This window comes from Aquabacter spiritensis, assembly GCF_004346185.1.
GTDB lineage: Bacteria > Pseudomonadota > Alphaproteobacteria > Rhizobiales > Xanthobacteraceae > Aquabacter > Aquabacter spiritensis.
This window is the reverse complement of the sequence record NZ_SMAI01000006.1, coordinates 229790-274730: the sequence shown is the minus strand read 5'-3', so window position 1 is coordinate 274730 and position 44941 is coordinate 229790. Positions and strand designations below refer to the sequence as shown.

Sequence of the window (44941 nt, the reverse complement as noted above, 5' to 3'; positions counted from 1 at the left end):
CCCAAAATCGACCGACGCCATAGCCAAAAACCGACCGGCCCCAACCCAAACAAAAACCCCGCCGAAAAATCGACGGGGTTTGTCAGCGGTCTGAGCCGCCCTTCGGGGCGGCTCTTTTCGTTTGGACCATCACATTTCGCGGAGACCGGCGTTTCGGGGCACGGGCGCTCGTATCCTGAAGCAGCGCCGCACCGGCCGGGACGTCGTCCGGCATGGGCGGGCACGGGACGAAGGGAGAGAGAGATGAGGATGTCCGACCGCCTCGCCGGCCCGATCCGCGCCGGCCTCTGCGCCAGCCTCTTCGCCGGGCCGTTCTCTGCGGCGCCGGCGGCGGCCGATGCGCGCCTGCCGGTTGGCGCCCTCGTCTTCGATGCCGACGAGGTGACGATCGCCGCCTTCGCCCGCTTCGCCCGGGCGACGGGCCGGACGACGGCGGCGGAGCAAGACGGCGGCGGTCACGAATGGGGCGCGGGCTGGGAGCGCCGGCCGGGCTGGACCTTCCGCACCCCGTTCGGCGCGCCGCCGGACAGCCCGGCTCTGCCCGCCGTCCACGTCACCTGGTACGAGGCCGACGCCTATTGCCGCTGGGCCGGCGGCCGCCTGCCGACGCGCGCGGAATGGACCGAGGCGGCCTATGTCGAGCGGCGGGCCGCGCCGCCCGCCGAATTCGTCACGGGACAGACCTATCCGTTTCCCACCGGCGCCACGCCGGACGGCGCCAATGGCAGCGGCGGGGATCCCTGGCCGCGTCTGGCCCCGGCCGGAGCGACGAAAACCGGCGTGAACGGGCTGCGCGACATGGGCGGGAATGCCTGGGAATGGCTCGCCGACCGGCAAGGCGACACCGCGCTCACCGCCGGCGGCTCCTGGTGGTACGGCCCCGACCAGATGCGCGCCGCGGCCATGCAATGGAAGCCCGCCGCCTTCGCCGCACTCTATATCGGCTTCCGCTGCGTCTATCCCCGCGCGGCGGAAAAGGCGGGGTAGGGGGCTTAACGCGGGGCGCGATGCGCTCGGGTGTCGGACATTGCGGGCGTGACCGGCGCGCGGTGTGCGACGGCATTGCTTCGTGACGAGGTCCGCCACCGCCTCGCCGGGGCCTGCTCCTGCAAGGAGGGGAGGACGCTCTCGGGCTTGCCCAGAGGCGCATTCTTCACGCGCTGCAGAACCCCGGCGGCGCAGCCAGCCCACCGCCGTGACAAAGGCCGGAAACCCAGCTTCGGCAGCCCAGAAAATGGTCTCGGATCAATCACGAGCGCCAAAGGAGGACCGGTAAAGCGCACCGCGGGAAGACCGCAGTGAGGGGCGGGCCGGCCGTTTGGCGGACACGTTGGATTCTACGCCGCTGCTTTCGCCGTCGCCACCCAACCATCGAAAGTCCCCTTGTTCTGCGAAATCCACTCGTCTGCCATGCGGTTCACATTCGTGCTGTTTGCGCCGTTTTTGTTGATGTTGAACTCCCAATCAGACCAGGTCTCGAGGGGGAACTTGATCTGCTCGATCAGCGCCTTGATGGCCGGGTTAGCTGCGATAAACCGCTTGTTGGCAACAGAAGCCCAGTTCCAGGACGCCATAGCCATGCGGCAGGGATCGGCGCCGCCCGCGCATCCTGCCACGCCGGGCACCAGAGCCGAGCCGCGGTTTGGCACATTCGGCGGCAACGCATCTTCCGGCGTGGGGAGCCAGACGACATCCTCGCCCGGGATCAGCGCACTGTTCACCCAAGAGGGACTCCAGGCGTAGAAGAACGCCGGCTCGCCGCGCTTCACCCGTGCGACCGCCTCGACCATGAGAGTTTCGTATTTGCCGCGCACGGAGCGGACGGTGTGCTTGAGGCCGAATTGGTCGAGCTGAAAATCCACGACATCGCCGCAACTCCAGCCGGGATCACAATTGATCAGATCGGCGCGGCCGTCCTTGCCGAAAAGCGTGGCGAGCCTCGGATCTTTCATCTGGGCCAGGCTTGTGATGCCGTAGGCGGTCGCTGTTTTCCTGTCGATGAGATACCCGTTGATTCCGCCGCCGAGGATCATTCCCGTACCTATGATCTCCGCATGCGTCTCGACCGCCCGAAAGGCGGGCATGCGCTGCGGCATGTTGATGTCGGTCGCGAGATCGAGATCGCCTTGTGAAACGGCCTGAAAGAACAGCGTCGTATTGAGGGTCGACATCTTCACCCGGTAGCCGAGGCTCCGGATTGCCCGGCTGATGATCTGAGAGGTGACGTAATTGGCGCCGAGGCTGTCACCCTGGGCGTAGCGGACGGTCCTGCTCTTTCCCGGCAATGATTGTGCGAAGACAGGTCCCTGCAAGATGACGGCGCCGAGAGCGGCCATCGCGATTTTTCTGACGAAATGCTTTGCCCTTAGGCTGATCATCGCATTCCCCACGGGGTTTGGTGTTTCCGGTGCCGCAGCCTTCGACCGGCGGTTTAAACTCGGTACGATGGCTTCAAGCCGCCTGACGGTTCTCCTCCGCTTCGGTCTGCGCGGCAATCGCCTCGCGCCGACCACCGCGCATGAGGCGCATCAGCACTTGAACCAGCGCTGTGCGCTGGCCGCGCTGCGGCTCGGCGAGTTTCTGGGTGATGCGGTCGAGCATCATGGCGAGCAGGACGATGGCGATGCCGCCCACCGCAGCCCGGCCGACATCCAGTCGTCCGAGGCCCTGCAACACGACGAGGCCGAGACCTTCGGCGCCGATCATCGCGACGACAACCGACATCACCATCGCGGTGAGGACTGTCTGGTTCAGGCCACCCAGAATGGTGGGTATCGCAAGCGGCAACTGGATTTCCCACAACAACTGACGTGGATCGGCTCCAAATGCCAGTCCGGCCTCGACGATCTCGTGCTCAACCATGCGGATGCCGAGATTGGTGAACCGGATCAAAGGTGGGGCCGCCGCGGTGACGACCGCGACCTCTCCCGGCACACTGCCGACGCCGAACAGCATCACCACAGGCACCAGGTAAACGAGGGTCGGCGTCGCCTGCATGATGTCCAGGATCGGGCGAACGATGTTCCAGGTCCGGTCGCTGCGCGCGCAGAGAATGCCGATCGGAATGCCGATCACCGCGCAGAATACGATCGCCGTGACGATGAGCGACAAGGTCGTCATCGCCTCGGCCCAAACGCCGAGCATGGCAATCACGATCTGCGATACGACGCTGAACGCGGCAACACCCACGCCCGCGCTGCGCCACGCGACGAGACCGACGATCAAGACCATGGCTGGAAACGGGATCGATTGCAGCACCCAGTCGCTGAGGCCCAGCAGAGCTTCGATCGGCGATTTTATCGCCTGAAACAGCGGCCTCAGGTTGAGGGCCAGCCAGCGCACTCCCTCCTGTATCCACTGTTCGATCGGGAAGATCGCCAGATCGTCGGCCCTGATCATGACTTTGCTCCCGACGCCGGCAGATGGGCGATGCGGGCGAGAATCTGCTCGGCACCGATGACGCCGACCAATCGACCCGCATCATCAATGACGCCGACGGTGTGATCGGCGCGATAGCTGCGCGCCACCTCGACGAGTTTGGCCGCCTCGGGCACGCAGACATAGGAGCCGCGCCGTGCCGACAGTTCACCCGTTTCTCGCAGCAGGCTGATTTCTCTGCCGGCCAAGCCCGCGACGACGCGTTCACACGCGTCCAGCAGAAAACCGCCTCCATCGCCCCCGACCACGGTTCCTGCCGGTCCGCGCCAGAGCACCGCGGGCGCCTTCATTACCGAACGCGCATCGAACAGCCGTCCCCGGTCGATCTCGCGTGTAAATGCGGCGACATAGTCGCTGCCCGGCTCGAGCACGATCGATTGGGGCGTGCCTTCGCGCACGATCCGGCCCTCCGACATGATCGCGATCCGGCTGCCGAGCTTCAGCGCCTCCTGGAAGTCGTGGGTGATGAACAGGATGGTCTTGTTGAATGTGCGCTGAAGGCGCAGCAACTCGTCCTGCATTTCCGTGCGGATCAGCGGGTCGAGCCCGCTGAACGGCTCGTCCATGATCAGGATGTCGGCATCGGTCGCCAGCGCCCGGGCGAGACCCACGCGCTGGCGCATGCCACCGGAAAGCTCGTGTGGCATGTGATGGCCCCAGCGCCCGAGCCCGACGAGGGACAATAGCTCCTCCGCCCGGCGACGGCGTTGCGCGGGGGGAATGCCGCGCAGTTTCAGGCCGAACTCCACATTGTCGATGACCCGCTTGTTGGGCAGCAGCGCAAAGTGCTGGAACACCATCGACATGCGGGTTCGCCGGACCTCGCGCAGCGCCTTCTCGTCGAGCGCCAGAACAGCTTCCCCATCCAGCAAGACCCGCCCGGCGCTGGGCTCGTTCAGCCGGTTGATGCAGCGCGCCAACGTCGACTTGCCGGATCCGGACAGGCCCATGACCATGTACATCACGCCCCCCGGCACGGTGAGAGAAACATCGTTCAGTCCGACCACCTGACCGAGCTTTGCAAAGACAAAATCTTTTGTTCCACCGTCGCGCAGCATCCGCAGAGCGTCAGACGGGTACTTTCCGAAGACCTTGTAGAGGTTTTCGATACGCAGCCGTTCGCTCACCGCGGGTCCCCTCCGGGTTGTCGTTCGGGGTTGAAGCCTTTGTACGTTTTTCGGGAAAGCCACGCCATCAGCGCAGCGGCGAAAAGTCGGTTGGCTTCAGCATCTCGTGAAGTCGAATCTCTGGCATGAAACAGCCGAGGCGATGGCCGATCCTGTCACGCTCCACCCGCGGCGGGAGGGGATGCCGCAACCGCGCGCTCGCGGGCGGCGAAATGCGGCATCACCTCTTCGATGAACAGCCTCAGAGTCCGGATCTGCAATTCGAACGGCAAGTTGAAGGACAGGCCGAGGCAGAACTGATCGACGCCGGCGGCCTCGTACACCTCGATCTTGGGAATGACCTCATCCGGCGTGCCGAAGACCAGGTTGTCGCGGATCGCCGGGGGATCGTACTTGCCATGATCGGCCATGGTCTTGAACGGCACGGCTTCGGGAAAGCCATTTGTCACCGTTCCGCTGTTCTGCATCAGGTTCTCGAAATAGCGCCCGTGGTCGACAATATAGCTGACGGCCTTTTCCCAGTCCTGGCTGCGGTCGTAGATGCAGGTGCGCCGCTGCATCATGAATTTCGGCCGCAGCCGTTCCGGGTGGGCGGCGCAGGCTGTGCGGAACCTCTCCGCCAGCACGCCGATTTCGGCCACCGGAGCAGAGAGCGGCGTTGACAGGATGTTGGCGCCGATCCCGACCGCCCAGTCGAAGCTTCCGGGATCGCGGGCCGCGACCCAGAGGGGCGGATGCGGCTTTTGCAGCGGCTTCGGCACCGAGGTGGCGAGTGGGAACCGCCAGTAATGCCCGTTATGCGCATAGTCGCCGGACCAGAGCTTCAGCACCGCCGGCAGGATCTCGCGCATGAAGTGGGTGCCCTCGCGTGGGGTTGTACCGCCGGTCATGCGGTCAAATTCATAGGGGTAGGCGCCACGCGCGATGCCGAACTCAAGCCTTCCGCCGGTGAGATGGTCGCAGAGCGCCGCCTCGCCAGCGAGCCGGATGGGGTTCCAGAACGGCGCGACAAGCGCCGCCGTACCGAGCCGGATCCGGTCAGTATGCTGAGCGAGCCGGACCAGAACCTGGAGAGGATTTGGTGAGATCGTGCTTTCGATGGTGTGGTGCTCGGCGGTCCATAGCGTCTCGAAACCGCCTTCATCGGCCATGACGGCCATCGTTCGCATGTGAGCCATGACGTCCTGCATGGAATTCGCAGGCGAAAACCGCTCCATATTCATGAAGAGAGCGAACTTCATGTGAATGGGCTCCGTACAGAGATGCGGGAGAGCGCGTCAGCGATCGCGGGGGAAGCGGCCTTTCAAGCGCGATAAAGCGCGCATCACCTCGAAGCCGCCGCGGAGGCCATGACGCCGATGGGAAGGAGGCCGATGGCCAGCCACCGGCAGACTTGATCTATCGCGGCAGATTCTTCGGGCGCTGGTGCCAGTCTGCCGATCCTCTCGAGTATCACCAAAGGAGAAGGCTAGGATGTCGGCTGCCCCGAGCGCTTCCTATGAACCGGAGTAAAGCGCGTCATCATTTTCATCCTAACGGCGTCTGAATGGCGCTTCCGTCAATCACTCCGTGCATCTTCAGGGCGAGTTCAAGAGCAAAGCGGCGGTCGGGCGTATCCGCATTGATCCCGAATAATTCCTCTATCCGCGCCAGCCGGTAGCGCAGCGTGGTGACGTGTAGGCCCATCGCGTCGGCGCAAGGCTGGCTGCGGCACCCCGCCCGCAGATAGGCGGCCAGGGTTTCGAGATAGGGTGTGCCCTGCGCGCGATCGTGGGCGACAACCATTCCAATGCTGCCGTCGACGAAGGCGCGCACCTCGGCCGAGTCCGATGCGCCGATCAGCATCGGCAGGGGGCCGAAATCCAGAGCCGATACGACGCCGCTTCGGCGGAAGCTGCGGGCGATCCGCACCATGCGCCAGGCCCGCTCCCATTCCCCGGAATAGTCCTCGATCCCAAGACAGATGCCGCCGATCACGGCGATGGGGTCCCCATTGAAGACATGGCGCAGGCTCTCCGCCAGCCGCTGCGCGAAGCGCTCAAGCCGATCGCGGTTGTCGCCGGCCTGCTCCGGGAGGAGGCAGACGAGACCTGTACCGATCGCGATGACGTGGCTGCTCAGCCCATGCTGGCGCGCCAGCCGCAGGACGCTCTGATGCGCATCGAGCGAGGCGTCCCGCTCCCCGCTGGCGGCGCCGGGAAAGTCGATGACCAGCATGCGCAGCGGCCGCGAGAGCGGCAGGCCGAGACGGCGCGCCCGCCGAGCGATATCCGCCGGATCGCGCCAGCGTCGCTCGACAATTTCGAAGAAAAGCTCCGTCAGGGTGCGCGCCTCGAAGCGGAACTGGATGACGCTGCGCATCATCTGGACGCTCAACGCGAATTTCGCGCTCTCCAGCATAAGCTTGTGAAGATCGCCCCCGCGCTCTTCATCGAGGAGAACAAGCGCGCCGACAGTCTGCCCGTCGACACTCAACGGTTCGATTGCGGCGGTGAGCTTAAGTCCCCCGCCAGCATGATTCAGGTCGAGGGTGATCTGTTTGGTCTCGCCACGCCCAGCGGCCTGTCTCACGGCCGCAACGACGCTGTCGGCATGCCCCGCAGCGAGAAGATCACGCCACCCTTTTTCGTCTAGGATCAGCGGGATCGGGGAACCGGCGGCGACCAGCCCGTTTTCCCCGAAATCGACTACCAGAACCGCGCAATACAATAATTCCTGAAGTCGTGCCGCCAATTGTTCGGTCGAACCTCCCGACAGCACCACCTCCAGCAGGCCACCCTGTGCATGCAGCGCCCGGCGCTGTTCGTCCGCGGCACGGCGCTCGGCCAGCATGCGATACTCCCGCTCAACCGCGATCGCCCCCAGGTGGACAATCATGCCCATGAAAGCGAGATCGTCTGACGGCAAGGGCTTGAGGGCACGCGAAATGAGACTGAGAACCATCGGGCGGCCGTCCGCATCCACGCTCGTGAGCGGCATCACCAGAACCGAGTGATAATCGCGCTCGTAGGCTTCGCGTCGATATCCGGGGAATGCGTCGGTGGCGCGGGCGTCAGGAATATAGACCGGCTCTCCTGTCTGCAGCGCGATAAGGGCCGGGCTCGTCGCCAGTTCCCAGCGGTCTTCGAGCGGACGTTTCAGCAGGCTCGGATCATAACGGACGAAGACGTGAGCGTAGCCCTGCGCCGCATCCACCGCCATGATCGATCCCATGCTCCAGCCGCCGTGGTCGCATGCAGCCTTGACGAGATCGAACAACAATCCGGGGAGATCGACACCGGAATTGATCCGGCTCGCAACCGCCCGGAGCGAATGCATTTGTGAAATCGTACTCGGCATCGAGCCTCGTCCTGTCTTGCTCTTGCCCAGGATGCCAGCATGAGGGGCGGCATACTTCCTAGCAAGCGGAGGAAGACATCCCGGCGACCGTAGGTAGCATTGCGAGCTTGAATCGTTTCGATTGGGGCGCGGCATGCAGATCGGGCGGCTTAAATCGTCGTGTCCATCGAAAAGGCGATGTTTGAGGGGCAGCAAGGTAGCTCCGCGACGTGTCCCGAAAAGATAAGCCGCCCCTCTTGCCACGATCCTCAATGCCACGCCTGGGGGCCATCCGGGCAGATCACTTGATGGGGGCGCAGGATGGACATGATAGCGAGCTGTCCTCTACCCGATAAAAATATCTACGTCTTCGGCCCCTACCGGCTTGCACCCAATCGGCAGCTTCTATCGCGTAATGGTTTGCCGGTGCGGCTGGGCGGCAGGGCGCTCGATATTCTCATACGGCTTGTCCAGCGGGCCGGTGAGATCATCAGCAAGAACGAGTTGATCGCATTCGTTTGGCCCAACACGTTCGTCCATGAGGACAACCTCAAGGTAAATGTCTCTGCATTGCGGCGTGCACTCGGGGCAGGGGCCGCCAGCGCTTACATCGCGACCATAGCCGGTCGCGGCTATCGATTTGTCGCTCCGGTAACAATCGAGCCGACCGAGCATGCATCTTCGTCATGGCCGGCCTCGGCTTATGCACAAACGCTCCCCAAGGCTCCGCTCACGATCGGCCGCGATGGCGACATCTCGCGCATAGCCGGCCGACTTGCCGGCGCTCGCTGTGTGACGATCGTCGGGTCTGGTGGCATAGGTAAAACGAGCGTCGCAATTGCCGTCGGCCACCGTGTCCGCAACTATTCCGACGGGGTATTGTTCGTCGATCTGTCGACCGTCGGCGACCCGCAAAATGCGCCGGCTGCCATCGCGGCAGCTCTAGATGCCGAACAAAATTCTTTCCGTGAAATCATCGACTGCCTCAAAGGCCGAAACGTGCTTTTGATCTTTGATGGCTGCGAGCATTTGTTGCCCACGATGACCACCATAGCTGATCATCTGCTGGACGCCCTGCCCATGCTCAGCCTTCTCGCCACCAGTCGGGAACCGCTGAGGGCGAGATCAGAACTGGTACACCGGCTGCCCACCCTCGAAACGCCTTGGACAAAGCCGGACATTACAGCGCGAGAAGCGCTCGATTTCGGCGCGGTTCAATTGTTCATCGCGCGCGCGCAGGAACATGGATTCTACGTCCTGGACGATCGAGACGCGCCGCTCGTTTCGTCTATTTGTCGACGCCTCGACGGCATCCCGCTCGCCATCAATTTGGCCGCCAGCAAGGTGAGAGTTTTCGGCATTCCGACGCTCGCGGCTATGCTGGGGCAAAGATTTCTTTTGATCAATGGAGAGCGAACGGCGCCTATGCGGCAGCAAACATTGTTTTCGACGCTCGACTGGAGTTATCGGCTGCTATCGGATGCAGAGGCGGCTCTGTTTCGAATACTCGCAGTATTTGCGGGTGTCTTTCACCTCCAAGACGCGGTCGTTATGGCGGAAATTGCCGAGCTTGATGCGTCGCAGACCATAGATGCTCTTGAAAGACTGACCCAGAGATCAATTGTTTGCGCGGAATACAGAGGCGGAGCGCTTAACTATCGGTTGCTTGAAACCACGCGCGAATACGCGACGAAACAGCTTGCGGATGTGGGCGAGCAGGACCGCGCGGTGAAGCATCACGCGCGGCACATTCTTTCGCCGTTCAAAAGGCCGACCGAGGATTGCATGGCGTGAAAAACACGATGGCATGCCCACGCTGTCCTCTCACCCCCGGGCAGCCGGACCTGCGGGCTCCACGCCGTCGCGGATAAGGCACGGCACACGCTGGCGCCTCGGGAGCCATCATGCCTCACCGCGGCGTTCGAGCTGGCCGCGCAACAAAGCGTTCTCCCGCTCCAAGTCAGAGACACGCGCGCGAAGCGGTGCAAATGCGTCGGCGATCTGGCGCTCGGTGTAGCGCGGCGTGATATGTTGCGGGCAGTTCCAGTCGAACGCTTCCAGGCGCAACCGGAAAATCCGCTCCGGTTTCGCCCCATATTCCTTGTCTGTAGCCCGGTCGGTCAGCGGCGGGTCCGACTCGAGCCCCAGCTTTTCGACGCGCCCATAGATCTTGAGACGCGCGCGCCGAGGATAATCCACCAGGATGAGGCAGGCCCGGTCATTCGCAATCAGATTGCCCGTGCTGATGTACTGCCGATTACCGCGATAATCGATGAACGCGAGCGTGCGATCATCGATCATCTTGAGGAAGCCAGCAGGTCCCCCGCGGTGCTGAACATACGGCCAGCCGGATTCGGAGGCCGTGGCGATATAGAAGCTGTCACGCTCGGCGATGAAGGCCGCCTCGTCCGCCGTAAAGCGCGTGAATTCACGATGCCCCTTATATTGGGTCCACAGATGGTCCGCGTGCATTTCCTTCTGTGCAGCAAGGACACTCGGCGTCAGCGCGATGTCCATGAATCCGTGACCCATTCTTCTGCTCCCCTATCGGCTTCTGCGAGGGAGCGGGCGTCGCGGACATGGACGACGAAGCAATATCTTTCGTCGGCCTGCCCGCAACGCACGCGAAAGCCGCCAGACGCATGGCGTCCGCCGGCGCCCGGATATGCTACACCGCCTTCTTTACCGCTTCCTGGGCTCTCTGATAGCTCTCCATCACCGCTGCATAGTTGGGCGCGACGAGACCGTAGAGCTGGGCGAGGCTGGCCGCCTCGGGACGCGCCCAGGTGCGGTGAAGTTCCGACAGGAGCGCATTGGTTGAGGTGGGCTTGACGCCGCCCTGCACGAAGCGGGCGAGCGATGTGCGAGACACCATTTCACTGGGATCTCCCGACGCATCGATCACCGCAAAGACATCATAACCGGCAACGCGCGCATCGAGCGCGGGAAACATCACGCAAACACTGGTCCAGACGCCGGCCATGACGAGTGTCTTTCGGCCTGTCGATTCGACGTGGGCCACGAAGTCGGCATTGTCCCATGCGTTCACTTCGCCTTTACGTGGGACATACACCGCGTGAGGGGCGTACTGGTGAATTTCCGGCATGAGCGGGCCATTGCTGCCGGAGGGTTCAGAGGCGGTCGTGACCACCGGAATGTTCAGCAGCGTGCACAGTTTGGCGATCATTTCCACGTTGCGCCGCAGGTCGGCAACCGGGATATCCTTGACCGTTTGAAACAGCCCGGATTGATGATCGAGCAAAAGGACCAGAGTGTCGGAAGGGTCCATGAGCGCCGCGCCACCACCCGTCGGGAGCACGCTCGATTTGTTGGACGATGAAGGTGCCATGGTCAGTCTCCTGGATTTTCAATTATCTAAAACGGGGTTGTCTATTTGGCTGCTCCCGCAGCATTCTCGATGAAATCGCTGACGTCCTGGGGGTAGGCGAGCATGACCGCATGGCTGCTCTTAATCTCGACCAGCGATGCGCCGATTCGTTCTGCCATCCGGCGCTGCGCGCTCGGTGGAATCATCAGATCGCCCGCGGCGAGCATGTAAAACGTTGGCTTCGTTTTCCAACCGACACGACCGACGGGCGCTGTGACGGCGCCGAGGCCCCAAGGCACCTGTGCAGCAGCCATAAAGCGGGTCGTCTCTGCAGAGACGTCTGCGGCGAATGCGGCGGGGAACTTGGCCGGGTCGACGATCAGGTAGCCATCCTGCGGCGGCAAGAGGGGCGCCTTGGCCTCGCCTGGCGCAGTCGGCTGTTCGGCCAGCGAGGCGACTGACTCGCCGGCGTCCGGCGCGAAGGCTGCAATGTAGACGATCGCCTTGACCTTTGGATTGTCGCCCGCCTCGGTCACGACGGCGCCGCCATAGCTGTGACCGACGAGGATGACCGGATATTGGGCCATGGCGATCACGCGCTCGGTGGCAGCGACATCGCCTTCCAGGGTGATGGTCGGATTCTGGACAACCAGGACATCGTAGCCCCGGCTTGTCAGGATATCGTGGACCATCTTCCACCCCGACCCATCGACGAAAGCACCGTGCACGAGGACGATCGAAACCGCTGCGCCGCCGGCTTGGGCGACCGTCCTCGTTGCAAGACCGGATTTGATGTCAGTCATGAATGCCGTCCCTTATTGGCCATGTTCGGTCGGGGATAACGGTCGCCACCCTGAGCGATAGGTACCTGAACTGCGCGTCGGGGCTGAGTTAAGCGAGGTAAAACGATGTTGGCCGCCCTGGCGCGCGATGTGCCCGGCTTCGCGCGGGAAATGCAGTGACCGCGATGGGCCTCCAACGTTCGGGATGTGCCGCTGGCACGTTGGGATGATGAAACACCACCAATGACCACGTCGGCCGGAATGCGGCCTCCGGATATCCCCCGTAATGCTCCGAACCTGGCGCGGATTTTACCTTTCTTAACTCGTCAATTCCGTTCCGGTAGGTCACGCTATCTTCGGAAAATAGATATTGATCTCAGGTATAATGAAATAACGATCGTGTATGATTTGATCATTTTGTGTTCGAATACGATATCTCATCTCGGAATGGCGAAATGTTTGAGTCCATCGAACCCAGCGGGATAGCGCAATGAAACCGTATCTGCTGGCCCTCGGCGCCGGTCTCGTCGTGGGCATCGTCTACAGCCTGCTCAATGTACGATCGCCGGCGCCGCCTGTGATCGCGTTGATCGGCCTGCTCGGCATTCTGGCCGGCGAGCAGATCGTTCCGATCGCCAAGCGGCTGATCGGCGGCGAGGCCTTGAGCCTTGGCTGGCTGAAGCACGAATGCGGCGAACATGTCTTTGGTGCCCTTCCAGCGCGCGCCGACGACAAGGCCGTTTCCCGCGACGGGGGCACATCGGCATGAACCCGGCCGGCCGGCCGGCCACGCTCGGCGGATGTGCCGGCGCGCTAAGCGCTGTGTTGGGTGCAGGCGCCCCCGCCCAGACCTTTCGATTCGGAGTCCGCGCATGACCGCCGACCTCATTCTCGTCAACGGCCGCTTCACGACGCTGGATCGGAGCAACCCCAATCCCGAGGCGGTGGCCATTGCCGATGGCCGCTTCCTTGACGTCGGCACGCGCGCCGAGATGCAGGCGCTCGCCGGCCCCACGACGCGGACGCTCGATCTTGGCGGCCGCCGCGCCGTGCCCGGCCTGATCGACAGCCACATGCACATCATCCGCGGCGGTCTGAACTACAACATGGAGTTGCGCTGGGACGGCGTTCGCTCGCTCGCGCGCGCCATGGAGATGCTGCGGAAGCAGGTCGCCGTAACACCCCCGCCGCAATGGGTGCGTGTCGTCGGCGGCTTCACGGAGCATCAGTTCGCCGAAAAGCGCCTGCCCACGCTCGACGAGATCAACGCGATCGCGCCCGAGACGCCCGTCTTCATTCTGCACCTCTACGACCGCGCCTTGCTGAACGGCGCCGCGCTGCGCGCTGCCGGCTACACGAAGGACACGCCCAACCCGCCCGGCGGCGAGATCATCAGGGACAATGACGGCAGTCCGACCGGACTGCTGCTGGCCAAGCCCAACGCGACGATCCTCTATGCGACGCTTGCCAAGGGGCCAAGGCTCCCGCCCGAATATCAGCTCAACTCGACGCGCCACTTCATGCGCGAGATGAACCGGCTCGGCGTGACCAGCATCATCGATGCCGGTGGCGGCTATCAGAACTATCCCGACGACTACGCCATCATCGAGAAGTTGCATGCCGACGGCGAGCTGACGCTGCGGCTTGCCTATAACCTCTTCACCCAGAAGCCGAAGAACGAACTGGCAGATTTCGCGGGCTGGGCCAAACAGGTCAAACCAGGACAGGGCGACGACCTTTACCGCCACAACGGCGCCGGCGAGATGCTGGTCTACTCCGCCGCCGATTTCGAGGACTTCAAGGTGGAGCGGCCCGAGATGCCGCCGTCGATGGAGAGCGACCTCGAGCCCGTCGTGCGCCTGCTTGCCGAGCAGCGCTGGCCCTGGCGTCTGCATGCGACCTATGACGAGACCATCACCCGCGCGCTCAACGTGTTCGAGAGGGTCAATCGCGATGTGCCGCTGGAGGGGCTGCACTGGTTCTTCGACCATTGCGAGACCATCAGCGACCGCAATATCGACAGAATCGCGGCGCTCGGCGGCGGCATTGCCGTTCAGCATCGCATGGCGTTTCAGGGCGAGGATTTCGTCGAGCGCTACGGCGCCCGGGCGGCCGAACGCAGCCCGCCGGTCGCCCGCATGCTGGAAGCCGGCGTGAAGGTCGGTGCGGGTACCGACGCAACCCGCGTCGCCAGCTACAACCCCTGGGTCTCGCTCGCCTGGCTGGTCACCGGCAAGACACTCGGTGGCCTGAGGCTCTATCCGCAGCGAAATTTGCTCGACCGGGAGACGGCGCTCCGGCTCTGGACCCACGCCAACACTTGGTTCTCGACAGAAGACGGCAAGAAAGGCCAGATCGCGGCCGGTCAGTTGGCCGACCTTGTGGTTCTCGACCGCGACTACATGAACGTGCCGGAGGACGAGATCCAGGACGTCGAGAGCGTGCTGACGCTGCTCGGCGGGAAGGTCGTGTTCGGCGCGGGCGACTATGCCCGATTAAGCCCGCCGCTGCCGCCCGCCATGCCGGACTGGTCGCCTGTGCGGACCTTCGGCGGCTACCAGAAGCGCGCGACCGTCGACGACCGAAAATACGCCCTCATGTCGGGGTGCGGCTGCGACAGCGCATGCGGCGTCCATGGTCATCGCCACGCGGCAGCGCTGCGCGCTTCGGCGCCAACCCGGGACGAGGGCGCCTTCTGGGGCGCGCTCGGCTGCTCCTGCTGGGCATTTTGAGATGGCGCACGCTTCGGCCCCCACCCTGCCCATTCGAACGCATGGAGAAAGATCATGACGCAACTGTCTCGCCGCGCCTTCGCAGGCGGTCTTCCGCTCGGCCTTTTCGGGGGCGGTCTGCTGGGGAGTGGTCTCATCGGAGGCGGGCTTCTGCCGCTGATCACCGGCACGCCCGGCTTGGCGGCGTCCCCTGCGGTCGCCAATGTAACGCCCCTCGCGCAGATTAAAGTCGGCCGGTTCACGGTGACCGCACTCACCGACGGCTATGCGGACATGCCGTACACCTACTTCCCCGGCCGAACCGCCGCCCAGGTGGAACAGGCCGCGGTGGCGCAGTTCGTGGCACGGCCGAGTGGCGTGCGCTTCTTGTTCAACCAGTTTCTGATCGAGGATGGTGACCGCAAGATCCTGCTCGATACCGGGCCCGCTGGCTCGATCGGCCAGACGGGCGCGTTGCCGAAGGCGCTCGCTGCGGTCGGCCTGCGCCGCGACCAGATCGACGCGGTGATCGTGACGCACATGCACCAAGACCATTTGGGCGGTCTGGTTGTCGGCGGGCAGGCCAACTATCCCAATGCGGATGTGTTTATCGACCGCCGCGACATCGCCTATTGGACCGATCCGGCGAAGCGCAGCGGTGCCCCCGACTATCTCCAGCCCAGCTTTCAGATGTCGGCGGAGGTCGTGCGGCTGTATCCGCGCCTGCAAGCGATCGACGGCCAACGCGAGATCGCGCGCGGCATCTCCATCGTCGACCTCACCGGCCACACGCCCGGCCACATCGGCGTAAGGATCGCGGATTCAGGTCAGAGCCTCATCATGGTGTCGGACATGGTGTTCCCGGTGGTGCATCCGGGCGCGACCGATGTGGGCTTTCTGTTCGAGCAGGACCGCCTGGCAGCGAAGACGATGCGTGACCGCTTTTTCCCGCTTGCCGCTTCAGAAGGCGCGCTGATCGCCTCAACCCATATGGCCTTCCCCGGGCTCGGCCGCATCGTCTCCGACCGGGGACAGTTGGGCTGGCAGGTCGCGGATTGGGCCTTGCAGACCTGATGAGCAACGCGGCTCTGCCTTCATCCTTGATATGGTGGATGACGGCAGGGCCTTGGCCAGACAGTCCATGGCGGCCGGGACCTAAAACGCGCCTCCATTCCGGTGGGCAACCTCAATGTCGGCGCCGCCGCGCGGTGAGCCTGCCCCCGATGTTGGACCGGCCTGGTGGCCGCCTCCAGGGGGCAATGAAGCGCTCCCCATTTCTAGGCCAACCGGACCTGGAAAATTCCGGGGTAATGAAGAGCTCCGTAGGAGCGGCGGCGAACGGCGTTCGCACTTTTCTACGGAAGTGGCGCACCCGGCACGATTCGAACGTGCGACCTTTGCCTTCGGAGGGCAACGCTCTATCCAGCTGAGCTACGGGTGCGTGTTTCTGATCCTCGTCTACCTCATCGTTCGCCCGCTGACAATCGCAGCCGCGCAGGGATGGACAAGCGGGCGGTGCGTGTCGGCATTCCGGCATGACCCGTGCCGGGATTTGCAGCCTGTGGTCGTAGCGCGCGGTCCCCTGGCGGCCCGTCCGTGTTCGCCCCTTGCGCGCGATGATCGGCCGCGCCGGGACCTTCGCGCGATCGGGGCCGGCAGCCCGCGCCGCCATGTCGGGAGGCCATGCGAGATTTTGCCCCGGCCGATCCGATGCCGGCTCCCATGCGCCGTCGCCAGACGGAGCGATCCAAAGGTGGGGCGGGCGCGTACAGAGACGCCTCAACCCTCGGCGAAGCGACATGACACGAATTGCGATCTCCTATGTCAGCACCGGCCTCGTCTTCCTGGCGCTCGACGCGGTCTGGCTGACGGTGATGGGGCGGGTGCTCTATCTCCCTGCGCTGGGACCCATGCTGCAGCAGCCGTTCAATATGGCGCCGGCGGTGCTGTTCTATCTGATCTACGTGGCGGGCATCGTGTTCTTCGCGGTCGAGCCCGCCGCCCAGTCCGGACAATGGAGCACCGCTCTGCTGCGCGGCGCCGTGCTCGGCTTCGTCGCCTATGCCACCTACGACCTCACAAATCAGGCGACGCTGAAGGGGTGGCCCGTTCTGGTCACCATGGCCGATCTCGCCTGGGGAACACTCGTCACGGGGGCGTCGGCGCTGCTCGGCCACGTTCTTTCGGGAGTGATCCTGGGATGGCTGGGCCGTTAAGGCTTATGCCGATCGATGCATTCCACTTCGATCGGCCTATGCATCCGCGGGCAAGGAGACGGAGACGGGGTCACCGATAAGCCATTCAGGGTGATTGGATCGGGTCTCATCGGGTCGGCCGCGCGGCCTGCCCGCCACGCCGTCGTGGCCCGATCGCGCCCGGCTGGCCCTGGCCCGCTTTTCGAGCCCCGGTCCGGTCGTCGTGTCACGCGGGGAGGGGCATCGCGATCCCGCGGGCTGAACCGCGCCGGTCGAGACCATGGGCCACCGGGGGCGCGGTGTCCCGTCGAGGCTGCACGCTCAACGGGTGCGTGCTGGTCGTTTATTACCATCAAGCTTAAGTTTCGAAGGGATTCAAGCGCAAGCAGATCTGAGAAATGTAAGAAAGTGTAAGATACGTGTATGAATATATCGATGTTTTCAGGCTGGCGAGGGTGATATACTAGAAACGCGTGGTCTGCGCGAGCGCGAGGGGCGTTCGGGCGACAGCGGGGTCTGTGCCGAGACATGGTCGAAGCGAGACGGGATTGACGCTGGAAGATTGTTGAAGCTGAGACATTGGTGACGGCAGCGATTTGGGGGCAGGCCGACGGCGTCGGCGCGCGAGATGTCACCGCGCATGTCGCCATGGCTTGAGCGGGGGATAGGTTCATGAATGTTTCGACCGCTGGAATCCGGACGGGTGCGCTCCTCGGGGTCCAGGATCCCGCATTGCTACGGGATGAGCTTCTTCCCGAAATCTTCGTGGCGACGGCGCGCCGGGTTCCTGACCACACGGCGATCGTCTTCGGGACCGAACGCGTCACCTATGCCGAACTCGATGCGCGCGCCGACCGGGTGGCGCGGGCGCTGCGGACGCGCGGTGTCCGGCCGGGACAGTTCGTCGGCCTGTGGATGTCGCGCTCGCTCGACCTGCACGTGGCGCTGCTCGGAATCCTCAAGAGCGGCGCCGCCTATATTCCCTTCGACATGGATGCGCCGCCCGAGCGGATCGGCGAATGCCTGCAGGACTGCGAGGCGCAGGTCGTCATCATCGACGCCACCACCGCCGGCAAGCTCGACCGCCCGCTGCCGGCGGCGGCGGTGGCCTGCCAGGCGCTTCTCGCCGAGGGCGGGGAGGGCGGGCCGCTCGACCTGCGCGCGGATGGCGTGACGCCGGCCGATCCGGCCTACGCCATCTACACGTCGGGCTCGACCGGCAAGCCCAAGGGCATCGTCATCGAGCACCGCAACATCTGCCACTGCCTGCGCTCGACCAATGCGGTCTACGGCATGACCGGGGACGACGTGGTCTTCCAGGGCGCCTCGGTCGCCTTCGACCTGTCGCTGGAGGAGATCTTCATCCCCTATCTCGTGGGGGCGACGCTCTGGGTCGCCTCGTCGCGCGTGCTGGGCGAGGTGGAGAAGCTTCCGGCCCTGATGGCAGGGGCCGGCATTTCGGTGCTCGATACGGTGCCGACCCTTCTGGCGATGATGCCGCAGGACGTGCCTTCGCTGCGCATCATCATCCTGGGCGGCGAAGCCTGCCCGCCCTCGGTCAAGCAGCGCTGGTGCCGACCCGGCCGCGCGGTCTTCAATTCCTACGGCCCGACCGAAGCCACCGTCGTCGCGACGGTGGACGAGGTCACCGTGGATGGTCCCGTGACCATCGGCGTGCCGATTCCGAACTATACCTGCTATGTCGTGGACGAGCAGATGCAGCTCCTGCCGCCAGGCGTTGAGGGCGAACTCCTGATCGGCGGCCCGGGCGTCGCGCGCGGCTATCTCAAGCGGCCCGAGCTGACCGCGGAAAAGTTCATCGCCAATCCCTTCGGGGCCGCTGCCGGCGATCCGGTGCTCTATCGATCCGGCGATGCGGTGAGCCTCACCGAGGACGGACGGATCCTGTTCCACGGCCGGATCGACGATCAGGTGAAGCTGCGCGGCTTCCGCATGGAGCTGGGCGAGATCGAGGCGCGCCTGTCGGACCTGCCGGGCATCGCCCAGGCGACCGTGGTGCTGCGGCGGGACGACGGCATCGACCGGCTGGTCGCCTTCGTCGTGCCGGACGCCGGAAAGTCGCTGGACCGGCCGCAGATCCGCGCCGCGCTGAAGGCGACCCTGCCGCCTTACATGGTGCCCTCGCATTTCGAGGAGATGGCGGTTCTGCCGCGCCTCACCTCCGGCAAGGCCGACCGCAAGACGTTGAAGGTGGCGCCTTTGAGCGCGCCGAGCGAGGCCGAGCAGCAGGAAGAGCCCGAGACCGCCACCGAAGCGGCGCTGCTCGCGGCGGCCAAGCCCCTGTTCCCGGGGCAGGCCATCCCGTTCGACGCGGACTTCTTCGCCGATCTCGGCGGCCACTCGCTCCTCGCCGCCACCTTCCTCGCGACCGTGCGCGCCAATCCCGACCTGCCCAGCATCACGCTCGAAGACCTCTACAGCCTCCGGACGCTGCGCGCGATCGCCGCCCAGCTCGACGAGCGCGAAAGGATCAGCGGTCCGCGCAAGCGCCTCGATCTCTCCTTCACACCGCCGCCTCTGCTGCGGCGCGTCCTCTGCGGCGCGGCGCAACTGGTCTGCATGCCGCTCCTGCTGCTGGCGCTGACCGGCCCGTGGCTGACCATCTACGTGACCTACCAGATGATCACGGCGGATGAGACGATCCACTGGTACGAAGTGATCCAGCTGATGGGCGTCTACATGCTGGTGACGCTGGGCATCAGCATTCTCGGCATCGTCGGCAAGCGCCTTGTCCTGTGGCGCGCGACGCCCGGACGCTATCCGCTGTGGGGCTTCTATTTCTTCCGCTGGTGGCTCGCCCGCCAATTGGTGGAATTCACCCATCTCGGGCTGATGCAGGGCACCCCCCTCGCAGCCTCGACCATGCGCCTGTTGGGCGCGAAGGTGGGCAAGCGCGTCACCATCAGCGGCCTGCATGCCGGCGCCATCGACCTTATGGAGATCGGCGACGACGTCACCATCGGGGCCAAGGTAAGCATCGGCAACGCCGAAGTGATCGGCAACGAATTGGTCATCGGACGGGTGGTGATCGGCAAGGACGCCTATATCGGCACGTCCTGCGCCCTGGCCCACGATACCGTGGTGGAGGAGGGCGCCGAGCTGGCCGACCTCACCGCACTGCTGCCCGGCACGCGCGTACCGGCCTATGAGGTGTGGGACGGTTCGCCCGCCGCGAAGGCGGGCACGGTGGATCCGTCCACCTGGCCCGATTATGCGCCCGAACCGTCCGCCTCCGTGCAGGCGCTGCACACGCTCTATTACGGCTTCTTGCTGATCGCCATGCCGGCGATCAGCCTGCTGCCCATCTTTCCGGCCTTCTACGTCTTCGACCGGTATGACGACCTGTTCCAGCAGATCACGGGCTTCCAATGGTACCTGCCCATCCTGGCCTGGCCGACCGCCATGATCATGATGTTCGGCACGGTGATGCTGGTGACGGCGATCCGCTGGATCGTGCTGCCCCGCGCCCCCGCCGGTACCTGTTCGATCTATTCCGGCTTCTATATCCGCAAATGGACCGTGGCGCTCGCCGCCGAAGTGATGCTGGAAAGCCTCTCTTCGCTGTTCTCCACCATCTATATGCGCTCCTGGTATCGCATGATGGGGGCGAAGATCGGCCGCGAAACGGAGATCGCCACCAATTTTGCCGGCCGGTACGACACCATCGTGGTCGGCGAAAAGTGCTTTGTCGCGGATGAGGTGACGCTTGGTGACGAGGACGTGCGGCGCGGCTGGATGACCACCAAGATGGTGCGCGTCGGCAATCAGGCCTTCATCGGCAACGATTCCGTCCTTCCGCCCGGTGCCTGTATCCCCGACGGCGCCCTCATCGGAATCAAGTCCAAACCGCCGGCGAACGAGCCCATGCTGCCCGGCGAGACCCGCTTCGGCAGCCCGCCGATCCGTCTGCCCGGCCGCCAGCGCTTCGACACTGCGGACGTGAACCAGACCTTCCGTCCGCCGCTGTGGCGGCGCGCGCTGCGGGCGGTCTTCGAGCTGTTCGCGGCGTCCCTGCCGACCATGCTTTTCATCCTGGTCGGCACCGTGGCGGCGGACTATGTGCTGTTCCCCGCGCTCGAGGCGGCGGAAAGCTGGGGTGAATTTCTGCCCACCTTCATCGCCGTCTGCGTCGCCTGCTCCTTTGTCCTCGCAGGGGTGGTCCTGGCCATCAAATGGCTGCTCATGGGAACCTACAAGCCCGGCAATCACGGCCTCTATTCCTGGCGGGCGCTGCGCACCGAGGCCATGACGACGCTCTATTGGGGCACTGCCGGTCGGATCCTGCTCGATTCGTTCCGCGGCACGCCCATGCTGCCCTGGGCGCTCCGCCTGTTCGGCGCCAAGATCGGCAAAGGGGTGTTCATGGACAGCACCGACATCACCGAATTCGACTGCGTGCGGATCGGCGATTATGCGGCGATCAACGCCACGTCCAATCTTCAGACCCATCTGTTCGAGGATCGGGTTATGAAGATCGGCGAGATCGACATCGGCACCGGGGTCTCCATCGGCGCCCTGACGACTGTTCTATACGACACCAAGGTCGGGGCCTTCTCCGAACTCGGGGTGCTCACCATCGTCATGAAGGGCGAGGCGATCCCCCCGCATACCCGCTGGACCGGCGCACCCGCTCAGCCGCTCGCTCAGTGAGACGCCGCCCACACCGGCCGGAGCCGCGCCGATGACGACCTCGCCTGGCGCCCCGCCAGGCGCCCCCACCGGCACGCCGGACGCCTCCGCGCCGGCCGGCGGCGCGCGCGCCGGCACCCTGTCGCTCGCCGCGCTCTCCTGCCTGGTCGTCGGATCCATGGTCGGTGGCGGCATCTTCTCCTTGCCGCAGGCCTTCGGCGAGGCGACCGGGATCCTCGGCGCGCTGATCGCCTGGGCGATCGCCGGCACCGGCATGCTGATGTTGGTCTTCGTGTTCCAGACCCTGGCGCAGCGCCGGCCCGATATCGATGCCGGGATCTACGCCTATGCCCTCGTCGGGTTCGGCGCCTATGCCGGCTTCATCGCGGCGCTCAGCTATTGGGCCAGCGCATTTCTCGGCAATGTCGCGTTTCTCGTCCTCGTCATGTCGACGCTGGGCGCCTTCCTGCCCGCCTTCGGCGCGGGTGACACGGTGCCGGCTCTGATCGGCGCCTCGGCCCTGTTGTGGGGTTTTCACGTCATGCTGCTGCGCGGCGTGAAGGAGGCGGCGGCGATCAACACCATCGTCACCCTCGCCAAGCTGCTGCCCTTGGCTCTGTTTCTGGTCATCGTCCTGGTCGCGCTGCGCGGCGACCTGATGGCCCAGAATTTTCTCGGCGGAGAGCGCGTCGCGCCCCAGGACATTCTGGAGCAGGTGCGCCGGACCATGCTCATCGTCGTGTTCGTCTTTTTGGGCATCGAGGGGGCCAGCGTCTATTCCCGGCTGGCCCGGCGGCGCGAGGATGTCGGCCGGGCGACGGTGATCGGCTTCCTCGGCGTGCTCGCTCTGTTCGTGCTCGTCACCGTCCTGTCCTACGGCATCCTGCCCCGGGCCGAGCTGGCGGCGCTGCACGACCCCTCGGTCGCGGGAGTCCTCGCGGCGATCATCGGCGAGACCGGGCGCGTCTTCATCAGCCTCGGCGTCCTCATCTCGGTGCTCGGCGCCTTCCTCGCCTGGTCCCTGCTCGCGGCGGAAGTCCTGTCGGCGGCGGCGCGTCACGGCGTCATGCCGGCCTTCCTCGGGCGCATGAATGCGGCCGGCGCGCCCTCCGCCGCCATCTGGCTCACAACCGTCACGGCGCAATTTTTCCTGCTTCTGACACTGTTCGCGGAATCCGCCTTCCGCTTCTTCGTCGAACTCACCAGCGTCACGGCCCTCATCCCCTATCTGTTCGTGGCCGCCTACGGATTGAAACTCGCCTGGACCGGCGAGACCTATCGGGACGAACGGCGCGAGAAGCGGCGCGACCTTCTGGTCGGCGTGCTCGCGACGATCAGCGCCGCGGGCATGATCTATGCGGGCGGGATCAAGATGCTGCTGCTCTCCTGCATCATCTTCGCGCCGGGGACCGTGCTGTTCGTCGCCATGGGGCGGGGGCGGCGGCTCGGCCTGTTTTCAGTTGCGGAAGCGGCGGCGGCCGCCGCGATCCTGCTGTGCGCGTTGGTCGCCGGCTGGGCGCTCGCCGTGGGGGCGATCACGTTGTGACGCCGCCGGCCGAAGGCGCTTCGGTGCCGCCGATCGATCTCTATGTGACGGCCACCGCGGCGCTCGCGCCGGACGCGGAGGCGGGCTTCGCCGCGCTCCTGGACCAAGAGGAGCGGCAGCGCGCCGCGCGCCTGCCCGGCGGGGCGCGGCGCGACTTCTCCGTCGCGCACGGCCTCTGTCGCCTCGCTTTGACGCGGGCGCATGCCGCCGTCGCTCCCGCCGCGTGGCGGTTTCGCATCGGACGCCATGGCAAGCCCGCGCCCGAAGCCCCGGCCGACCTGCATTTTAGCCTGACCCATGCCGCGGGCCTCGTCGCCGTGGCGGTGGCGTGGGGACGGGAGGTGGGCGTGGACGCGGAGGCCCTTGTGCCGGCGCTCGCTACGGTCCAGACCGCCGAGGTCTTCTGTACGCCCGTCGAGCTGGCGGCGCTTTGCGCCGGCGATGCCGCCGCCCGCACCGAGACCTTCTTCGCACTCTGGACGCTCAAGGAAAGCCTTATCAAAGCCACTGGGGAGGGCCTGTCGCGGCCCCCGCAGACGATTGCGTGCGGCCTCCACCCGCTCCGCATCCTCGGATTCGACGCGCCCGGCACCTGGCGGAGCTGGACCGCTGAGATCCCGGCGGTCGGGCGGTTGGCCGTGTCGGCAGCGGCGGCGGGGATGCTGCGCGTCTACCGGGTCGCGACGCCCTCCGATTTGGCAGGCTCCGGCCCGCCGCCGCTCGATGCCGAATTCATCGAGGTGCCGTTCGCGCGCCGGGGACCTTGATCGAAACGACGAAGCCCGGCGGGGTCCCCGGGCCGGCGGCCGATGCTCTCCGTGCGCCGAAGGCGATAGAAGCTGCCGTTGACCCCAAGAAATCCATGCACCTTGCGATCGGCTCCACCACTTCGCGCAGAAGATCGGTGCGCGAGGCCACGGCGGAAAGAATTGCGTCCGCACCGCTGACATCTGCGTCGCCACCTTCTTATATACAAAGAGGAGTTAGGATGATGGCGACTGCTCCTGGCGAAAGGGCCGGCGGCAACCGGCGTCCGCGCCGAACCTGCGTTCAAGCCGAACCGACGCCGACCCCGAGCGACGCTGAAGCCCGGCTCCGCCGGGCCGACGCATTTGCCGCGCGCCGGCAGAACGGACCGACCGTTGATCGACCTCACGATTCGCCACACGACGACCTACCGCTTCCACCGTCCGGTCCGCTTCGGTCCGCACCGTCTGATGCTGCGGCCCCGCGAGAGCCGCGAATTGCGGGTGGTGTCGAGCCACGTCACCGTCACGCCGCCGGCGACCGTGACCTGGGCGCACGACGTTTTCGGCAATGCGGTGGCGACAGCCAATTTCCACGCCGACGGCAACCGTCTGGTGATCGAGAGCCAGGCGCAGATCCAGCTCGATGCGGCGGCCTGGCCGGTGTTCGACATCGCCGCCTCCGCCGCTTCGTTTCCGTTCCGCTATTCCGATGCGGACTGGACCGATCTCGGGGCGTTGGCGGCACAGCAATATCAGGATGAGGCCGGCCGGCTGCGCGCCTGGGCGCAGGGCTATGTCCGCAGCGTGCCGACCGACACTTTGTCCCTGCTGAAGGATCTGAGCACCGGCGTGTCCCAGACCATCAGCTACCAGAGCCGGGACGAGGACGGCACGCAAGGTCCGCTCGAGACCCTCGATCGCGGCTGGGGATCGTGCCGGGACTTCGCGGTCCTGTTCGCCGAGGCGACGCGCAGCCTGGGCTTCGGCGCCCGGATCGTCTCGGGCTATCTCTACAATCCGAACGACATGCTGACGGGCAGCGCGGGCGGCGGCTCCACCCATGCCTGGGCGGAGGTGTTCGTTCCGGGTGCGGGCTGGATCGCCTTCGACCCCACCAACCGCAGCGTCGGCGGGCTCAACCTGATCCCGGTCGCCGTGGTGCGGGACATCCGGCAGGCGATCCCGGTGGCCGGCAGCTTCGTCGGCGACAGCTGGGCGTTCCAGGATATGACGGTCGACGTCCGCGTCACCTCCTGACCGGACCAGGGCAGACGACCTCGACGGATCCGGGAGGCGGGAGCTTCTGCGCAAGAGCCGGGGCGGCACGTGGTTCGAAGCAGATCGGCCGCCGTCGACGACGCGGCTGTTGGCCGTTCAGGCGCGCTCTGCCGCTCCGGGGGCGCCGCCGTCCACGGAATTGTCCGCATTGATGCGGCCGTAGAGGTCGAGAAGGTACTGGAGATCGGCGGCGAACAGGTTTTCGATGATGTGCGTGTTCACAAACTCGATCGATCCGAGTTTCATGACGACACGCGAGAGAACAATTACCATTAAATAAGTCGGATCATTTTGAACGCGATGGTCTTTAAGCGGCAATATTTCGTCCGCAGGGGTGGCCCGCCGCATGATTCCGGTGCGATGAAGGGTGCCGTCGGCATCGCGATAGCCGAGCGGCAGGGTGAAGGGGAACTCGGTTTTGATCTGCATGACGCCCTCCGCTTCCTGTCCGGCAGTGTAGAGCGACATGCGAATTATTCAATTGTAGCGGCTTTCATTTCTACTGAAGCGCGTGTGTCCTCGGGTCCTTTGGCCTGACCACAGAGGGGGCGACGCGGCGGCGGCCCTGCACCCGGCTCATACACCGGCCGGGGCGAGCGGCTGGGCTTCGAGGCCGTGGCGGTCGAAGATGCCGCGCAGCAGGCCGGACTGCTTCGCGCGCTCGACGAAGGCGCCGACAAAGGCCAGCGCGTCCGGCCGCCCCTTGGGCACCGCGACCGAGACGCTGGTTTCCTGAAACGCCTCCGCGAGAAGGTGCGAGCCCGGCACCTCCGGCTGCACCATGCGCAGATAGTCTTCCGAAAGGGCGACGGCGTCGGCCTCGCCGGTCGAGACCTGCCGCATCGCCTCCGCGACGGACGGCGCGGCGACGGCCCGCTCGGGGCCGAACATCCGCACCGCGGCCCGCAAGGTGGTGGTCCCTGCAATGCCCACGAAGCGCCGGCCGCGCGTCTGGTAGTCGGCGAGACTGCGGATGTCGCTTCCCGCCGCGATGAGAAACGTGCTGCGCAGAAGGTAATAAGCCGGCCCGAAGGCCACCTTGCGCCGCCGCTCGTCGTCCACCGGCATGAACGCCACGTCGATGGCGCCGGCGGCGAGGGCCTCGGTGCATTCCCCGGAATTGGGGAAGACGGTGAAATCGATCGGAATCCCGGCCGCCCCCGCGAGCGCTGTCAGGAAATCCACCGCGACCCCCTCCGGGGACGCTTGTGTGGCGAGGACGAAGAACACGCCCGCCGACGGGGCCTGGACGACGCCGGCCTGGAGGCGGCCGGTCGGGGCGAGTTTCTGAACCGTCGCGGCGTCGGCGGGCGGTGTCTGCAGGGGGCCGGACATCACAGATCCTTTTCCACATCGGCGATTCCGCGCGCGAGCCGGTCCGCCAGGATTTCGATTTCGCTCTCCGAAATGGTCAGAGGCGGACAGATGGCGAGCGTGTCTCCGATCGCGCGCACGAACAGCCCCTGAGCCTGTGCGGCGTCGGCACAGAGCGGGCCGATGCGCTGCGTGGGGTCGAACGTCTGCACGGGATGCCGGCGCGCCATCAATTGCACCCCGGCGAGCAGGCCGCGGCCACGGATATACCCCACGATCGCCGATCCGCGGAGGCTGCGGCGCAGACTGTCGAGCAGAACCGGCTCCAGCCGGCGCACGCGCGCGACGATCGCATCGTCCTCATAGATGCGGATCGCCTCGCACGCGACCGCGCAGCCGACCGGATGGCCCGAATAGGTCATGGTCAGCCCGAACAGCGGGAGGCGATCGCTCTGCGCCACCATGGCGTCGAACACCCGCGCATTGATCAGCACCGCAGACAAGGGGAAATAGGCGCTGGTGATGCCTTTGGCGCAGACGATCAAATCGGGCGCCAACCCCATCGTGGTGCAGCCGAACATCTCGCCGGTGCGCCCGAAGGCCGTCACCACCTCGTCGGCGACGAGCAGGATGCCGTGCTTGCGCAGCAGGATCTGAAGGCCGTCGAGATAGGCCTGGGGCGGGATGACCACCCCACCGGCCGCGAGGATCGGCTCGGTGAAGAAAGCCGCGATGGTCTCCGGCCCCTCGCGGGCGATCAGGGCCTCGAGGTCGGCGAGCAGACGCTCGGAGAAGGCCTGCTCGCTCTCCTCCTCCAGGGCGTCGGTGACATAGTCCGGGCAGGCGACGTGCAGGAAGCCGTCCAGCGGGAGGTTGAACTGCCGGTGGGCATAGTCGGCCCCCGTCAGGCTGGCGGCGGCGATGGTGTTGCCGTGATAGGCGCGCCGGTGGGCCAGAAATTTCCGCCGTTCGGGCGCATCCTGCGCGTTCCAGTAATACCAGCACAGCCGCGCGGCGCAGTCGGCCGCCTCCGAGCCGGAATTGGCGAACCAGACGTGCGACATGGGCACGGGGGCGATCTCGATCAGCTTTTCCGCAAGATCGATGACCGCCGGATGCGACCGGTGGTTGGTGAGGTGGGCATAGGCCAAAGTCTCCATCTGGCGCCGGCAGGCCTCGATCAGCCGCGTCTCGCCATAGCCCAGGGACAGGCACCACAGGCCGGACATGCCTTCGAGATAGTCGCGGCCGTGCCGGTCGCGCACCCACACCCCGCGGCCGCTTTCGATCACCAGCGGTCCCTCGTCCAGATGGCGGCGCAGATTGGTGAGGCCGTGGACGACGAAGGCCGTGTCGCGGGCCTCGGGAGAATTCGGGCGCGAAGCGGCCTCGGCGACGAAGGGCATGGGCAGGGCGTCCTTTCTGGCCGTGCGGGTCACGGCAGCGCCAAGGACAGCTGCGGGAAAACCGCTGGCAAGGCAAGGGGATGTCGGACTGACGCCCAGGGCAAGGCGCCGAGGGCGATCAGGCGGCAGGCGCAAACAAGAATACGACCCGGCATGTATAAAGCCGCTATAGGCGGGAAAATTTCAGTGATATATGCTCGGTGTATTGGTTAGTTGAATACGATGGCGCATGTTCGCTGGGGAGCGTTGATAATGTTGACTTCATTAAAGCGTAATTCGGGCAAATCGAAAAATTTGTTACATAGTCTTTCATTTTATGAAGGTGGGATGACTTTGAGCCTGAAGCGCAGGCTGAGCCTTGGCGCGAGTGCCGCGGTGCTGATTTTGGCGGGATCTCTGGCGGCGACGCGCGCCGGGGCGGAAGACACTGACCGGCTCGTCCTCACCGGCAAGGACGGCCAGAATGCGCGTCTCGTTTATTTTGGGTTCAACGACCCCTCGACACCCGGCGAGACCGTCGGCGCCATCACGGTTAGCGACAATTACTTCACGACCCTCTCGGCAATCGGACCTGCGGTCACCATAGGCGCCGCCGGTGGCAAGGGCGGGAACGGGCTCAGAACCCTGACGGCCGTAGATAATGCGAGCGATGGCGGCTGGGCCGGCGACGTGTTTGTGAAGCAGAGCGGCGATCTGGCCGGGCGGTCCGGCACGCCGGCCGGGAATTCGGCCCTGCTCCTGGTTTATTCGCGCGGCGGCGAGGGCGGAGGCGGCGGCCAGTCCGGGCGCGGCGGCACGGCCGGGCAGGTCAATCTGACCGTGACCTCCAACATCACGGCGACGGGGGGACGGCTCGCGGGCATCTGGGCGCAGTCGCGCGGCGGTGCTGCCGGCGCCGGCGGCAATCCGCAGGCTTGGGCCGACAGCCATCCCGGCGGCGATGGGGGCGTCGTGACCGTTTTGGCCAGCGGCGCCGTCAGCACGGACGGTAGCAACGCGCCGGCGATCGTCGCGGAATCGCTCGGTGGCGCCGGCGGAAAAGGGCAGAATTTCTGGCTGCACGGCGACCGCCCCACGGTCGGCGGCGGCGGAAACGACGTGACCGTCACAACGGCCGACACCGCGCTCGTCACGACCAAGGGGGCGAATTCGGCCGCGATCGTGGCACAGAGCGTCGGCGGTGTCGGCGCGGACGCCGTTTCGGGAAGCGGCAGCCAGGGCGGGAGGACCGGTGTCGTCAGGGTCACCCAGAACGGCACGATCACGACGTCGGGAAACTACAGCTTCGGCATTCTGGCGCAGTCCGTCGGCGGCAGCGGCGGCTCCGGCGGGTTCGGCGTGTTCAAGGGCGGTGCCGGCGCGGCGGCGGGGGCGGGCAACGACGTCACCGTGATCAATACGGGACGCATCGCGACCCTCGGCGTCGGCGCGACGGCGATCGTCGCCCAAAGCGTCGGCGGCGGGCGCGGCGGGGATGCGTTCTCGGCGGAGCCGTTCTCGGGCAATTCCGCGGGCGGCAATGGCGGCAGCGCCGCCTTCTTCGCGAGCGGCGGTGCGGGTGGGACCGGCGGCTTCGGCCGGCACGTCACCGTCGCCAATACCGGCAGTATCGCCACCGAAGGGGCGGGCGCCTACGGCATCCTGGCGCAGAGCGTCGGCGGCGGCGGGGGGCGGGGCGGCTCGGTCAATTCCGGATCGATCTTCTTCTCCCTGGCGCTCGGCGGAAGCGGCGGGACGGGGGGCGACGGCGGCATTGTCACGGTCACCAACCGCACCGCGTCCACCAGTTCCGGACAGGCCGCACCGATCGCCAGCATCGCCACGGCCGGGGAATCGGCAACAGCCATCTTCGCGCAGAGCGTCGGCGGCGCCGGCGGCGCCGGCGGGACCGCGAACACGGTCGCAGGTGGCTTCGGCGGCGCGATCGCGATCGCGATCGGCGGCAGCGGCGGCGCCGGCGGCACCGGCGGCGAAGTCACCGTCACCAATGATGCGCTTCTCACCACTTCGGGCGCCAATGCGCTGGGCATCCGGGCGCAGAGCGTCGGCGGCGGCGGCGGCATGGGCGGGAGCGCAAAGGCGATGGCGCTCGCGCAGGGCATTCCCGGCACCAATTCGCCGACCGTCTCCTTGACCTATACCGTGGGCGGCAGCGGCGGCGATGGCGGCGGCGGCGGTAAGGTCACGGTCACCAATACCGGAACGATCGCGACGTCGGGCGTGAATGCGCTGGGCGTCGAAGCGATGAGCATCGGCGGCGGCGGCGGCGATGCCGGCAGCGCGGCGTCCTATGCTCTGTCCATCGCCATGCCCGGACAGAAGTCGATCAGCGGCAGCTACACCGTCGGCGGCACCGGCGGGAAGGGCATCGGTGGCGGCGGCGTCGTCACAGTCACCAATAGCGGCGCCATCGTCACCCAGGGCACCGGCGCGATCGGCATTCGGGCGATGAGCGTTGGCGGCGGCGGCGGCAATGGCGGCGACGCCACCGCGACGGTGGATGTCATCGGCACCAAGCAGAATATCGGCATTGCCTCCTCGATCGGCGGAAAGGGCGGCGGCTCGGGGGATGGCGGCGAAGTCACCGTCACGAACACCAACCGGATCGAGACCCGCGGCGAATTCGCGACCGGCATCGTCGCCCAGAGCATCGGTGGCGGCGGCGGCAACGGCGCGATCGGCGACGCCTCCGCCTCGGGCGGCTTCTCCTGGGACAAGACCATCGACGGCTTCGTCAAGAAGCTTCCGATGGCCGATGTTTTCTCCGGCAATCTGAATGTGGGCGGCGATGGCGGGCTCGGCGGGTCCGGAAAGGCCGCGACGGTCAAAAACAGCGCCAGGATCGAGACCTTCGGCTCGAATTCGGCCGGCATCTTCGCTCAGAGCGTCGGCGGCGGCGGCGGCAATGCCGGCGGCTATCAGGCCGGCGGCCAAGGCACGCTGACGGCCCGCCTCCAGATCGGCGGAAAAGGCGCCGGTGGCGGCACCGGTGGCAATGTGGTGGTGGAAAACCAAGCCGGCGGCAAGATCCTCACCCATGCCGACGGCGCCTATGGCATCTCGGCGCAGAGCGTGGGTGGCGGCGGCGGCAATGGCGGCACCATGACCGCCAAGCGCCAGAGCAAGCCCGACGTCGTCGGCGGCGCGCTCGCCAAGGTCAAGGAACTGGTCGGCATCACGGCATACGACAAATGGGCGGCGGACAAGGCCAACAAGACCGAAAAAGAAAAGCTGGAACAGCTGACCAAGGATATCAAGTCGACCGACTTCTACAAAAAGCTCCTGGATTCCGACATCGCCAAAGGATTCAACGAGGTCCAGAAGAAGTACAAGGACTGGGAGAAGGAGCAGAAGAGCGGCGGCAAGAAGCTGCCCGACGCCTCCTTGACCTTGAGCTTCGGCGGTTCCGGCGGGTCCGGCGGCCGCGGCGGCGCGGTCACCGTGACCAATGACGGCAGCATTGCAACATCGGGCAATATCGCGACCGGCATCTTCGCCCAGAGCATTGGCGGCGGCGGCGGCAATGGCGGCGTGGCCTCGGCCTCCGGCGCGAATTCCAACAGCTTCACCTTCTCCTTCGGCGGCAATGGCGGCAGCGGAAATTCCGGCGGCGGCGTCATCGTCACCAATACCGGCAGCATCACGACGGTGGGAAACAGCGCCTTCGCCATCATGGCGCAGAGCATCGGCGGCGGCGGCGGGCTCGGGGTCGGCGCGATCGGCGCCGACAACGATGCCAAGACCAAGAAGTATCAGATCAACGGCACGCTCGGCGGCAGCGGCGGGAGCGGCGCGGACGGCGGTACGGTGACGGTGACGAACAGCAGCACCATCTCCACCAAGGGCCTGGAGGCGCACGCCATCGTCGCGCAGAGCGTCGGCGGTGGCGGCGGCGCCTTCGTCGTCAATCCCGACGACGGCATCGCTCCCGAGATGACCGAGGAGGAGAAGCAGGCGCAGAAGGCGGTCGACGACTTCATGGCGGCGCTGGGAGTCGAGAAGACCGTGCCCGACAGCGCGGTGGCGCCGGCCGCCCCAGCCAAGGCGGCGGCCTCCGACGGCAAGGACAAGACGATTTCCGGCGCCTTGGTTCTGGGCGGCAGCGGCGGCATGGCCGGCGTGGGCAATACCGTCTCGGTCACCCATTCCGGAACCATCATCACCTCCGGAACGGCGGCGTTCGGCATCATGGCGCAATCGGTCGGCGGCGGCGGGGGCTTCTCCAATTCCGGCGGATCGATTGGGGGCTACGACACCACCTTGACCCTCGGCGGCGCCGGCGGCGCGGCCGGGAAGGGCGGCAATGTCACCGTCACGCTCGGCGGCAAGGCCGCCATCACCACAATCGGGGACAATGCCATCGCCATCTTCGCCCAGAGCGTCGGCGGCGGCGGCGGCTATGGCGGCGCCAGCAAGGTGAACGGCCAGGCCACCCCCTTGACTATCCGCGAGGGTGGAAACGGCGATGGCGGACTGGTGACCATCGCCATGGGGTCGCCGGCGGACAAGGCGACGATCACCACGTCGGGCAAAGCGGCGCATGGCATCTTCGCCCAGAGCCTCGCCGGGGGCGGCGGCACCTCGGCGCAATATTCCGGAATGATGCCGGCCTCCAGCGGAGGCGAGCGGCGGAACGGGGCCGGTCGGGCGGGCGGGATCACCGTCAGCTATAGCGGATCGATCACGGCCTCCGGGGAGGGCGCCTACGGCATCTTCGCTCAGAGCGGAATGCAGACCAAGACCGGCGCCCTCAATTCCGAGCGGGCCGGCAGCACCATCTCGATCACCTATGGCGGCGGCACGCTCGAAGGCGGCGGCGGAACCGGCGCGGCCATCCGCATCGACGGCGGAAACATGAACAGCGACGCCATTCCGAGCCCCAGCATCAACGCCAACACCATCACGGTGAACAGCGACGCCACGGTCAAGGCGCTCTCCGGAATGGCGGTGCTGGCCTCGTTCGGCACCGACAATCTGGTCAATTACGGCACGATGATCGGCGGCATCAATCTGGCCTATGGCGACACCCGCGAGGCGAATTTCTTCACGAATCACGGGACGTATCGGACCGGTGCCGACAGCGTCAGCGTCGCCTCCGCCGCCGTGAATCTCGGACGGGGTGGTGCCGGTCTCAGCGCCTTCGGCAATCTGGGGACGTTCGACATCGGCGGTGTGGGGACGATCTCCAAAGCGTCCCTGACGGGCGATTTCAGCCAGACCAAGTCCGGCCGGATACTGGTCGACGTCACCAGCGGCGCGACGGACCATTCCCCGAGAAGCGACGTCCTGAACGTGTCGGGGTCCGTCAGGTCCCTTGCCGGAACCGCGGTCGCCAATGTCGTCGGCAGCTTGCGGCCGGACACCTTCCTCATCGTCGACGGGCACATCGCGCAAACCCCGACGCTGACGGTCGTCTCCGCGAACACCGGCAGTCCCTTCACCTGGGCGGTCCAGGCTCCGACGACCAACGGGGTCAAGATCACGCCGCAGGCCAATTTCCTCGCCTTCGGCGGGGCGGGCCTGTCCGACAGTCAGAAGAATATGCTGGGCGGCCTTCAGACGACCTGGGACAAGGGCGTGGCGGCCCCGGGCAAGATGTCGCAAAGTGCCGCGACGACATTCGGCAACCTGGCCCGCGCCACCTCTCGGAAAGATTTCCAGCAGGCCGCCGATAGCGCCACGCCGGACGAATCCTCCAGCACGCTGACCAGCCAGACCCTGAATGCGCGCGCCTCCCTGCACGCCGCCTTGAGCTGTCCGGTGTTCGTGGGCAGCGGCACGATGATGGAGGAAACCAGCTGCGCCTGGGCCCGCATCATCGGCAATTGGACCCGGCAGACCTCGTCGGACGATATGGACGGCTATGATGCGAATGCCGTCACCTACCGGGTCGGTGTCCAGAAGGAGATCGTCACCGATTGGTTCCTCGGGGCGACCGTCGGCTTCACCCAATCCTGGCTGAACGGGTCGGACGGCTATTCCAGCACGTCGGGAAATGGCGCGGACGCGGCGATCTCGCTGAAGCACCAGATCGGCCCCTGGCTCTTCTCGGCATCCGGTCATCTCGGCTTCGGCAGTTACGAGACGGACCGCGTGCTCGATATCGGCCCGTCCGTGAGCACGTCGAGCGGCACCGCCAACGTGCTCACGGCCGCGGCGCGGCTCCGGGCGAGCTACGAGTTCGCCTTCGCCAATTGGTACGTGAAGCCCTATGCCGACCTCGACATCCTCTACACCCATATGCCGAGCTATCAAGAGCAGGGATTCGGTCCGACACTCGGTTTCTCCGGCGCCGAGCAATGGAACCTCGCGGTGAGCCCGAACGTAGAATTCGGCGGCCGCGTGGACCTCTCGAGCGATCTGTGGCTGCGCCCCTTTGCGACCGTGGGCATGACCTTCTTCGCCAAGGACAGCATGCCGCTGGACGTCACTTTGGCCGCTGCCGGAGACCCCATCGCCACCTTCACCACCGAGGTGACGATCCCGCAAACCCTGGTGAACCTGGCGGCCGGCCTGCAGCTCTTCAGCACCAAGGGCTACGAGATCAAGGCGGAATACAAGGCGGACATTGGCGATGATTACCTCAATCAGGAATTGAGTGCCCGACTCGCCGTGCCGTTCTGAGCGGCACCGCGCCCCAGGCCCGGCGCGCGGGCCGGCGGGCGAGCGGGCGGTGTCCGCCTGCCGCCCGGTCCCCGCCGTCGAAGATGAAATCTTGCCGCACACCGTCGCCCCCCTCGGGGCTGATCGCCGTCGCCCGCTCGCTGACCCCTGCGGCGGAAGCCAAACTATTCGGTCGACATCAGGGGTCACGTCTGCTTGCTTTGGCGAGAGCCTGATCAGATTATGTTGCAGGGCGTCGGTTTATTGAGTCGCCTCTCGTGTTCGAAAACATTTGGCGCCCGATCCGATCCCGTCGAATGACAGGATCGGTGAATGGGTCGCTAAGTCATTGATAGAGAAGCTTTTTTATCGAATCGCGGCGCGTTTGATCGGATCGCGCTCTTGCCGGAATCATCCAAGATGACCCGCCGAACGTTTCTTTACCTCGGAGGTGGCTCATACCCTGCTGATCGACATATCGAAGCTGCGATGCGCGAGCGCCTCGAGGCGGCCGGCGACGTCTTTATCGGCCACGAAAAAATCCTCAAAAAGCACTGGGCGCCGGTCGAGGAAAAACGATCGGCCTTGCAAGCCGCCCTCGCCTTGGCAGACGGCGAAGACGTCGTCGCGGTCGGGCGATCCTCGGGCGGCCTTGCCGCGGTGTCGGTCGCAGCAAGCGGGGGAAGACTTCTCGCGGTGGTCGTATTGGGTTACCCGTTTCAACCGCCCAAAGCCGCCCCCGATCCGACGCGTGTCGCGCACTTGCTGGCGCTGCGGACGCCGACATTGATCGTGCAGGGCGCGTCCGACTGTTACGGCACGCCGGACGATGCAAGGCGACACAATCTGTCGCCATGCGTCAGAATCGAAGGCGTGGCATGCAACCACGAAATGAATCTCACTGAACGCGCGTGGGACGGCGTGGCCAAACTCGTCTTTGACTTTCTGGACAATGTCTCGCGCGAATGGCCGCGCAGTGCGCGCGTTCCCGATCAATGATCGACAGCCACGGCGCGAAGGGGGCAAACTCCGGCCAGCGACGACGAATGCCGGGTCTTGGGCGAAATGGTGCCGCTTGAGGGATTCGAACCCCCGACCCCCTCATTACGAATGAGGTGCTCTACCAGCTGAGCTAAAGCGGCGCCGAGGCGGACCTCGACGGGTGGGCTGCCATGCAGACGCTGCGGGCACTCAGCGTGCCCGCTCCCGGTACGGTCGTCTTACGTCGATGCGCCGGCACTTGCAAGGGCGGAGGTCGGGCGGGAGGGGCGGGGCTTGCGGCAGGCTGTCGGGCCGTCCGCGCCCAGGCCCTCGCTCTGCGGCGGGGCGGCGCCTCGCCGTCCTTGCTCCCGCGGGCGCCCGTCTTGCCTCGGGCGCGGACCGGCGCTAGGGCAGGGGCATGACGCAGGACGAGGAACGGAAGGCGCGGCTCGCCAGCGCGTTGCGGGCCAATCTGGCGCGCCGAAAGGCGCAAGGCCGCGCGCGCGCGGCGCGGGGCGAATCGCCGGAGGCGGAAGCGCCGGCGGACGCGGTGACGCCGTCTCCCGGGCCAAGCGGGCCTATGGTACCGAAGCCGGAAGACGCGTAGCTTTGCGTTGCGTCGAGCGTTCCGCGCCCGCGGCGCCGGACGGGGGCCGTGCGATGCGGCTTTTTGGGGAGAGCGGGGCTGGGGTTCCCCGTTCGGGCGAAAACTTTCTTGTTTCCCTCCGGACGGGTCCCACTCTAGACGAGGGGTTCGTCCGCGCGTGGCGCGGCCATCGGAGCGTTCTGCGCATGGACAAGATCAGGATCGTCGGCGGCCGGCCCCTTTCCGGGACCATTCCGATTTCGGGCGCCAAGAATGCCGCCCTTCCGCTGATGATCGCCGGCCTGCTCACCGAAGAAAAGCTGACGCTGGAGAATGTGCCGCGCCTCGCCGATGTCGCGCTCCTGCAGCGGATCCTCGGCAATCACGGCGTCGACATCACCACGGCCGGCAAGCGCAACGGCGACGATCCCCATGCCGGCCAGACGCTGGAGATCGACGCCCGCGCCATCGTCGACACCACCGCCCCTTACGATCTCGTCTCGCGCATGCGGGCGAGTTTCTGGGTCGTGGGGCCGCTGCTCGCCCGCATGGGCGAGGCGCGCGTGTCCCTGCCCGGCGGCTGCGCGATCGGCACCCGGCCGGTCGATTTCCATCTCGACGCGCTGCGCGCGCTGGGCGGCGAGATCGACATCGATGCCGGCTATGTCGTCGCGCGGGCGCCCAAAGGCTTGTCGGGCGCGCGCATCGTGTTCCCGAAGGTCTCGGTCGGTGCGACCCATACGGCCCTCATGGCGGCGGCGCTGGCGCGCGGCGAGAGCGTGATCGAGAATGCCGCGCGCGAGCCGGAAATCGTCGATCTCGCCCAGTGCCTTGTGAAGATGGGGGCACGGATCTCCGGCGCCGGCACCTCGACCATCCAGATCGACGGCGTCGCCCGCCTGCGCGGGGCGCGCCACGCCGTTTTGCCCGACCGGATCGAGACCGGAACCTATGCCATGGCGACCGCGATGGTGGGCGGCGACGTCCTGCTGGCCGGCGCGAGCGCGACGCTTCTGGAGAGCGCGCTCGCCACGCTGCGCGCCGCCGGCGCCGAAATCGACGTCACGAACGAGGGTATAAGAGTGCAGCGGAACGGGGCGGGGATCCGCCCGGTGGACGTCACGACCGCGCCGTTTCCCGGCTTTCCGACCGATCTCCAGGCCCAGTTCATGGCCCTGATGACCCGGGCGGGGGGGCGGTCGCGCATCACCGAGACGATCTTCGAGAATCGCTTCATGCACGTGCAGGAACTGGCGCGGCTTGGCGCCCGGATCCATCTCGACGGCGACACGGCGACGGTGGAGGGGGTGGAGCGCCTGAAGGGCGCGCCGGTCATGGCGACGGATCTGCGCGCCTCGGTGTCTCTGGTCATTGCCGGCCTCGCCGCCGAGGGCGAGACCATGGTGCAGCGGGTCTATCATCTCGACCGCGGCTTCGAGCGTCTGGAGGAGAAACTGGCCCGCTGCGGCGCCCAGATCGAGCGGCTCAGCATGTGATGGGGCTTGATCGCGGCCGCCGGCGTCGCCATGTCCTGCCCAGCAAGAACGAGGATCAATCCCGATGGACGCTCTGAAGCTTCTCGCCCTCGACGAGGAAGACCTGGCGATCCTCTCGGCGCATCTCCAGGATGCCTTGGTCAAGGTCGCCGATATCGGCTTTCTGCCGAAGACCCAGCGCTTCGTCTTGGTGCTGGATCGGTTCGACTGGGACAAGGCCTGTGCCGATACCTATGTGCGCCACCGCGCCGGGTTGCATTTCGAGCGGGTGCGCAATGTCCGCTCGCGCGGCTTCGACCGGCAGGATGCCGAGGGGATCCTCAATCTCCTCGCCGTGACGTTCGCCCCCGGCGAAGCGCCCTCGGGCACGGTGACCCTGGCATTTTCCGGCGGCGCCGACATCTGCTTCGAAGTCGAATGCATCGAAGCCCGGCTGTCCGATCTCGGCCCTTCCTGGGGCTGCAAGCGGGCGCCGGAACATGCGCCCGAAGCCGTCTCCGCCACCGGAGCGAGCGGATCGGCCTGAGCGCCCCCGCCGGGGCGGGTCACGCCCGCCGGTGCCGGGCGTGAAAGCCCGTTCCCCTTTGCCCGCAACTGTTCTATCGAAGCGGCATGCCGATCCGTCTCGACACCCGCTCCGCCGATTTCCCGGCCGCCTTCGCCGCCTTCCTCGACAGCAAGCGCGAGGCTGCGGCCGATGTCGCCGCCGCGGTGGCGGAGATCGTCGCGCGGGTCCGGGCGGAGGGCGATGCCGCCTTGATCGACCTGTCCCGAACCTTCGACCGGGTCGACCTCGCGGCGCGCGGCATACGAGTGAGCGCGGACGAGATCGCGGCGGCGCAGGACGCGGTCGCGCCGCAAACCCTGGAGGCGCTCGCCTTCGCCAAACGCCGCATCGAATCGCATCACGCCCGCCAGAAGCCGAAGGACGACCGCTATACCGACGCCCTCGGCGTCGAACTGGGCCATCGCTGGACGCCGGTGGACGCGGTCGGCCTCTATGTGCCGGGCGGCACCGCGGCCTATCCCTCCTCGGTGCTGATGAATGCCGTCCCGGCGGCGGTCGCGGGCGTCCCGCGCATCGTCATGGTCGTGCCGGCCCCCGACGGCGAGATCGCGCCCCTCGTTCTGGTCGCGGCGCAGCTTGCGGGCGTGGATGAAATCTACCGCGTCGGCGGGGCACAGGCGGTGGCCGCGCTCGCCTATGGGACGCAGACCATCGCCCCGGTCGACAAGATCGTCGGTCCCGGCAACGCCTATGTCGCCGCCGCCAAGCGGCAGGTGTTCGGCAAAGTCGGCATCGACATGGTGGCCGGCCCGTCCGAGGTGCTGATCCTCGCCGACGGCGCGGCCAATGCCGATTGGATCGCCGCCGACCTCCTGGCGCAGGCGGAGCACGACACCGCGGCCCAATCGATCCTCATCACCGACAGCGCGGATCTCGCCGAGCGGGTCGGGCGCGCGGTGGCGGATATGCTCACCACGCTGCCGCGCGCTGCGATCGCCGCCGAATCCTGGCGCGTCCACGGCGCCATCATCCAGGTCTCCGACTGGGATGAGGCGCTCGACCTGACCAACCGCATCGCCCCCGAACATCTCGAAATCCACTGCGCCGACGCCGAGGCGCTGGCGGCGCGGGTGCGCCACGCCGGGGCGATCTTCATCGGCCCATACACGCCGGAGGCGGTGGGGGATTATGTCGGCGGCAGCAACCATGTCCTGCCGACGGCCCGGTCCGCCCGTTTTTCCTCGGGGCTGGGGGTGCTGGACTTCATGAAGCGCACCTCGATCCTCAAATGCAGTCCTGAGGCGCTGCATGCCCTCGGGCCGGCGGCGGTGCGGCTCGCCACGGCCGAACGGCTCGATGCTCATGGCCGCTCCATTCTGGTGCGCTCCAATGCCGGATCGGGGGTCGCATGACCGTGCCACGCGAAACCGCCAAGCCCGGATGCCGTCTGTCCGCCGTGACGCTCGACGAGGCGTCGATCGGGCGGGGCGGGGCGGATGTCGAGCATGAGCGGGCGACCGCCATCTACGATCTCCTCGAAGACAATGCCTTCGAACCGGTGAACGATCCGGGGGAGGGGCCTTACATCCTCCATATCGGGCTCGCCGAGAACCGCCTGGTGCTCGATGTGCGCCGCGAAGCCGGTGACGCGGTGGTTCAGCACCATCTTTCGCTGACCCCCTTCCGCAAGGTGGTGAAAGATTATTTCCTGGTCTGCGAGAGCTATTACCAAGCGATCCGCACGGCCTCGCCGACCCAGATCGAGGCGATCGATATGGGGCGGCGCGGGCTCCACAACGAAGGATCCGATCTGCTTCGCGAGCGGCTGAAGGACAAGATCGAGGTGGATTTCGACACCGCCCGCCGCCTGTTCACGCTGATCTGCGCGCTCCACTGGAGGGGCTAGGGTGAGCGAGGCTCCGCCTGCGCCTGCGCCCGCGCGAAGCGTTCGGCCGCAGGCGGTGCTGTTCATGTGCGGGCAGAACGTGGTCCGCTCGGTCATGGCGGAGGCGATCGCCAAACATCTGTTCGGCCGCTCGGTCTATGTCCAGTCGGCCGGCGTCATCGCCGGCGACCCGGACCCGTTCGTCGCCACGGTCATGGAGGAATTGGGCCTCGACGTGAAGCGGCACCGCCCGCACAGCGTCGCGGACCTTGAGGAATATGAGGGGCTCGGCTTCGACCTCGCGATCTCGCTCTCCCCCGATGCGCACCACAAGGCGCTGGAGCTGACCCGGACCAATGCGCTCGATGTGGAATATTGGCCGACCGCCGATCCTACGCTCGAAACCGGCAATCGCGAGCAGCGCCTCGATGCCTATCGGACGGTGCGGGACGAACTGGAGCGGCGCATCCGCGCCCGCTTCAAGACCGCACGCTAGAGCTTGGTCCGGTCAGGTCGAGACGACCCGGCCGGGGATGCCGTCTCTCGCACATTGATCGGTGGCCCGCCGCCGGCGCTTGCAAAGGCGGGCTTTTGGGATAGCGTGCCGGCCCCGAAGCGGGATGGCGCGTCCGCGCGGGAAAGCGGGATTTCGGAAATGGAGCGCGGCGGGGCCGCCGGCCGGGTCGACCGGGCTGGGTCCGGCGCCGGCGGTGCAGCGAGGCGTATCGTGGATGATCGGGTGAAGCTCGTATTGGCGTCGGGATCGCCGCGCCGTCTCGCGCTGCTCAACCAGGCCGGCATCGAGCCGGACCTCCTGATGCCGGCGGAGATCGACGAGACCCCGGAGCGGGGCGAACTGCCGCGCAAGCTTGCGCTGCGGCTCGCGCGCCAGAAGGGGGAATTGGTGGCGCGGCGCGCCCGCGAGGCCGGGATCGAAGGGATCGTGCTCGCTGCCGACACCGTCGTCGCGGTGGGGCGGCGGGTTCTGCCCAAGCCCGAGATCCAGGACGAGGCCGAACATTGCCTGCGGCTTTTGTCGGGCCGCGCGCACCGTGTGTTCACCGGGGTGTGCGTGGTCTCGCCGCGCGGCCGGGCGCGCACCCGCCTGGTCGAGACGCGGCTGCGCTTCCGCCGGCTGTCGGGCGAGGACCTGTCCGCTTATCTCGCGGCCGGAGAATGGCGCGGCAAGGCCGGGGGCTACGCCATCCAGGGCTTGGCCGGCAGTTTCGTCGTGAAGCTGATCGGCTCCTATAGCAGCGTCGTCGGCCTGCCTCTGGCCGAGACCGTCGCGCTGCTAGCCGGCGAGGGATATGCCGTGCGGGCCGGCTGGAGCGGGCGGGCGGCATGAAGACACCGGCGAAGAAGACCACGCGCGGCTGCCCGATCTGCGGCAAGCCTCCGGTCGAAAAATACCGTCCCTTCTGCTCCAAGCGCTGCGCCGATGTCGACCTCAACCGCTGGCTGACCGGGGCCTATGCCATTCCGGTCGTTGCGGACGAGGACGAGGACGGCGAGCCGCCGAGCGAGCCGACGCCGGGCTGAAACCCGCTTCCGGCCCGGCCCCGCCTCGATGAGGGGGGTGTCGCGGCGCCCCGCGCCACGCTATGGATGGCGTAACCTTCGCCGTGACGCCGTCGAATTCTGTCCGCCGCGCGCGGGCGGGGGTGCGTGGAGACGCGCATGTCCAAGTTCGAGACCGCGGCCCCGGCCACGCTGCCGGATTTCCGTACCGACGCCTTCATCGGCGGGCGCTTCGTCGCCGCGGCGAGCGGACGGCGCTTCACCGCCGTCAATCCTGCGACCGGCCGCCCGCTCGCCGAGGTCGCCGCCTGCGATGCGGCCGATATCGACCGTGCGGTGGCGGCGGCGCGCGCCGCGTTCGACGACCGCCGCTGGGCGGGCCTGAAGCCAAGCGAGCGCAAGCGGATCCTCGTGCGCTTCGCCGATCTGGTGCGCGCCCACCGCGACACGCTGGCGCTCACCGAGACGCTGAACATGGGCAAGCCGATCTCGGACGCCAAGGCGATCGACGTGCGCGCCACGGCCGATTGCATCGCCTATTACGGCGAGGCGGCCGACAAGGTCTATGGCGAGGTGGCGCCGACCGGCGACGACACGCTGGCCCTGGTGCTGCGCGAGCCGCTCGGCGTCGTCGGCTGCGTCACGCCCTGGAACTTCCCGATGATCATGGCCGCCTGGAAGTTCGCCCCGGCGCTCGCCATGGGCAATTCCGTGGTGCTGAAGCCGGCCGAGGAATCTCCGCTCACCGCGCTGCATCTCGCCGCTTTGGCGCAGGAGGCGGGGATCCCGGACGGCGTGTTCAACGTGGTTCCGGGCCTCGGCGCCGAGGCCGGTGCCGCGCTCGGCCGGCACATGGATGTCGACGCCATCGCCTTTACCGGCTCCACCGAGGTCGGGCGCTATTTCATGCGCTACTCGGCCGACACCAATCTGAAGCGCGTGTCGCTCGAACTCGGCGGCAAGACCGGCTTCGTGGTGGCGGCCGATGCGCCGGACCTCGACGCGGTCGCCGAGGCGGCCGCCGCCGGCATCTTCTTCAATCAGGGCGAGATGTGCACCGCCGGCTCCCGGCTCCTGGTCGACAACAGGATCAAGGATGCGGTGGTGGCGCGCGTCGTCGCGGCCGCCGCCCGTTGGATGCCGGGCGATCCGCTCGACCCGGCAACGCCCGCCGGCGCGGTGGTCAGCCGCGAGCATCAGGGGCGGATCCTGGAAGCGGTCGCGCGCGGCCAGGCCGAGGGCGCCCGGCTGGTCACCGGCGGCGGCGCCGTCCATGCGGAGAGCGGCGGCGCCTTCGTCGCACCGACCGTGTTCGACGACGTCGATCCCCGCTCATCGCTGGCGCAGCATGAAATCTTCGGCCCGGTGCTCTCGGTGATCGGCTTCGATGGGCTCGACCAGGCGGTCGAGATCGCCAACGGCACGGTCTACGGCCTCGGCGCGGCGATCTGGAGCGGCGATCTCGCCGCCGCCCACAAGGCTGCGCGGCGCTTCAAGGCGGGCGTCGTCTACGTCAACTGCTTCGACGCCGACGACATCACGGTGCCGTTCGGCGGCGTCAAGCAATCCGGCTTCGGCCGCGACAAGTCCCTGCACGCGCTGGAAAAATATTCCGATCTCAAGACCGTCTGGACGCGCCTGTGAGGCGCGCCGCCAACCCAGGAGCATGCCTATCGTGACATCCGCCCCGGCTTCCAACTCCACCGCCCATTGGCGTCATCTCGACGCCGCGCACCATCTCCACCCGTTCTCGAACACCAAGTCGCTGAACGCGGAGGGCGTGCGGGTCATCACCCACGCGGCCGGGAGCTATATCTTCGATTCCGAGGGCAACAAGATCCTGGACGGCATGTCGGGCCTGTGGTGCTCGAGCGTCGGGCACGGGCGTCACGACATCGTCGATGCCATTTCCGACCAATTGAAGACGCTCGATTATTACAACACCTTCTTCAAGACCACCCATCCCGCCGCCGCCGAGCTGGCCGCGGCGATTGCGGAGGTGGCGCCGGCCGGCATGCGCCACGTCTTCTTCACCTCGGGGGGCTCGGAGGCGGTCGACACCGTCATCCGCATGGTGCGGCATTATTGGGCGGCGATGGGCAAGCCGGAAAAGCACATCTTCATCGCCCGCCGCAACGCCTATCACGGCTCGACCGTGGGCGGCGCGAGCCTTGGCGGGATGAAGCCGATGCACGCCCAAGGCGGCCTGCCGATCCCCGGCATCGTCCATGTGCAGCAGCCGTATTGGTGGGCCGAGGGCGGCGACATGACGCCCGAGGCGTTCGGCCTCCATGCCGCCCGCGAGGTTGCCCGTGCGATCGACGAAGCCGGCGCCGAGAATGTCGCCGCCTTTATCGGCGAGCCGATCCAGGGCGCTGGCGGCGTCGTCATCCCGCCCGCCACCTATTGGCCGGAAGTGCAGAAAATCTGCCGCGAGCGGGACGTGCTGCTGGTCTCCGACGAGGTGATCTGCGGCTTCGGGCGCACCGGGGAATGGTTCGGCTGCCAATATATGGGCGTTGCGCCGGACCTCATCACCTTCGCCAAGGGGGTGACCTCGGGTTATTTCCCGCTCGGCGGGGTCATTGTCGGCGCACGGGTGGCCGAGGGCTTCATCGAGCATGGCGGCGAGTTCAACCACGGCTTCACCTATTCCGGCCATCCCGGCGGCTGCGCGGCGGCCCTCGCCAATCTGCGCATTCTGCATGGGGAAAAACTGGTCGAGCGGGTGAAGTCCGAGATCGGTCCCTATTTGCAGGCGCGCTGGCTGAAGCTCGCCGAGCATCCGCTCGTCGGCGAGGCGCGGATGGTGGGCCTGATCGGCGCGCTGGAACTCACCCCGGACAAAGCCCGCCGGGCGAAATTCGCGCAGGAGGAGGGGACGGTCGGGCTGTTGTGCCGCGACATTTCCTTCAGCGAAGGGCTGGTGATGCGGGCGGTGCGCGACGGCATGATTCTCGCCCCGCCTTTCACCTTGTCCTTCGCCGAAGCCGACCTGCTCGCCGATACCGCGGTGCGGGTCCTCGACCGGACCTATGCCGAGCTTCAGGCGCGCGGCTGGCTCGTCGCGGCCTGAATCCAGCGTCGGCGCCGCGCCCAAGCGGCGCCGGATACCGCGCGCAAGGCGGCGTCAAGCCCATGGCGTCGTTCGGCATTTGCCGATACGACCGGGAACGGGCAAAGTGGGGCGGTGCGGCCGGGAGACCCTTGCGATGGCGGATAGACTGATCACCGATGTCGGCGGATTGCCGGCGGGCGAGGTGCCCCGCGAGGAGGTTCCCCAGCTCTATTGGGAAAAGCTCATGATCGCGATGTTCAACGTGCTCGTGGCCAAGGGCTTCCTCACCCTCGACGAATTCCGCCGTGCGGTCGAGGAAATGTCGCCCGAGACCTATCGGAAGACCTCCTTCTACAATCGCCGCCTCGACTGCATCGCGCGGCTACTGGACGAGAAGGGCCTGATCTCGGCGGACGTCCTCGCCCGCCGCACCGATGCGATCCTGGCCGCGGGCACGCGCG

The 44941-nt window shown here is 66.5% G+C and carries 33 protein-coding genes and 2 tRNA genes (1 of these 35 only partly in view); 22 read left to right on the top strand and 13 right to left on the bottom strand.

Translation table 11 applies throughout. The annotated features are described in order from the left end of the window. Positions 1-243: 243 nt before the first annotated feature. Positions 244-987: a formylglycine-generating enzyme family protein gene (locus EDC64_RS12075; RefSeq protein WP_165933736.1), complete on the top strand. Its 744-nt coding sequence runs from the start codon at positions 244-246 to the stop codon at positions 985-987. Between the two features lie 350 nt (positions 988-1337). On the opposite strand, the gene proX is transcribed toward EDC64_RS12075, so the two are convergent. The 5 genes from proX to EDC64_RS12050 all read right to left on the bottom strand — a co-directional run bounded on the left by proX (position 1338) and on the right by EDC64_RS12050 (position 7904). Further along, positions 1338-2378, bottom strand: a complete 1041-nt coding sequence (gene proX / locus EDC64_RS12070) for a glycine betaine/L-proline ABC transporter substrate-binding protein ProX (protein ID WP_245504668.1) — start codon at positions 2376-2378, stop codon at positions 1338-1340. Between the two features lie 73 nt (positions 2379-2451). Then, entirely contained in the window at positions 2452-3399 is a 948-nt protein-coding gene (locus tag EDC64_RS12065; RefSeq protein WP_132031593.1) for an ABC transporter permease, read from the bottom strand. Next, positions 3396-4565, bottom strand: a complete 1170-nt coding sequence (locus EDC64_RS12060) for a quaternary amine ABC transporter ATP-binding protein (RefSeq protein ID WP_132031591.1) — start codon at positions 4563-4565, stop codon at positions 3396-3398. Before EDC64_RS12060 ends, EDC64_RS12065 begins: the two co-directional genes overlap by 4 nt. Before the next feature lie 155 nt (positions 4566-4720). Continuing rightward, entirely contained in the window at positions 4721-5806 is a 1086-nt protein-coding gene (locus tag EDC64_RS12055; protein WP_132031589.1) for an LLM class flavin-dependent oxidoreductase, read from the bottom strand. Positions 5807-6092: 286 nt separating this feature from the next. After that, a complete protein-coding gene (locus tag EDC64_RS12050) occupies positions 6093-7904 on the bottom strand; it encodes a helix-turn-helix domain-containing protein (protein WP_132031587.1) in 1812 nt (603 codons plus the stop codon). A 300-nt stretch (positions 7905-8204) separates the two neighbouring features. Between EDC64_RS12050 and EDC64_RS12045 the strand changes: the two genes are divergently transcribed. Further along, a complete protein-coding gene (locus EDC64_RS12045) occupies positions 8205-9677 on the top strand; it encodes an ATP-binding protein (RefSeq protein ID WP_132031585.1) in 1473 nt (490 codons plus the stop codon). A gap of 108 nt (positions 9678-9785) precedes the next feature. Here the strand turns inward: EDC64_RS12045 and EDC64_RS12040 are convergent, their stop codons facing one another. From EDC64_RS12040 to EDC64_RS12030, 3 genes are all read right to left on the bottom strand, one after another. Beyond that, positions 9786-10415, bottom strand: coding sequence for a pyridoxamine 5'-phosphate oxidase family protein (locus tag EDC64_RS12040; protein WP_132031583.1), 630 nt, complete (start codon positions 10413-10415; stop codon positions 9786-9788). Positions 10416-10551: 136 nt separating this feature from the next. Next, the gene (locus EDC64_RS12035) at positions 10552-11232 is read right to left on the bottom strand and encodes an isochorismatase family protein (protein ID WP_132031581.1); all 681 of its coding nucleotides are present in this window, start codon (positions 11230-11232) and stop codon (positions 10552-10554) included. Positions 11233-11273: 41 nt separating this feature from the next. Continuing rightward, the gene (locus EDC64_RS12030; RefSeq protein WP_132031579.1) at positions 11274-12014 is read right to left on the bottom strand and encodes an alpha/beta fold hydrolase; all 741 of its coding nucleotides are present in this window, start codon (positions 12012-12014) and stop codon (positions 11274-11276) included. A 469-nt stretch (positions 12015-12483) separates the two neighbouring features. Here EDC64_RS12030 and EDC64_RS12025 point away from each other — a divergent pair, with 469 nt between their 5' ends. The 3 genes from EDC64_RS12025 (at position 12484) to EDC64_RS12015 (ending at position 15778) form a co-directional block, all read left to right on the top strand. Continuing rightward, on the top strand, positions 12484-12762 hold the full coding sequence (locus EDC64_RS12025) for a XapX domain-containing protein (RefSeq protein ID WP_132031577.1): 279 nt from the start codon (positions 12484-12486) through the stop codon (positions 12760-12762). Between the two features lie 103 nt (positions 12763-12865). Further along, entirely contained in the window at positions 12866-14725 is a 1860-nt protein-coding gene (locus EDC64_RS12020) for an amidohydrolase (protein ID WP_132031575.1), read from the top strand. Between the two features lie 54 nt (positions 14726-14779). Further along, entirely contained in the window at positions 14780-15778 is a 999-nt protein-coding gene (locus EDC64_RS12015; protein WP_132031573.1) for an MBL fold metallo-hydrolase, read from the top strand. Between the two features lie 290 nt (positions 15779-16068). On the opposite strand, the gene EDC64_RS12010 is transcribed toward EDC64_RS12015, so the two are convergent. Next, positions 16069-16145, bottom strand: a tRNA-Arg gene (locus tag EDC64_RS12010). A 358-nt stretch (positions 16146-16503) separates the two neighbouring features. Here EDC64_RS12010 and EDC64_RS12005 point away from each other — a divergent pair. From EDC64_RS12005 to EDC64_RS11985, 5 genes are all read left to right on the top strand, one after another. Then, positions 16504-16920: a DUF2177 family protein gene (locus tag EDC64_RS12005; RefSeq protein ID WP_132031571.1), complete on the top strand. Its 417-nt coding sequence runs from the start codon at positions 16504-16506 to the stop codon at positions 16918-16920. 651 nt (positions 16921-17571) lie between these two features. After that, positions 17572-21570, top strand: coding sequence for a Pls/PosA family non-ribosomal peptide synthetase (locus EDC64_RS12000; RefSeq protein WP_132031569.1), 3999 nt, complete (start codon positions 17572-17574; stop codon positions 21568-21570). 31 nt (positions 21571-21601) lie between these two features. After that, entirely contained in the window at positions 21602-23095 is a 1494-nt protein-coding gene (locus EDC64_RS11995) for a basic amino acid/polyamine antiporter (protein ID WP_132031567.1), read from the top strand. A gap of 23 nt (positions 23096-23118) precedes the next feature. Beyond that, positions 23119-23862 (top strand): 4'-phosphopantetheinyl transferase family protein, encoded by a 744-nt coding sequence (locus EDC64_RS11990; RefSeq protein ID WP_165933735.1) that lies wholly within the window; start codon positions 23119-23121, stop codon positions 23860-23862. Between the two features lie 375 nt (positions 23863-24237). Further along, entirely contained in the window at positions 24238-25101 is an 864-nt protein-coding gene (locus EDC64_RS11985; protein WP_132031563.1) for a transglutaminase family protein, read from the top strand. A gap of 117 nt (positions 25102-25218) precedes the next feature. Here EDC64_RS11985 and EDC64_RS11980 read toward each other — a convergent pair whose 3' ends face one another. The 3 genes from EDC64_RS11980 to EDC64_RS11970 form a co-directional block, all read right to left on the bottom strand. Then, a complete protein-coding gene (locus EDC64_RS11980; RefSeq protein WP_132031561.1) occupies positions 25219-25590 on the bottom strand; it encodes a hypothetical protein in 372 nt (123 codons plus the stop codon). 108 nt (positions 25591-25698) lie between these two features. Further along, positions 25699-26457 (bottom strand): transporter substrate-binding domain-containing protein, encoded by a 759-nt coding sequence (locus tag EDC64_RS11975; protein WP_132031559.1) that lies wholly within the window; start codon positions 26455-26457, stop codon positions 25699-25701. Then, a complete protein-coding gene (locus EDC64_RS11970; RefSeq protein WP_132031557.1) occupies positions 26457-27842 on the bottom strand; it encodes an aminotransferase in 1386 nt (461 codons plus the stop codon). The genes EDC64_RS11975 and EDC64_RS11970 overlap by 1 nt, the downstream gene beginning before the upstream one ends. A gap of 327 nt (positions 27843-28169) precedes the next feature. Here EDC64_RS11970 and EDC64_RS11965 point away from each other — a divergent pair, with 327 nt between their 5' ends. Together EDC64_RS11965 and EDC64_RS11960 are read left to right on the top strand one after the other, a co-directional pair. After that, positions 28170-34466: an autotransporter outer membrane beta-barrel domain-containing protein gene (locus tag EDC64_RS11965; protein WP_132031555.1), complete on the top strand. Its 6297-nt coding sequence runs from the start codon at positions 28170-28172 to the stop codon at positions 34464-34466. 468 nt (positions 34467-34934) lie between these two features. Then, complete coding sequence (locus tag EDC64_RS11960) at positions 34935-35444, top strand: alpha/beta family hydrolase (RefSeq protein ID WP_132031553.1); 510 nt, start codon at positions 34935-34937, stop codon at positions 35442-35444. 67 nt (positions 35445-35511) lie between these two features. Here the strand turns inward: EDC64_RS11960 and EDC64_RS11955 are convergent. After that, positions 35512-35587: transfer RNA gene (locus EDC64_RS11955), tRNA-Thr, on the bottom strand. 631 nt (positions 35588-36218) lie between these two features. Between EDC64_RS11955 and murA the strand changes: the two genes are divergently transcribed. From murA to EDC64_RS24045, 10 genes are all read left to right on the top strand, one after another. Then, positions 36219-37508, top strand: a complete 1290-nt coding sequence (gene murA / locus EDC64_RS11945) for a UDP-N-acetylglucosamine 1-carboxyvinyltransferase (RefSeq protein WP_132031549.1) — start codon at positions 36219-36221, stop codon at positions 37506-37508. Positions 37509-37572: 64 nt separating this feature from the next. Next, on the top strand, positions 37573-38034 hold the full coding sequence (locus tag EDC64_RS11940; RefSeq protein WP_132031547.1) for a DUF2948 family protein: 462 nt from the start codon (positions 37573-37575) through the stop codon (positions 38032-38034). 86 nt (positions 38035-38120) lie between these two features. After that, a complete protein-coding gene (gene hisD / locus EDC64_RS11935) occupies positions 38121-39428 on the top strand; it encodes a histidinol dehydrogenase (protein ID WP_132031545.1) in 1308 nt (435 codons plus the stop codon). Beyond that, a complete protein-coding gene (locus EDC64_RS11930) occupies positions 39425-39922 on the top strand; it encodes a UPF0262 family protein (RefSeq protein WP_132031543.1) in 498 nt (165 codons plus the stop codon). The genes hisD and EDC64_RS11930 overlap by 4 nt, the downstream gene beginning before the upstream one ends. Position 39923: 1 nt before the next feature. Continuing rightward, on the top strand, positions 39924-40397 hold the full coding sequence (locus tag EDC64_RS11925) for an arsenate-mycothiol transferase ArsC (protein ID WP_420808956.1): 474 nt from the start codon (positions 39924-39926) through the stop codon (positions 40395-40397). Between the two features lie 231 nt (positions 40398-40628). Then, positions 40629-41249, top strand: coding sequence for a Maf-like protein (locus EDC64_RS11920; RefSeq protein WP_132031541.1), 621 nt, complete (start codon positions 40629-40631; stop codon positions 41247-41249). Beyond that, positions 41246-41443 (top strand): DNA gyrase inhibitor YacG, encoded by a 198-nt coding sequence (yacG, locus tag EDC64_RS11915; RefSeq protein ID WP_132031539.1) that lies wholly within the window; start codon positions 41246-41248, stop codon positions 41441-41443. Before EDC64_RS11920 ends, yacG begins: the two co-directional genes overlap by 4 nt. A gap of 138 nt (positions 41444-41581) precedes the next feature. Beyond that, positions 41582-43066 carry an aldehyde dehydrogenase gene (locus EDC64_RS11910; protein ID WP_132031537.1) on the top strand — a complete coding sequence of 495 codons (1485 nt, stop codon included), beginning with the start codon at positions 41582-41584 and terminating at the stop codon, positions 43064-43066. A gap of 22 nt (positions 43067-43088) precedes the next feature. Further along, positions 43089-44498 carry an aspartate aminotransferase family protein gene (locus EDC64_RS11905; protein WP_132031535.1) on the top strand — a complete coding sequence of 470 codons (1410 nt, stop codon included), beginning with the start codon at positions 43089-43091 and terminating at the stop codon, positions 44496-44498. A 136-nt stretch (positions 44499-44634) separates the two neighbouring features. After that, on the top strand, positions 44635-44941 hold the 5' portion of the coding sequence (locus EDC64_RS24045) for an SH3-like domain-containing protein (RefSeq protein WP_165933734.1). Its footprint extends 14 nt past the window's final position; the window shows 307 of its 321 coding nt (coding positions 1-307); its start codon is at positions 44635-44637; the stop codon falls past the right edge of the window.

Coding starts and splice junctions, on each gene's coding strand:
- EDC64_RS11910 (WP_132031537.1), top strand. CDS start 41,582: ATGTCCAAGTTCGAGACCGCGGCCCCGGCCACGCTGCCGGATTTCCGT.
- EDC64_RS12055 (WP_132031589.1), bottom strand. CDS start 5,806: ATGAAGTTCGCTCTCTTCATGAATATGGAGCGGTTTTCGCCTGCGAAT.
- EDC64_RS12045 (WP_132031585.1), top strand. CDS start 8,205: ATGGACATGATAGCGAGCTGTCCTCTACCCGATAAAAATATCTACGTC.
- yacG (WP_132031539.1), top strand. CDS start 41,246: ATGAAGACACCGGCGAAGAAGACCACGCGCGGCTGCCCGATCTGCGGC.
- EDC64_RS12000 (WP_132031569.1), top strand. CDS start 17,572: ATGAATGTTTCGACCGCTGGAATCCGGACGGGTGCGCTCCTCGGGGTC.
- EDC64_RS12075 (WP_165933736.1), top strand. CDS start 244: ATGAGGATGTCCGACCGCCTCGCCGGCCCGATCCGCGCCGGCCTCTGC.
- EDC64_RS11995 (WP_132031567.1), top strand. CDS start 21,602: ATGACGACCTCGCCTGGCGCCCCGCCAGGCGCCCCCACCGGCACGCCG.
- EDC64_RS11905 (WP_132031535.1), top strand. CDS start 43,089: ATGCCTATCGTGACATCCGCCCCGGCTTCCAACTCCACCGCCCATTGG.
- EDC64_RS11965 (WP_132031555.1), top strand. CDS start 28,170: ATGACTTTGAGCCTGAAGCGCAGGCTGAGCCTTGGCGCGAGTGCCGCG.
- EDC64_RS12015 (WP_132031573.1), top strand. CDS start 14,780: ATGACGCAACTGTCTCGCCGCGCCTTCGCAGGCGGTCTTCCGCTCGGC.
- EDC64_RS12005 (WP_132031571.1), top strand. CDS start 16,504: ATGACACGAATTGCGATCTCCTATGTCAGCACCGGCCTCGTCTTCCTG.
- EDC64_RS11975 (WP_132031559.1), bottom strand. CDS start 26,457: ATGTCCGGCCCCCTGCAGACACCGCCCGCCGACGCCGCGACGGTTCAG.
- EDC64_RS12040 (WP_132031583.1), bottom strand. CDS start 10,415: ATGGGTCACGGATTCATGGACATCGCGCTGACGCCGAGTGTCCTTGCT.
- EDC64_RS12050 (WP_132031587.1), bottom strand. CDS start 7,904: ATGCCGAGTACGATTTCACAAATGCATTCGCTCCGGGCGGTTGCGAGC.
- EDC64_RS11940 (WP_132031547.1), top strand. CDS start 37,573: ATGGACGCTCTGAAGCTTCTCGCCCTCGACGAGGAAGACCTGGCGATC.
- EDC64_RS12065 (WP_132031593.1), bottom strand. CDS start 3,399: ATGATCAGGGCCGACGATCTGGCGATCTTCCCGATCGAACAGTGGATA.
- EDC64_RS11980 (WP_132031561.1), bottom strand. CDS start 25,590: ATGTCGCTCTACACTGCCGGACAGGAAGCGGAGGGCGTCATGCAGATC.
- EDC64_RS11970 (WP_132031557.1), bottom strand. CDS start 27,842: ATGCCCTTCGTCGCCGAGGCCGCTTCGCGCCCGAATTCTCCCGAGGCC.
- EDC64_RS11960 (WP_132031553.1), top strand. CDS start 34,935: ATGCGCGAGCGCCTCGAGGCGGCCGGCGACGTCTTTATCGGCCACGAA.
- EDC64_RS12025 (WP_132031577.1), top strand. CDS start 12,484: ATGAAACCGTATCTGCTGGCCCTCGGCGCCGGTCTCGTCGTGGGCATC.
- hisD (WP_132031545.1), top strand. CDS start 38,121: ATGCCGATCCGTCTCGACACCCGCTCCGCCGATTTCCCGGCCGCCTTC.
- EDC64_RS11930 (WP_132031543.1), top strand. CDS start 39,425: ATGACCGTGCCACGCGAAACCGCCAAGCCCGGATGCCGTCTGTCCGCC.
- EDC64_RS12020 (WP_132031575.1), top strand. CDS start 12,866: ATGACCGCCGACCTCATTCTCGTCAACGGCCGCTTCACGACGCTGGAT.
- EDC64_RS12035 (WP_132031581.1), bottom strand. CDS start 11,232: ATGGCACCTTCATCGTCCAACAAATCGAGCGTGCTCCCGACGGGTGGT.
- EDC64_RS12030 (WP_132031579.1), bottom strand. CDS start 12,014: ATGACTGACATCAAATCCGGTCTTGCAACGAGGACGGTCGCCCAAGCC.
- murA (WP_132031549.1), top strand. CDS start 36,219: ATGGACAAGATCAGGATCGTCGGCGGCCGGCCCCTTTCCGGGACCATT.
- proX (WP_245504668.1), bottom strand. CDS start 2,378: ATGATCAGCCTAAGGGCAAAGCATTTCGTCAGAAAAATCGCGATGGCC.